Raw genomic sequence first — 55,616 nt, 5'->3', positions numbered from 1 at the left:
GGATCGTGCTGATCGGCGACGCCGTGCACGCGGTCACCCCGCACCTCGGCCAGGGCGCGGCCCAGGCGATCGAGGACGGCGTCGTGCTGGCCGAATGCCTCACGCACGAGACCGGGATCGAGGCGGCGTTCCGCCGCTACACCGAGCGCCGGTACGAGCGCTGCAAGCTGATCGTCGAATCGTCGGTCGCGATCGGCGAATGGGAGATGAACCCAGCCGCCCATCCGGATTTCGACCACGCCGCCCGCACCCAGCGCGTCCTGGAGTCGATGATTCAGCCGATCTAGGATCCCCTCGTGAGCGACCTCTTCGACGCCGCAGCGATGTACGACGATGACTACCTGCACTTCTTCGCCGACTCGGCGTCCGCGCCCACGCACGGCCCCGTCGTCGGCACCGCCTACAGCGGCAACACCGCCGTCGTCGACCTGGTCTGGCGCCTGCTCGACCTCGCACCCGGCCTTCGCGTCCTCGACCTGGGCTGCGGCCACGGCACGCTGGCCAACGAGCTGGCCCGCCGCGGCTGCGAGGTGACCGGCCTGGATTCGTCCACCGTGTTCCTGGCGCGCGCCCGCGCGAACGCCACCGCCGATTTCGTCCAGGGCGACATGCGCGCCCTGCCGGCTTCCTGGACCGCCCATTTCGACCGCGTCATCAACTGGACCACAGCCTTCGGCTACTTCGACGACCCCACCAACCGCGCCGTGCTCGCCGAGATCGCCCGCGTCCTCCGCCCCGGCGGCCGCCTCATCATGGACCTCGACAACCTCCCCCGCTTCCTGGCCACCCTCACCCCGTCCCGCATAACCGCCCGCCTCCCCAACGGCGACATGCTCGTGGACCGCCACCACTACGACCCGCTGACCGCCCGTTTCACCGTCGAGCGCACCGTCCTGCGCGACGGCCACGCCCGCACCCTGACCTTCCTGAAGAGGCTGTTCGCCTTCCCCGAGCTCCGAGATTGGTGCGCCACCACCAACTTCAAGGACATCCACGGGTACGGCGAGGACGGCGCCCCCCTGAACGCCGACCACAACCGGATGGTCCTCGTGGCCCATTTGGACGATGCCCGGCGCCCGCCGCGATAACTACGGTGATGGATCTCGATCACGCACCGTAGCGGTGAGGGGTTCGGCAGGTGTCGACGTTTCGCTTCAACACGCCGCCCGGGTGGCCGGTGCCGCCGGAGGACTGGACCCCACCCGAGGGATGGCAGCCGGATCCGACCTGGCCATCGGCGCCGCCCGGCTGGCAGTGGTGGGTTCCGGCCGAGGTGAGACCTCCAACGGTGCCGGTGGTCCACGGTCGAGCTTCCGTCCCGGTGCCGGTCGTGCCCGCGGCCGGCCCGGGGTTTGCCTCCTGGCCCGTCGCACCCGCGCCCACCGCCGCCGCTGGGCCCACCGCCGCCGCCGCGCCCTCGGTTGCCGCGGTGCTCGAGGTTCCCCGTGGCAAGCCTGGTGGTCTCTTCAGCGGTAAGCGCCGCCTCGAGGACGAGAACGAGGAGTTGCGCACACAGCTGACCACCTTGCTCGGTCTCGACCCGGCGGCCGTCGCTTCGGAGGCGGCCCGGTTGCGGGAGCACCTTCAGGCCCTGCGCACCGAGCAGGCCGCCATCGAGGCCCAGCTCGGCGCGCGGCGGGCCGAGCTCGTCCGCACCTCGGAGGAGTCCGAGCTTCAGGAGGTGGGGATCTATCAGTATCAGCATCCGCTCGCGGACGCCGTCGCCTACAAAGGACAGCTGGCCGGCCTCACCGACCAGATCAAGGTGATGGCGCGCGCCGGCACGGCGGTGCAGGCGAACACCGGGTGGACGGTGAACGGCTCCGCGGCCGAGGGACGCAGGATGGTCACCGAGTACACCAAGCTGATGCTCCGGGCCTACAACGCCGAGGCCGACAGCTGCGTCGCGCGCGTGCGCCCCCATCGGCTGCACACCACGATCGAGCGCCTCGACAAGGTGGCCGGCACGATCGCCAAACTCGGCAAGACGATGGGGATCCACGTCTCGGTCGAGTACCACCGGCTGCGCGTCCAGGAGATCACCCTGACGTCGGACTACCGGGCGAAGCTCGACGAGGAGAAGGAGCGGGTCCGCGAGGAACGGGAGCGCCAGCGCGAGGAGCGGGCCGCCCTCGCGGAGTTCGAGCGGGAGAAGGCCCGCCTGGCCAAGGAGCAGTCCCACTACCAGTCGGCGCTGGCGAAGCTGCACGAGAAGGGCGAAACGGCGGCCGCCACCGAGTTGGAGGCCAAGCTCGCCGAGATCGGTGAGGCGATCGCCGGCGTCGAGGCGCGCGAGGCGAACACCCGTGCCGGCTACGTCTACGTGATCTCGAATGTCGGCGCGTTCGGGCCGGACATGGTGAAGATCGGCATGACCCGGCGCCTCGACCCGGAGGACCGCGTCCGCGAGCTGGGCGATGCCTCGGTGCCGTTCCGCTTCGACACCCACGCGCTGATCTTCAGCGACGACGCCGTGGGGCTGGAGAGCCGGCTGCACAATGCCCTGGCCGACCAGCGCGTCAACCGGGTCAACGTGCGGCGCGAATTCTTCTACGCAAGCCCGGCCCAGGTTCGCGACCTGCTGCAACGCATCGCCGGTCAGCACCTGCTCGCCTACCACGAGACGCCGGAGGCACTCGAGTGGCGTGCCAGCGGAGGCGACGAGACCCGTTGAGGATCTAGGGTGTAGCCATGGCCGGGGACTTCATCACTGTGTTGCGGGGATACGACAAGGCCGAGGTCGAGCAGGTGATCGGCCGCGCGGTGGCGGCTCTGTCGAGCGGTGGTGACCTGCAGCGGGAAGCGGCGCGGGACGAGTTGCGGTCCGCGCAGTTCGCGGTCGCGCTGCGGGGGTATGACCGTGCGCAGGTCGACAGCGCGGTGGAGGAGCTGGCGCGTCAGCTCGACGCCGGTGCTCAGGGGGCCGATGGGGACCTTCGGTCGGTGCTCGCGCAGGCGCTCCGGCTGGAGCAACCCAGCGATCAGGCGATCGTCGACGAGGTGCGGCGGCTCCGGGAGCTGGCCGACCTCCACAACCTTTAGCTAGACCGGGTCCTCCACGTAGCCGGCGGCGGACATGCGTTCCGCCAGCAGGCGCAGGCCGCTGCGCAAGCGGGACTTCGCGGTGCCCTCGGGGATGCCCAGCTCTACCGCCACCTGGCGATACGAAAGGCCGTAGTAGTAGGCCAGGGCGATCACGTCGCGATACAGGGTGGGCAGATCGCGTACGCACTCGCGGACGGCCTTGGCCTGGGCGGCGCCCACGACGTCTTCCTCCACTGTGGGCTCGACCGGGGCCTGGCCGGCCAGGCGGGTCAGGTGGGTGCGCTGGGCGGACTGGCGGCGCAGCAGGTCGATGGCGCGGCGGCGGGCCAGCATGCAGAGCCAGGTGCGCAGGCTGCCGGTATGCGGGTCGAAGCGCTCGGGGTGGCGCCACAGCTCGACGAAAGCCTCCTGCACGGCGTCCTCGGCCCAGCACGGATCGCCGGTGATCCTGGCGGCCAGGGCGTACGCGGACGAGGCGTGCCGGTCGTAGGCCTCGGTCAGGGCGGACTCGTCGGCGGCGACGAGCATGGCGCGGAGCCGCACGTCGTCGGCGTGGGAGCGCACGTCACTCACACCCCAGGGTGGCGGCGACGGTCAGCAGGTCGAGCGCGGCGGTCCGCGAACCGTCGATGACGGCGACTCCGGGGGTGACCGGCACCCGGCCGGCCATCAGGCGCCCGAAGCGGTCGGCGGGGATCTCCACCTGGGCCAGCGACGGCGACGAGACGGCCGAGGAGGAGGACAACGGCACCACGTGGGAGGCGCTGCCGGGGCCGGTCAGGAAGAGGCGGACGGCGCCGGAGCGGCCGCGGCCGGCGGCGTCCATCGCGCCGGGCAGCAGCGCGAGGCCGAAGCCGACGATCCGGGCCAGGTGGGCGGGCGAAGGGGCCTCGGGCGGCAACGCCACCGCCGCGCGGATGTCGTCGCGGTGGATCCACGTCTCGAAGGCCCGCTGCATCATGGCCTCGCGGAGCGGCCGCCGCATCGGCGTCTTGCCGGCGAGCCGGACGGGACGGCTCAGCAGCGCCTCCTCGGCCCGGCCGACCGTGCGCATCAGCAGGTCGGACTGCTCGCGCCACAGATCGCGGGCGCGGCCGGAAGGCGGCGCGGGAGAGCCGAAGTCACGCGCCCGGCCCGGTGGTGGCGTGGGCGAGCCGAGATCGGCGAGCACGTTGCCGTCGTTCCCGGCAAGGTGGCGGACCAGGTCCTCGACCGTGCGACCGTCGGCGGTGGGAAGAGCCCACTGCGCCGGTGACAGGGAATCGAGCAGGACTTCGAAATCAGCGGCCTGTGACACGTACGCGGAAAATGCCGAACCTGTCGACGGCGGCCGGACCCCGACCGCGGCCGCGAGCACCCGCGACCGCAACGCCGGAGGCGGCGGCGCGGAGTGCGAGGACGCCAGCCAGCCCGCGACCTGCCGGGCCAGCGAGACGTGTGCCGAGCACCGGGTGCACTCGGCGACATGCGGGCCCACGTCCGGCTCCTCGCCGAACGCGAACTCCTCAAGCAGGTCATCGGGGTGTTCCATCGCCGTCGGACGATACGCGGCGAACGCGGGCAGGCACAGCGCCCGGACAAATGAAGGACAGAACGATCCGATCGGGCTCGGCGTGCGAACACGGGACATGCGCACGCGGAGAGCACCGCTGAGGTGGACTTTCGTCAATCAGGACCCGACGCCCACCGCGGACCTGCTGCACGAGTACGTCGACGGCCGGCGACGCCACGACATCCCGGCCGTGATCACCACGCTGTCCGAGGACTGCGTGGTGATCGAGTCGGACGGGACGGCACACCAGGGGCACGACGAGATCGAGCGCTGGCTGCGGCGGGACCGGACCGACGACTGGGTGATCATCACCGCGGCGGCGACCGCTGACCTGCTGATCGCCGAGTGGCGGCGCGGCGACCAGGAGGGCGTCACGGTCGCCCGCCCGCGCGAGGGCGTCATCGGCTATCTGCGCGAGTACGTGACGACGGGCTAGAGATATCGCCGGATGCCGTCGATCATCAGGCCCAGGCCGAAGTCGAAGCGCCGGTCGGGGTCCGCGGTGATCGCGGCGCCGCGCGGCGACTGCTCCTCGATCGTGTGGCCGATGATGTAGTGCGACAGGGCGAGCATCGTCCACGCCGCCTTGTCCGGCTTCATCCCCGCGTCGATCAGGATCTGCATGCCGGTGCGGCCGGCGAGCAGCGAGTTCGGCTCGGTCGTGGACGTCTCGGCGACCAGCCGGGCGCCGTCGCGCATGCCCAGCAGAGCGCGGCGCAGCCGGTGGGCCATGGTGACGATCCGCTGGTCCCACGGGCCGGCCGGCGGCGCGTCGGCCACCGCCGCGACGAGGTCGTCGGCGATCGCGTCGAGCAGCGCCTGTTTGCTGGGAAAATGCCAGTACAGCGCGCCGGCCTGCACCGTGAGGTGAGCGCCGAGCTTGCGCATGGTCAGGCCGTCGAGGCCCTCGGCGTCGATCAACTCGCGGGCGCCACGCAGCACATCGGCGCGACGAAGTTGCACGCCGGGATTCTCCCACATCGCCCCGAACGGCCGGTGTGACGCGGTGGGTAATTGACCCTGTCGCTCCGGGCGTGCGAGCTTGATCGAATGAAGACGTTCGCGGAGGCGACCGCGGTCACCGTGCGGGATGACGGCGCCTACCAGGCCGAGCTCGACCCGAAGTGGGCGGTCGGCGACAAGCTGCACGGCGGTTACCTGATGGCGGTGCTGGCCCGCGCGGTGTCGGCCGAGGCCGGGCACGAGCATCCGGTCGCGGTGACCACCTCGTTCCTGCGGCCGCCGGCCGCCGGCCCGGCGACCATCGCCGTCACGCTGCTGCGCGAGGGGCGGGGCAGCTCGCAGTACCGGGCCAGTCTCGAGCAGGACGGCGCGGTCTGCGCCGAGGCGCTGATCACGCAGGGTGGGCTGGACGACGCCGAGCCGTTCTGGAGCGCGGCGCCGCCGCCCGAGCTGCCGCCCGAGGACGAATGCGTGCGGCTGCCCGCGGTCGCGCCGGGTGCGCCGTTCGTCGTGCACCTGCTGGATGTCGTCGAGCATCGGCTTGACCCGGCGTCGCTCGGGTTCGCGACGGGCCAGCCGTCCAAGAGCGGGCGGACCGCGGCGTGGCTGCGGCTGGCGGACGGCTCGGACTGGGATCCGCTGAGCCTGCTGGTGGCGCTCGACCTGGCGCCGCCGATCTCGCTGACGCTGGGCGTGACCGGCTGGGCGCCGACCATCACGTTCACGGCCTACCTGCGGCGTCTGCCGGCGCCCGGGCCGCTGCGGGTCACCATGCACGCCGCCGAGATCACCTCGGGGCGGATGGACGAGACGGCGCTGGCCTGGGACACCAAGGGCAACCTGGTCGCGCAGGCGACGCAGCTGGCCGCCATCCGTCACTGAGGGCCGGCCGCTCCCGCCGTCACTGAGGGCCGGCCGCTCCTGCCGTCACTGAGGGCCGGCCAGCTCCCGCAGGATCGTGGCACGGCGCCGGTGGCGGTCGCGGTCGGCGGGATCGGCGGCGCGGTCGGCCGCGATGCCGGCCTGGGCGGCCAGCATGCGCAGGCGAGGGGCGAGAACGTCCAGGCCGTCGTGGTCCGGTAGAGAAGAAGCCAGCAGCTGTACGACGTCGACGTCCGGATTGTTGACGGCGGAGCTGATCGTGTGGGCGTCGACGGCCGCGCCCCGGGCCAGCAGATCGCGGGCCAGGTCGAGGTCGATCGACTGGGCCGCGGCCCGCAAGGTGTTGCGGACCGGGACGCCGCGGTCGAGCAGCCAGCGCGTGACCTCGCCGGAGCGGTGCATGAGGGCGATGTCTATGGGTGCGAGCCCACCGCGTACGGAATGGGTGGGATCACAGCCCGCGAGCGTGAGCCGCCGCAGCAGCTCGACGTCGTCGCCGGCCGCGACCCGATCCATCGCCAGGCGGCGAAGCCGCGGCGACGCGCCCGGCTCGAGCGCGGCGCGCCAGTCGAGGACGGTGGCCGTGACCAGCGCGCGCAGCTTCCCGGCGGCCGAGCGCTCGGTCGCGCCGCCCTCCGCGAGCTCGTCGATCGCGTCGCGCACCTCGCTGCCGGCGTCGACGTCCTCGCCCTCGTCGCCCCAGGGGTCGCGCTCCAGCACGAGTTGCTCGAACAGGCCGTGCAGATCGGCGGCCAGCCGGCCGGTGCGGTCGCCGGACTTCAGCTCCCAGCCGGGCGGCAGGCCCTGCTGCCAGGACACGACGACGCCGTGGTCGGCACCGGGAGTGGTGCACACGTAGACGCGGTCGAGGTATTCGAAGCCGCCGATCGGCAGGTAGGCGAGGCGGTCGGCGCCGGCCAGCTCGCGCTCGTGGTCGATCCAGCCCCACAGGTCGTTGTAGTTGTCGCTGCCGGGATAGAAGAGCTCGGTCATCGACAGCGGCATGTCGTCCTGGGTGAGGTCGTAATCGAGGCTGCCGCCGAAGGTGGTGCGCCACAGCTCGACCAGGGCCCCGGGCAGCGGGCCGGCGCAGCGCTCGGCGACCTCGGCCAGGGTGGCGTCGTCGATCGGCGGCTGGGCCTCCAGGATGACCCGGTCGTCGAAGACCACGATCCCGTTGTCGCGCGCGGCGTCGCGCTCCTCGTCGGTGAGCGGCATCGCGCGAGTCTATTGTCGTCGCGTGGAGCCGGTCGAGTTGCCCGAATGGGAACGGCTGCGGGTGTTGCGGGCCGAGGCCGAGTACGCCTCGGTGCGCAAGGACGCGCGCGTCGCGTACGGGATGTGGGCCGTTGTCGGGATCTTCGGCGGGCACCGGTTCTATCTCGGGGACACGTGGCGATCGGTGGCGATGCTGTTCACGCTCGGTGGGCTCGGGGTCTGGACGCTGATCGACGTCTTCTTCGTCGGGCGGCGGGTGCGGGCGGTCAACCGGGCCCGGCGCGACGCGGTCATGGCCCGCTACGGTCTGCTCGACCCGCACTGAACGGCCCATACCGGGGTCCGCCGGGTGCCCGTACCATCGCTCGGTGCGAATTCGACCGGTCCTCGCCGCGACATTGCTGAGCGTGCTCACCGCCGGGACGCTGAGTGCGTGTCACTCCGCGACCCGCTCGGCCGAGACACCGTCGTTCGTGGACTCAGGAACGCAATCATCTTCTTCGCCCGATTTGTCGGCTCTGCCGTCGGCGTCTCCCTCGGCTTCTGTTTCGGCCTCCGCGTCGGCTTCCCCGTCGGTTTCTCCGTCGAAGTCGGTCACACCCAAGACCCTGCCCAAACCGGGCAATGCGAGCGGGCACGCCTCGGTGCCGGCGGTCGCGCGCGCCGTCAACACGAGCAAGCCGACCCGGACGATCGGCAACGGCACCCCCGCCAGCTGCACCTCCGCCGCGGTGGTCAAGGCCGTCTCGGCCGGCGGCGTCATCGCCTTCAACTGCGGCCCGCAGCCGGTGACGATCACGATGACCGCGACCGCGAAGGTCCGCAACACCGTCAGCCAGGTCGTCCTCGACGGCGGCGGGCGGGTCACGCTCGACGGCGCCGGCAAGCGCCGGATCCTCTACATGAACACGTGTGACCAGGCCCAGGGCAGCGGCGGCGGCTCGTGCATCGAGAAGACCACGCCCAAGCTCGTCGTGCAGAACATGGCCTTCAAGAACGGCAACGGCACCGGGCAGACCGCCGACTGGGGCGGCGGCGGAGGGGCGATCTTCGCTTACGGCGGGTCGTTCAAGGTGATCAACTCCCGCTTCACCGGCAACAAATGCGACCGTACGGGTCCGGACGTGGGCGGCGGCGCGATCCGCATCAGCTATCAGGGCGGCGACAACACCGTCTACATCGTGGGCAGCACGTTCACCGGCGGGTCGTGCTCGAACGGGGCGGCCCTGAGCAGCCTGCACGCCCGGTGGATGGTGCTGAACAGCGTCCTCAGCGGCAACTCGGCGGTCGGCAACGGCGCCAACCCGGCCCGCGCGGGCACCCCCGGCGGCGGCAGCGGCGGCGCGATCTACATGGACGGCAACGACATCAAGCTGACCGTCGACGGCACGATCATCGAGAAGAACCACGCCAAGGAGGGCGGCGGCGCCATCTTCTTCGTCAGCAACGACCTGAGCGGCACGCTGACGATCCGCAACTCGAAGCTGCACAGCAACCCGAGCGACGGCTTCGAGACTTTCCCGGGCGTCTTCTACCGCGGCAAGGGCGACCCGGTCATCTCGAGTTCCACAGTGAACTGACCCGGGCGGTGGGATCCGCACCGCCCGGCTCCATCACGAGCCAATTCCCGGTGAACGAGGCGGGCAGCGCGAACCCGCTCTCCTCCGGCAGCACGAACGTGCCGCCCCGGCGGTCCGGCTCCCAGCCGTGCGCGAGCCCGAAGTCGATGAGCGCCCGAACGTCCCCACTGGTCGGATACGACCCGTCGGTGGCGCAGGCCGTCCAGGGCGTGCCCCACGCGGTGGACAGCAGATCCGCCTGAAGCGCCTGCCCGTTGCGGCCGCCGCCCCAGACCCGCACCCGGATGCGGCGATGACAGTCCGAGCTGCCCTCGACATGCCCGATCTCGGCACGCCACACGAACGCCCGCTCCCCGATGTGCAGCCGCCGCAACCGGATCCTCATGCCGGCACCCTATCGGGGCGCCCGCTCCCCGAGCGCCTTGTCGAGCGCCCCGCTCGCTAAGTGCACTCGCCCTCTCGTCGCGGCGTAGGCCTCTCGTCGCGGCGTAGGCCTCTCGTCGCGGCGTAGGCCCCTCGTCGCGGCGCGGGCCCTCAGCACGGCGCGGGCCCTCACCGCGACGCGGGCCCTCACCGCGACGCCGGCCCTAAGCGCGACGCCGGCCCTAAGCGCGACGCCGGCCCTCACCGCGACGCCGGCCCTCACCGCGACGCGGGCCCCTCAGCGCGAGCCTGGCCCTCACGCCCTATCGGGTGGCCAGCTGCCTCAGTGCCTTGTCGAGGGTGGCGAAGACGGTGTCGGTGCCGCCCTCCCAATGCGGCTTGGGGTCGGGCCGGCCGGGCGCCGGCGCCCAGAGCCACCAGATGTTGTCCCACGGGTCGAGCATGCGGCCCAGCGTGGTCTCGCCGTAGAACGGCGTCGGCTCGGTGATGACGCTCGCGCCGCGCGCGGTGGCGCGCTCGAGCACCGCGGCGACGTCGCGCACCCAGACCTGGAGCAGCGCGGGCCGGGCGGGCCAGCCGTCGAGCCGGTCGGCCATCATCAGGTCGGTCGAGCCGAGCCGCAGCTGGGCGTGGATGAGCTTGCCGTCGGGCATCGGGGTGCGCGCCTCGGCGACCTCCTCGGCGTCGAAGACCTCGGCCACGAACGTGACCAGCCCGGCCGCGTCGTCCACGATGGCGAACGGGTTCAGCACCGAGCCGCCGGCGGGAACCTCTGAAGTCGAAAGCAACATGCGCCCAGCGTGGCAGGCATTCCGGTCAGGTACGGACCGCATTGACCAGCGCGAGCACATAGGCCGGGGTGATCTCCTCGCCGGTGACCAGGGCCCGGTAGTAGAGCGGCCCGACCAGGCGGTCGACCATCGCGTCGAGGTCGGCGCCGGCCGGCAGGTCGCCGCGCGCGACGGCTCGCTCGAGGGGCAGGCGGTCGCGGGCACGCTGGGCGGAGAGGTGCTCGGCGCGCAGCCTCGCGGCCAGGCGCGGGTCGTGGAGGCTCTCGGCGGTCAGCGCGCGGAAGACCGCCCCCGCGTCCGAGGCGGTCAGGAAGGTGGCCAGCGCCGACAGGTGACCGGCCAGGTCGGCGGCGAGGTCGCCGGTGTCGGGCGGGGTCAGCTCCTCGGCGGCGTCGGTGAGGAACGCCTCCAGCAGGATGTCGGTCTTCGACGGCCACCAGCGGTAGATCGTCTGCTTCGCGACGCCGGCCCGCTGGGCGATGGCCTCGACGGTGAGCTTGGCGAAACCGTGCTCGACCAGCAGGTCGTCGGCCGCCTCCAGGACCGCGACGCGGGCTTGTTCGCTGCGGCCGTGCCGATTGCCGCGATGCATGAGACCGTACTCCTTGAGTAGACGCAACGTTGCGTCTAGCCTAGCCGACATGACAAGTTTGCACAGCGGGCCGATCAAGGACGTTCTCGAGCGGTTGCATGCCGCCGCCGAGCGGGACGACGAGCTCGACCTCGGGCCCCTGCCGGCCGGGGCCACCGCCGCCGAGCGGGCCGAGGCTCTCGCGCCGGTCTACATGCCGGTCTCGCCCGAGGGCGGCAACCTGCTCTACACGCTGGCGCGCGCGTCGCGGCCGCAGACCGTGGTCGAGTTCGGGACGTCGTACGGAATCTCGGGTCTTTATCTTGCCGCCGCCCTGCGCGACAACGGCGCCGGACGCCTCGTGACCACCGAGCTCAGCGCGGCCAAGGTGGCCGCGGCCCGGGACAATTTCGCGGCGGCCGGCGTCGCCGACCTGATCGACGTGCTGCCGGGGGACGCGCTCGAGACGCTGGCCGGCATCGACGGCCCGATCGGCATGGTACTGCTCGACGGGTGGAAGGATCTCTACCTGCCGGTGCTGCGGCTGCTCGAGCCACGCCTCTCCCCAGGCGCGCCGGTGGTCGCGGACGACGCGAGCTTCGCCAGCGTGCGGCCGTACCTCGACTACGTGCGCGACCCGGCCAACGGCTATGTGACCGTCGACTTCCCGGTCGAGGACGGGATGGCGATCAGCTGCCGATGACGGCCAGCAGCGCGGCGTGGGTCTCCCGGTCGGCGGCCGCGAGCAGGCCGGCGTTCTCCTGCTGCCAGGGCTCGCCGCGCAGGCCGGTCACCACACATCCGGCGGCCTCGCAAAGCGCGATGCCGGGGGCGAAGTGGACGCTGTCGCGCAGCGAGCCGTCCGTCACGTAGGCGGCGCGGCGGCCGGCGGCCACCCACGCGAGGGCCAGCGTCGTGGAGAGTCCGGTCTCCTCGCCCAGCACCGCGTCGCCGGGACGGGCCGCGCGGAGAAGGTCGAGGATCGCCTTCTCCGCGTCGATGTCGGCGGCGGTGGCGAAATCGCCGGCGCCCTTGTCGAAGCGGTCCAGCGGGGCGCCGAAAGCGGCACGGACCACGGAGGCGCCGGCCAGGGCCGCGGCGACGGCGAGCTCAAGATCGCCGGAAGGCACCCTCCGTAGTAAACGCTATGTGGGCTCGCCGCCCTGGCAGTGGCGCCACAGCCAGCGTCCGCCGACGAGCTCGACCAGGCCCGACACGCGGTAGGCGAACTCGCTCACGACGCCGGCGTCGGAGCGCACCTCGCCTTCGGCCTCGGTGAAGACATAGGCCTGGTCACCGTGGCGATGGACGGTCGCGGCCGTTTCTTTCCACGCGTACGCCTCATCGCGCAGGAAGACCTTGCCCAGCAATGCGGTCAGGGCGTCACGGCCGCTGGCGGTCTCGCCGCGCTCCGAGCCGACATAGCCGACGCAGTCGCCGGGTACGAAACAGGCGAGGGCGGCGCTCAGGTCGCGGGCGGCGAAGGCGGCGCTGAGGTCGCGGACGGCGTCCATGGGTTCGCTCATTGGTGCACCCTTGTTCCACTCGAGCTGATGTTGGTTCGAGTGCACCGGTGACCCTCGGGCCATCGCCCTGCTCGCTCGACCTTCGAGGTCCAGCATGAGTTCTGCGAGGCCCGACGGCCCGGGACACCCCGATCGGCCACAGGGCTATGCGTCTGCGAACGCCGCTCAATGAGCAACCGGCTGCGGTGTCCCGGAACCGCCAGGTGCTTCCCCACTGGTAGCGCAGCGGAGAGGCAACAATGAGTGTGCAGGACACCCCCGGCGTGAGGCGAGCGGTCACGGCCGGTATCGACTGGGCGAAGGACAACCACGCCGTCTGCATCATCGACAGTGACGGCGAGCCGATCGAACGATTCACCGTGGCTCACAGCAAGGCCGGCCTGGCCCGGCTCAACGCGGTCCTGGACCGCCATGGTGTGGACGCGATCGGTATCGAACGCGGTGACGGACCCGTGGTCGACGCGTTGCTCGCTGCCGGCCGCACCGTCTTCGTGGTCCCGCCGTCGCAGGTCAAGGCCTTGCGGCAGCGTTACGGCTCGGCCGGTAACAAGGACGACCGGTTCGACGCCTACGTCCTGGCCGACACCGTGCGCACCGACCAGCGCCGGTTGACACCACTGCTGCTCGACAGCCCGGCCACGACCACGCTGCGCAAACTGGTCCGGACACGCAAAGACCTCGTCGCCCACCGCGTCGCCGTCACCAACCAGCTGCGCGCCCATCTGCAGACCGCGCTGCCCGCGGTCATCGACCTGTTCCGCGACCTCGACTCCGCGATCAGCCTGCAGTTCGTGACCCGCTTCGACACCCAGGACGCCCTCGACTGGCTCTCGCCGAAACGCCTGACCGCCTGGCTGAGCAGCGTCGGCTACCGCGGACGCGTCGATCCCGCCGTGCTGCACCAGCGCATCACCGCCGCGCCGGCCGGCGTCGCCGGTGAGCACGGCCGCGCCCTGGCCGGCATCACCCACGCCTACCTCAGCACGCTGCACACGATCACTACTCAGATCGAGGCCCTGGCGCAGCAGATCAGCGAAGCCCTCGCCCTGCACCCCGACCGGCGAATCTTCACCAGCCTGCCCCGCTCGGGCACGGTCCGCGCCGCCCGGCTGCTCGCCGAGATCGGTGACGCCCGCGGCAGATTCCCCACCGCGGCCTCGCTGGCCTGCCTCGCCGGAGTCGCACCCTCCACCCGGCAATCCGGCAAAGCCCGCGTCGTCGCGTTCCGCTGGGCTGTCGACAAACAACTGCGCGACGCCGTCTGCGACTTCGCCGGCGACAGCCGCCGCGCCAACCCCTGGGCCGCCGACCTCTACAACCGCGCCCGCAACCGCGGCCACGACCATCCCCACGCCGTCCGCATCCTGGCCAAAGCCTGGCTCGACATCATCTGGAAATGCTGGACCACCAACACCACCTACGACCCCGACCAGCACCGAGCCCTCCAACGCCTCCTCAACCAAGACCAAACCGCGACGGGTTGACACAGGGCTACTCATGCGACGAGCACTTCCTCTCGGTCGGCGGAATGCCGGGGTCGGTGCACGGACTCCACAGCGGCGGGCACGGTGGCCATCGGAGCCGGCGCGACCATCGGAGCCGACGCGACCATCGGAGCCGACGCGACCATCGGAGCCGGCGCGACCATCGGAGCCGGCGCGAGCTCGGCGGTGGGCGCGACGACCGGTGGGCGGGGGGCCGCCCACGCGGCGGGCACCGCGGCCGGCGCGACCGGCTGCAGCCAGCGGGCGTGCCGCGGGCGGTAGACCGGCGTCTGCTCCGGTCCGCGCATGCCGGGCAGGAACAGGAAGCCGAACGTGACGACCGCCCCGAGCAGCCCCGCCCCGAGCAGCGTCTCCCGCACGCCGATCCAGCCCGCGATCGGCGCCGCGAGCGCATAGGACAGCGGCAGCAGCGCCGTCGACACGAACCAGTCCACACTCGACACCCGGCCGAGCATCCGGGTCGGGACGAGTCGCTGCTTGGTCGTCGCCCACGCCACCGTGCCGGCCGCCTCGAGGCCGTTGACGACCACGCATGCCAGCGCCAGCTGCCAGGTGTGGCTGGCCGCCCCGTACCCGGCGACGGCGAGGGTGGCGACGGCCCACGTCCCGTACATGTAAGTGATGAACCGCCGCGGAATGCCGATCCACCCGACCGTGAGCGCCGCGATGATCGCCCCGAGGCCGCCCGACGTGAGCACCAGCGAGAGCGCGGTCGCGCTCCCGCCCAGCTCGGTTTTCACCACATAGGGCAGCAGCACCTCGGTCGGGCCGACGAACAGCAGGTACGTGAACGTGGCGGAGAGGAACGTCCCCCACAGCCAGACGTGCTTGCGCACGTACCCGATGCCCTCCCGCATCTCCTCCCTGAGCGACTCTCCGGAAGCATCCGCCGAATCAGGCAGAGCGGCCGTGCGACGCATCGCCAGGAGGCAGGCCACGGAGACCGCGAACGTCAGGGCGTCAACCGCGAACGCCCACCCCGCCCCGCCGATCGCGATGACCGCGCCGGCCAGCATCGGCCCGAAGATCTGCATGCCGGCGGGCCGCACGAACTGGTCCAGCGAGTTGGCCGCGACCAGGTCGTCCTCCGGCACGATCTGCGGCACCAGCGCATCGAACGACGGGCCGAAGAACCCGGCCGCCGCCCCGTACACGACGATCAGCGCCAGCAGCATCCACAGTGACGTCAGCGCCCCGGTGAGCGTGAGCACGGCGATGCCCGCCATCACCGCCCCGCGCAGCAGGTCGGAGGCGAGCATCACCCGGCGCGGGTCGAAGCGGTCGCTGATCACCCCGCCCAGCAGCAGCGTCACGACCTGCGGGAGGGACAGGGCGACGCCGACCGCGGACATCGCGGCCGGCACCCCGAACAGGTCGTACACCTGCCAGGCCAGAGCGACCAGCAGCATGCCGTCGCCGATCAGCGACGCGCTCATCCCCGTCCACAGCAGCCGGAACTGCCGGTGGCGCAGGGGCGTCAGCGGACCGGCGAACCGCATCAGCGACGCAGCTTCCCGGCCTCGGCCAGCTCGGTGATGACGTCGTTGAGCTGGTCCAGCTCGGCGTCCGAGTTGGCCGCCGTGACCTGGGCGCGGAAGCCGACCTGGTCGCGCGGCACCAGCGGGTACGCGGCGAGCGTGACGTAGATACCCCGGTCCCAGAGCAGCTTGCCGACCGCGTCGATGTCCTCGCCGGCGGCCAGCGGCAGCTCGATCACCGGCGTCGTCCCCGTGTTCGGGGTGAAGACGCCGAGGCCACGCACGTGGTCGAGGACCTTCATGGTCTTGCGGTACAGGTCGGCGCGGATGGCGTCGCCGCGCTTCTCGTTGACGTCGAAGCCGGCCATGACGGTGGCCAGCGACGCGGTCGGGGCCGGGCCGGAGTACAGGTACGGCGGGGCGGCGACCTTGAGGTGGTTCTTCAGCCAGGTGGGCAGGGCCAAGAACGCCAACAGCGACGAGTACGACTTGGAGAAGCCGCCCACGAGCACGATGTTGTCGTACGACTCGCCGCAGTACTTCACGATGGCGTTGCCCTTGATGCCGTACGGCGACATCTCGTTGGCGGCCCGCTCGCCGATCACGCCGAAGCCGTGCGCGTCGTCCACATAGAGCAGCGCGCCGAACTCGCGGGCGATCGCGGCGAACGCGGCGATGTCGGGCGCGTTGCCGGTCATGCTGTTCACGCCGTCCATGGCGATCACTTTGGGCACGCCGCCCGGCGCCGCGCGCAGCAGCTCACGCAGGTGCTCGTAGTCGTTGGCCCGGAACCGCTGCACCGTGGCGCCCAGACCGCGGGCGTACATGCTGCCGTCGTAGATGGTCTTGTGGGCCTGCGAGTCGAGGAAGATGTAGCCCTTGCCGGCCAGGATCGGCAGCACCGACATGTGGATGTGCGTGATGGTGGGCATCACCAGCGTGTCGGGGGCGTCGAGCAGCTCGGTCAGGCGCTCCTCGATCTGCGGGTAGATCGCCGGGTTGCCGAGCAGGCGCGACCAGCTCGGGTGGGTGCCCCAGCGCTTCACCTCGGGCTCGATGGCCGCCGCGATCTCGGGCTCCAGGTCGAAGCCGAGGTAGTTGCAGGAGGCGAAGTCGGACAGCCAGTGGTCGCCGACCCTGATGCGGCGGCCGTCGATCTCCTCGATGACGGCGTCGTACATGGGGTTGCCGCTGCGCAGCCGCTCCAGATCCGCCCAGCGACCTTCGCGCTGGACGAAATCGAGACCGGTAAGAGGCGCAAGAGACATGTGCTTCCTTCCAACTACTTACTTGGCGGGTTACTTGGCAGGGGTGCTGGTGGTGCTGGTGGTGCCGAGGCCGAGCCGGGCGCCGATCTCGTCGGCGGTGACCGGCTTGGAGAACAGGTAGCCCTGGCCGTACGGGCAGCCCATGGCGGCGAGCGCGTCGCGGTGGCCGTCGAGCTCGATGCCCTCGGCCACGACCTTGAGCTCGAGCGTGCGGGCGAGGCTGACGATGGTCTCCACGAGCGCCATCTGCTGGGCGCTGTGCAGGATGTCGTCGATGAAGGACTTGTCGATCTTGAGAACGTCGACCGGCATCTGGCTGAGGTAGCTCAGCGACGAGTAGCCGGTGCCGAAGTCGTCGATCGCGATGCGGATGCCCATGGCGCGCAGCTCGCGGAGGTCGGCCCAGACCTGGTCGGCGTCGTGCAGCACCAGGCTCTCGGTGATCTCCAGCAGCAGCCACTCGGGCCGGACGCCGGTCTCGGCGAGCACCTCGCGCACCTGGTCGACGAACCCGGGCGTACGGAACTGCCGCGCCGAGACGTTCACGCTGACGTACTTCAGCGAGGCCCCGCCCGGCGAGGCGCGCCAGCCGGCGAAGGTGCCCAGCGCCTCGCGCAGCACCCATCCCCCGATCGCGACCACCGAGCCGTTCTCCTCGGAGAGCTCGATGAACTCGTTCGGGCCGAGCAGGCCGCGCAGCGGGTGCTGCCAGCGCACCAGCGCCTCGAGCCCGATCATCTCGCCGGTGGGCAGGTCGACGATCGGCTGGTAGCGCAGCCGCATCTGGTCGCCCGGCACGGCCTCGACCAGCGCCGAGCGCATCTCGAGCCGGTGGATCATCTCCTGGTGCAGCTCGTCGCGGTACAGCCGCCAGGTGCGCTTGCCGTCGGTCTTCGCCACGTACATGGCCACGTCGGCCCGGCGCAGCAGCTCGGTGATCCCGTCCGCGTCGCCGCTGGTGGCGACGCCGACGCTGGCCGCGCCGCTGACCAGGTGCCGGCCGCCGGTGCCGTCGGTGACCTCGATCGGCTCGCTGAGCGCGACCACGATGCCCTCGGCGACCCGCTCGACCTCGTCCGGGTCGGTGATGTGCTCGATGAGCACCGCGAACTCGTCGCCGCCGGTGCGGGCCGCCATGTTCAGGCGCCCGGCCACCTCGGCGATCCGCCGGCCGACCGCGACCAGCAGCTGGTCGCCGGCGCCGTGCCCGAGCGTGTCGTTGACCTCCTTGAAGTCGTCGAGGTCGACGAAGAGGACACCCACCAGGCTGCGGGTGCTCTCGGCGGAGAGAGCCGCCTGCTCGAGCCGGTTCTGGAACAGCGAGCGGTTGGCGAGCCCGGTCAAGGAGTCGTGGTACGCCTGGTGCGCGAGGTCGTTCTCGAGGCGGCGCCGCTCGGTGACGTCCCGGATCGTGACGACCAGGCCGTCGACGGCCGGATCGTCACGCAGGTCGCGGCAGGTGACCTCGACCTGCAGCAGCAGGTCGTCGCCGGAGATCGCGTTCAGGTCGACACCGTCGCGGGAGCCCCGGCCGCTGGCGGCCTGCTCGAGCAGCGCCCGCAGGTCGGCGTGGTCGGTGCTCGCGAACAACCGGACCAGCGGGGTGCCGGTGAGGTCGGTGCGGCCGAAGACCGGCAGGGTGGACGGGCTCGCGTACCGGATCCGCTCGTCGTCGCCGACGATGAGGATGACGTCGGAGGCGCTCTGGATCAGCGCGCGGAAGTAGTCCTCGCTGCTGCGCCGGTTGATCTCCTCGGTCAGCGAGATCCGCTCGACCGCGAGCGTGCCCTGCGCCATCAAAGCCTCGAAGGACGGCTGCAGCGCGGTCAGCACGTGGTCGTCGGCGGCCAGGTACGCCCGGTTGCGGTGGGGCAGGGTGCCGTCGGGCGAGCCGATGACCGACTCGCCGTACAGGGCCGACTCGAAGTCCCCGAACTGGGCGGCGACGACGGCCGGCAGGTCGGCGACGGACGCCCAGCCGGTTCCCACCAGGCCGCTGGCCTCGCCCGGGTCGGCGACGCCGCGGACGTAGCAGAACCGGTAGTCCTCGCCCTCGGGCACCAGCGCGGCGACGGCCTGCCGGACCGCCTCGCCGGCTTCGGTCTCGCTGCTGGCCGCGACCAGGTTGGCCGCCGACATGCGCAGGGTCCGCTCGCGGGCGGTGTTCTCGCGCTGCGACTGGATGAGTCCGGCGACCCGGGCCATCACCAGCAGGAACATCGTGCCGGATGCGGTGGCGATCATGATGGCGTCCTCGACGCCGTCGGTGAGGTCTTCGATCACCAGCACGGCCGGGGCGATCAACGAGGCGATCGCCATGGCCGCGACCCGCCGGCCGCCGGCGACGCTCTGGGTGGCCGCGTCGCCGCCCGAGGTGAGCCGCCGCATCGACGGGTGCAGCGCGGCCAGGGCGAGCGCGGTGTAGAAGAAGATCCAGCCGGAGTCGGTCGGGCCGCCCACCTGCCAGGTGCCGTCGAGCTGGCGCAGGCCGTACACGACGTCGGTGGCGAGCAGCGCGGTCACACCGGCGGCAAGCGTGGTCAGCGCGACCGGTTTGCGGGAGCCGGCGGTGAGCAGGCGCAGCAGCATGGCCAGCGCCAGCACGTCGCCGAGCGGGTAGGAGGCCGAGGTCAGCTTCTCGAGCAGGCCCATGTTGTCGTCCCGCACGTACGGCGAGATCAGGAAGACCCAGGAGAGCAGGCCCAGGCCCGCCGTCGGCACCAGCGCGTCGAGCAGCGCCGCCCGGTTGTCCGCCCCCGACCGCGCCCGGATGAAGATCAGCAGCGCGACCGCGAGCATCGGGTAGACGAGCAGGTAGAACACGTCGGCCAGGGACGGGAACGGGTTCTGCCGACCCATGAAGTCGGTGAGAATGTTGTACGTGGTGTCACCGGCGGTGAAGCTCACCAGCACGGCCGACAACAGGTACCAGGGCAGGCGCTTCGACGGCCGGTGCACCTGCACACCGACGATCACCGCGAGGGCGGCGGAGAGCCCGATCGCGGCCCAGGTGAACATGCTGAACGCCGGGAAGGCGTAGAACAGCACGGTCAACGCCACGATCCAGGCGGCGAAGCACGACTGCAGGCGCGCGGGCGACATCCGTGCTCCGATCTGCGTGGCAGGGCCAGGTGGGTGTGGCCCTTCGCATCGGCAGTCGGTAACGCGGTGTTAGCTTCGGTGGGAAATTTCCGCTGAACGGATCAGCTCATCCGCCCCAGCGCGTGCCGGAATCGCGCGAGATCCCGCCGGCGCGATTCGAGCGTGGCGGCGACCACGACGAGCAGCAGACCGCCGGCCGCGAGCGGGATCCAGCGCGGAATCAGATCCCACACCAGCCCCACTTCGTGCAGCGCGACCACGGCGAGCGTCCCGGCCCCGGCCAGCAGCGGGGCGCGCAGCCGTGCCCTCGCGCCGACCAGCAGGATGGCGAGCGCGGCGATCCCCAGCAGCAGGCGGCGCAGATGCTCGCCGTCGTGCGTGAGCACCAGGACGAGACTGGGAAGCAACCCGACGATCAGCGCCGGGCCGTAGATGGCCCAGCTGGAAGTGTGGTCACGCCGGGCGACAAGGGTCACGGCAAGTGCCAGGCCGCTTGCGATGATCGTGTACGCCTCGAGCACGGCCCCCGCGGGCGCCGCCCCAGCCACCGCCATCAGCGTGACGACGAGCGGAGCCGCGGGGGCCAGCGCGGCGACCCGCACCGACGACGGCCCGGCGGCCGGGGCGAGACGGCCCCACAGCCCTGCAACGGCCACGCCGCGGTCAAATGACGGCCCCGCCGCGGCGTCCATCGCCAGGCCCTCGGCGCCAACGCGGCCAGACGATGGCCCCTCTTCGGTGGCGACGCCGCCCGATGGCCGGCTGGAGGCCAGCCCTGCCAAGGTGAGCGCCGCGGCGGTGGCGACCGCTACGGCTCGGAACTGAGCGGCGGTGGAGAGGTCGAGGGCGGCGGTGGTCGTCCACGCGATCGCGGGGATCGTGAGCAAGGCGATGAAGAGTCCGGCACCGGCCAGGGCAGCGTGCCGCGAGCGGACAGCCAGGGCCGTGCCGAACAGGGCGATCGTGGTCAGGACCGCTGCGGCCGTGCCCGGGCGGCCGAAGCCGGCGATCAAGGCGTGCGCGCTCAACAGGGCGGCGGTGACGAGCTGGCTCACGAGGGTGACCAGGGAGTCGGCGGTTGCCACGCGGACGACGGTGCCGGCCGTGCTCGGGGTCGCCGGGGAAGCCGCGGCGGACAGAGCGGCCGCGCGGGTGGCGGGAACGTGCAGAGCGGGAGCGGCGCGGCGGGCGGTCAGGTACAGGACGGCGGCCACGACGACCAGGTCGATGATCGGGCCGTTCCACCACGGGAGGCGGAGGCCGGCGGGGAGAGCCAAGGCGATCGCGGTCGCGCCGGCGAAGAGGGACGCGGGGCGCAGGCGGGGCGGGACGGTGCCGAACAGGGCGGCGGTGACCAGGGCCAGCGCGGCGGGGAGCTGCCAAGCGGGGCCGGGGACTGTGTGCTGCCAGGCCGCGTGGAAGAAGGGGGTCGCGGTCACGAGGGTGTTGAGGCCGGCGACCGCAGCGGGCGCGAAGGCGATCAGGGTGGCGATTGCGGCGAAGGCGTAAGCCGGTGAGAGGCGCCGGGCCGCGAGGTTGAGGGCGGCCAACGCGCCGAAGGTCAGCGACCAGCCGGCCAGACCCGGGTTAGCGGGGGCGACCAGCAGCGGGAGGGCCGGCTGGAAGGCGATCAGGGCCGCATAGCGTGGGGCGATCAGGCGGGTGAGTAGGGCGTAGGCGATGGCGATCGTGGCGGTGACGGTGAAGACGAGGCCGGCGTAGCGGGTGGGGGACATCGTGGTTACGTCGAGCAGGTTCACGTACCAGGCGGCGTACCCGTCAAGCAGCGTGAGCAGCAGTCCGACGGCGGCCATGGTTTCGGCGGTTGCCCTCAGGCCGCGCCTCAAGGCGAAGGGTGGCACGGCCAAGGCCGCGAAGGTCGCTACGGCCAGCAGGGTGGCGCGGCCGGCCATGCCGAACTGAGACCACGCCACGGCGGCGAAGACGATCGCGGCCGAACCCAGGAGGAGGCCGCCCAGGACGAAGAGAGTGGTTTGCACGCCGTTGCTGCGTTTTGGCGCCGCTGTGATGCGTACGCGTGCTGCTGCCGCATGCCGGCGCTGCCACGCCTGGTTGATGCGGATCTCCAGGTCGCGGACGACGTGCTGGGCGGTGGCCAGTTCGGCGATGAGGGCGCCGATCTCGGCGTCGGTGCGAATCACCTCGGCGGCGTCGTGGTCGGGACCACGGCCGCAGGACGGGCAGCCGGACTCCAGGGAAGCCGGGGCGCCGCAGTTGGGGCAGGGATACGTCACGTGGTTGATCCTTGTGGCGCGCGGCGGTACGGGACTGAGCACGGATACTCAGCGCGCACGTGCGCGCGACTCAGATCACCAGCGGTTGCGGGCCTCCTCGGCCCAGCCGGTGAGGCCGTCCAGGTCGACGCGGCCGCCGTCGTCGGTGGTGGCCCAGCCGGAGAAGTGGCCGAAGCACTGGTGGGTCTCGCTCGCCACGACGGCCAGGTTCGTGCGGGCCACGCGCTCGTGGAAGGGCTCGAAGCGGGCGTCGACGCGCTCGCCGTGGATGCGCCAGGGGCGTCGCCAGTTGCCGCGGTCGTACTCCCATGTCAGGTGCTCGCTGATCTTGTGGAGGCGGCCGTCGAGGAAGACGGCGTTCTCGGTCGAGGGGGTGCCGTCAGTCCAGCGGCCGCCCAGCTGGATCGCGCGGCCGGGGGCGGCGCCGGCGGCCCAGTTCCAGGAGGCGGAGTAGGGCCAGCGGCCGCGGCCGTGGTCGAGCACGGCGAAACCCTGGTCTACCGGGTGCTCGACGCCCGCTACGCGCAGCACGCCGTGCACCGGGCGGCCGAGGTCCTTGAGCGTGTACTGGAACAGGCGGGTGCTCCACGGGACTACGACACCCAGTGACTCGTGGTTCTCGACGGCGGGGACTACCAGATCGATCTCCACACCGCGGGAACGCGCCGTGATCGCCGTACGCGTCGGGCTCTGATCGATTTTGATCGTGAGGTTCTTGGCGTGCATCGCGACCTGGCCCTCGCCCGCTCGGGTGGGGAGCCGGACGGTGCGGTCCAGCGGGATGGTGGCGTCGACGCGGGTCTCGCGGCCGCTGACCCGGTCGAAGAGGTAGAGGCCGTGGACGCCGGCGTAGTCGAGCGACGAGACGACGAGGCCGAGGATGTGGGCGGGGGTGACGATGCCCCAGTACTCCCAGCGTTTGGTGCGGCCCCAGCCACGCAGGTTGGCGCGGTGCAGCGGGCGTCGCGTCCAGCCGACCGCGTCCGGGTTGAGACGGCCGCCGGGCAGGCACAAATCGACCGGTGTCCTTATCTCCCGCTCGTTGATCATGGCGGGCAGGCTATCCCAGACGCATGGAATCGATCGAGAGGGAAAAGCATCGGTCGATGGGCAGGAAATCGCTGACGCTCGCGCTCTGTGGCGGGTATTTCCTGGTGTTGCTCGACGTCACCGTGGTGAATGTGGCGCTTCCGTCGATCGGGGCGGGTCTTGGGGCTTCCTCGTCGGGGCTTGCCTGGGTGGTGGACGCCTATACCGTGCCTTTGGCGGCTCTCTTGCTCGCTGCTGGTGCCGTGGGTGACCGCCTTGGCCACCGCACTGTGGTGCTGTCCGGATTTATCGGATTTTTCGTAGCGTCGGTGATTTGTGCGGTGGCCTGGGCCGTGCCGGTGTTGATCGCCGGGCGGGCGCTGCAGGGGGTGTCGGCGGCGCTGATGTTGCCGGGGACGCTCGCGCTGCTGAGCTCGGCGGCGCCTTCCGACCAGGCCCGCGCTCGGGTGGTGGGGCTGTGGGCGGCCGTGGGTGGGTGTGCGCTGCCGGCCGGGCCGTTCATCGGCGGGTTGCTGGTGCAGGGCGTGGGGTGGCGGGCCGTCTTCTGGCTCAACGTGCCGGTGATCTTGCTGGCGCTCCTTCCGGTGCTGCGGCCGGCTCAGTCGGCGGCCGGCGGGCGGGGCGAACGGCTTGGGGTGGGGGCCGGCGGGCGGGGCGAACGGCTTGGGGTGGGGGCCGGCGGGCGGGTCGACTGGCTCGGGGCGGGGGTGCTGGCGATGACGCTGGGGGTTCTCGTGACCGCGATCATCGAGCGGGCGCCACTCCTTCTTCTGGTGGCCGTCGTCGGGGCGGTCGTGCTCCGGGTGGTCGAGCGGCGGGCCGATCCGCCGCTGCTGACCGTGTCCTCCCCCGCGCGGTGGCCGCTCGCCGCCGCGTGTGGCGTGGCCGGCCTGATGAATTTCTGCGTGCTCGGGTCGCTGTTCTTGCTGACCCAGCTCTTCCAGGACGTGCACGGGCTCTCGCCGCTGATCGCTGGGCTGCTTCTGCTGCCGGGGATGCTGCCGTTGCCGTTGTTGGGCGCTCCTGCTGGGCGGCTCGTGCACCAGATCGGCGCTTGGCGCACCTCGGCGTTGGGACTGGGGTTGGCGGCGGTGGGGTTCGTGGGCATTGCTTTCTCGGTCGGCCGGCCCGTTTACCCGATGCTGCTGGTGGCGCTGGCGGTGTGGGGGGCGGGTTTGGGCGTGCTGACCCCGGCGATCGTGACGGCCGCGATGCGTACGGTTCCGTCCGCGCCGGGCATCGCGTCGGGCGCCAGCAACACGGCGCGGCAGACGGGTGGCGCGCTGGGGGTGGCGTTGTTCGCGGCGATCGCTGGGAGCGCGGCCGCGAGCGGATTTGCCCGGCACGCGATGTGGTTGTTCGCGGCCGGCGCGGTGGTTTTCGCGGCGGAGGCGGTTTTCGGCGCGGTTTACGAGGGTGCACCGGTCCCGGCCGGTGCGCCGGCTCAGCGTTGATGAGTTGCCGCAAGCTCCGAAACGCCACCTCATCATCGATGACTTGCTGCGCACCCCGAACGCCACCTCATCATCGATGAGCTGCTGCGCGAGCCAAGCGGCAAGTCATCAAGGGTGAGGTGCTGCGCGTGCTGCGCGGCAAGTCATCAATGGTTAAGTGCTGCGGCTGGGGTGGGGAGGCGTTTGATCAGGCGGCGGATGACGAGCAGCGGGATGAGGCCGAAGACGCCGAAGGACATGTCGATCAGCAGCCACCACCAGGGCAAGTGGCGGATCGGGCCGGCGATCAGGGCCAGCGGGATGATCGCGAGGCAGCAGATCATGCCCCACTCGACGACCCAGATGTTGCGGACCGGGTCGCGCCATGGGCCCCAGAAGGCCGCGGCGATCACGAGATGCGCGAAGGCGAGCCAGTCCGTCCCGTACGCGATGAAGGGAAACTCACGGCCCGTCACCTGCAGTCCCAGCGCGACCCGGTCGATCCACGCGACGAGCGGGCCGGGCGCCGGAACGTGGTGCAGCACCGAAGCCAGCAAGCGGGTCTCGGCGACCAGGGGAAACGCGGTCAGGCCGCTGATCGCCAGGCCGATCACGAAGACAACCAGCCAGATCCGGATCGCTTTCATGATCAAGACCTTAGGAAATGCGGGGCCGCCGGAGCGACCCCGCACACCGGAACTGCACAAACTCAGCCGATTTTGATCACCTTGGCGACGCTCGGCACGCCCTTGGCGTTCATGGCGAACAGCATCCAGTAGCCCGGCAACGCCACCCCGGCGTCCGACGGGATTGTCAGCTGATAACCGCCGCTGACCGCCGTGGGGGTTAGGGACAGCCGCCGCTGGTCCGTGTCGACCGTGTGCGTCGCCGTACCCATCCTGATGATCGCGAAAGACGAGACGGCGCTGTCGGTCTTGATGGTGATCTTGCCGCCGTTGGCGGCGGTCGTGGGGGCCGTCGTGATGACCGGCCGGACCGCGTCGGAGCCGTCCGGGTTGAGCAGGTACGGCGGCGTGAACACCTGGCCGTCGAAGTGGTTGGTGTCGCAGCCGGTGCCGCACAGCCCGCCGCCGCCGGTGAAGACCCGGCCGTCCGGCATCAGCAGCGCGACGCTGTGGTAGTTACGCGGCACGGTCGCCGATGCCAGCGCGGTGAACTTCTCCGTCTTCGGATCCCACAGCTCGGTGGTGAAGACCGAGGTGTTGTCCGAGAACGGCACCGCGTAGTTCTGCCCGCCGAAGACCGCGACCGTTCCGTCCGGCAACGGCACCGCGTTCGCGAACGACCGCGTATTCGCCATCGGCGCGACCTTCTTCGTCGTGACCGCCTTGTTCACGCCGTTGATGGTGATCACGTACGCGTTCGCGGTGGCTTGACTCTGCTCGTAGCTCGGCGACCCGCCCAGCGCCAGGATCTTGCCGGTGTCGTACATGACCGCGTCGCCGTTCATCTGGTCGGGCGCGTCGCCACGGGTGCCGGCGGACGTCGTCGTGCCGGTGCCGGTCGTGCCGTACCAGTTCATCTTCTTCGAGGGGCCGGCCTGCAGCACCGACCCGCCGGTCCAGGCGAACAGCCAGGCGTGGTTGTCCTTGCGGTAGTCGCCGTTCGGGTCGGCGTCGGCGGTCAGCATCTTGGTGACGTCGGTGCCGGGCAGCGAGATCCAGCCCTTGGTCGCCGACCACACCTCGCCGTTCTTGCGCGGGGTGCCGTTGACGCCGCCGTACCCGCCGCTCCACGAGCCGCCGATGGTGAAGACGCGCCCGTCGGACAGGGTGGTGCTGGCCTGGTAGCCGCGCGGCGTGTTCATGTTCGGGCCGCGGGTCCACGCGTCGGTCTTCGGGTCGTAGATGCTGGTCTTCTCGCTGTCGTTGCCGCCGGTCACCAGGATCCGGCCGTCGGGCAGCGTGGAGATGCCGGGGCAGAACATGTCGTGGTCGGTGGTCGTGATGGTCCGCTGGGTGACTACGCCGGTCGCCGGGTCGTAGGTTGCCGTGACGGTCTGGCCGTAGCCGCCGACGTAGTCGTCGGGCTGGAACGCCGACCAGGTCAGGATCTTGCCGTTGGGCAGCTGGGCGGCGGCCACCGGCACCAGCGGGAAGCCGATGGGGGCGCTGAAGCTGCCGCGGCCGGCGACGACGCTTCCGGTCGGCGCGAGCACGTTGATCTCGGCGGCGGTGCTCCACGGGCCGCGGTCGTCGGCTTCGGTGAGGGCGGTCAGCCGCACGTATCGGGCATTTGCCGCAGGGAACACCACGGTCTGGAGCGCGACGGTATCCGGGAACGCCGACGACGCCCTTACAGTCCAGTTTGTCCCATCAGTTGAGGTTGAAACCTGATATTTTCCGATGTGTCCGTTCCACGAATCGGCGGGGCGCGGCAGGTAGGTTAAGCCGCCGACCGACTGCGACTTCTTCATGTCGATGGTCAGCGTGTGCGGCAGGGCGGCCGGCGGATTCGAGCTCCAAGCGCTGTGCCACAACGTCGAAGGGTCGCCGTCGAGGACGTACGCGGCCTTGTCGTCCTCTTCCGCGGTCTCCTCGCTGTCGGCCTTGGCCGTCCAGCCGGTGCGCGACAGCGACGGATCGGTGCGGCCCAGCACGTTGATCTCGGCGGCGCTGCTCCACGGCCCGCGGTTGCCGGCCTCGCTGAGCGCTACCAGCCGCACGAACCGGGCGATCTGCGGCGCGAAGGTCGTCGACTGCACGGCCGAGCTGTCGGAGAACGTGCCGCTCGCCACCGGCTCGCTCCACGCCTCACCGTCCGATGACGTGAAAACCTGATATTTCCCGATGTGCCCGTTCAGGGAGTCCGCCGGGCGCGGCAGGTAGCTGAGGCCCGAGACCAGGTAGGTCTTCTTCATGTCGACGGTCAGCGTGTGCGGCAGATCCGGCTCCGCGTCACTGTACGACGTGTGCCAGATCGAGGCGGTGTTCCCGTCGAGCACGTTCTGCGCCCGCCCGTCCTCGCCCGCGGTCTCCTCACTGTCCGCCTCGGCGGTCCAGCCCGTCCGCGGCAGCGCCGGGTCGGTCCCGCCCAGCAGGTTGATCTCCGCCGCGGCCGACTTGGTGTTGCGGCCGCCGGCCTCGCTGAGCGCCCGCAGCCGCACGAACCGCGTGACGACCGTGCCGATCGCGACGTTCTTGAGCGTGGCGTCGTCCGCGAACGTGCCGGTCGCCACCGGCTTGCTCCACGTCGTGCCGTCGTCGCTGACCAGCACCTCGTAGCGCCCGATCCGCCCGTTCGCCGAGTCCGACGGCGGCAAATAGGTCAGGCCGCTCAGCGCGATCCGGTTGTGGGTGTCGATCGTGAGCATGTGCGGCAGCGCGGTCGCCGTGGTCCGCCACAGCGTCGTCGCGTCGCCATCCAGCACGTTCGCGGCCTGCGCGCTGTTGTTGTCGGCGGTGATCGTCCACCCGGTCGTCGGCAGCGGCGCGGCCTGGGTGACGGCGACCGGAATCGCCTTGGGCATGATGTGCCCCGCGTGCGGATCGGCAGCGGCCGCCGTCGTTCCGTCAGATTGCTGGTGCAGCGCGATCGCCGTACCCACCAGCACACACATCACCGCGGTTGCCGCCAACCGCGGCCGCCACATGTTCCGACCTCGCACCCGACCCCCAAGATTAATCCTGGCGGCCATTCAACCTGCTGTGATCACTCTCTGTGAACAATCGAACGGGCGGTTCGGCTCCGGCCGAAGCGTGGGTGTCATTCACAGCAGTCACACAAGGTGACTAGATCACCGTGAAGGTCAGCGTCGTGGTGTACGTGCCCGGCAGCGTCGTGGTCGGGACGTCCAAAGTCAGGTGCGCGCCCAGCCGTGCGGTCCCGTTGCTGTAGCCGGCCGCCGCCTGTGCCAGCGTGGCCGGCTGATCGAGGCCCGTCACCCGCGGCCCCGCCGTCACCCGCTGCACCGGCATCTGCTCGACCACCGACGGCGTCCACCCCAGATGCGCCGCCGCGATGTGCTGCGACGCCGCGCCGGTGAGATCGATGAAGTCGGTGGCCTGCGCGCTGACCGACCAGCCCGGGTTGCCGGCCCGGAGGTCCGCCACGGTCAGCGTCCGGATGTCCCCGCTCGTGACCAGCTTCTCCCCGTCCGGGGTGAGCACCGGCGTGGGCAGCACGACGTCGCCCGGCTCGACCGAGAGGAACAGCGCGCCCGGCTGCACCGTCGTCGTGATCTGCTCGCAGACGTCGCAGTTCGACGGGTACGGCGCCGACCCGATGATCGCGGCGGCCACGTCCGCGCACATGAAGGGGTCGGGCACGTCCGCGCCCGGCACCTTTCCGAGCCGCTCGAGCGCGAGCCGGGACAGGTCAGGCGGCAGCACGCCGTAGCCCAGCAGGGGGGCGATCCGCTGGCCCTCGCAGACGCCGTGCGCCGCGAACTGCGTCAGCGTCCGGCCCTCCTCGGCGGTGATGTCCGAGGTCGGCACGACCATGCTCGTGTACGAGACCAGCGGATAGGCCCGCGGATCGGAGCTGCCGCCCTCGCGCAGCCCGATCCCGATGGCGGCGGCGGTCGGCGCGGTGAAGTACCCGGCCACGTTGCGGACCTTCGCCGTCGGCTGGTGCGCCACGAAGGCGTACGAGAATGGGGTGTATGTGATCGTCCCCTCGATCTGCGCGACGACGCCGACGACCGCGCTTGCCCCGGCCTGCCCCACGAACTCGCCGTCCGGGTTCGGGAAGACCGTGCGGGAGCCACATCCCGGGCAGAACGTGTTCCACCGGTCCCGATAGCGCTCGGCCAGCCAGCCGGTGAACATGGCCGAGGTCCCGTTGGCGTCCGACCGCACCACCGGGATGACCCGGGTGCTGGGCAGCGCCAAGCCGGGGTTGTCCTCCCGGATCGCCGGATCGTTCCACGCGGTGATCGCGCCGGTGAAGATGCCCGCGAGCGTCTCGCCCGACAGCCGCAGACTCGTGACCCGGTTCCCGCCGACGGTCAGGTGATAGATGAACGACGCGTCCTGCGCGACGAGAGGCACGTATTCGAACGGCCGGGCCGGCGGCGTTTCGTACGGGAAATCGACGACCGCGAAATCGACCAGCTTGGCCCGGAATTGCTCCTGCCCGTTGAGCGTGCCCGTCCCCGCATAGTTGACATGCAGGCCGGTGGATTGCACGTCGGCGGTCCACTGCAGGATCGCGTTCTCGGCAAACGTCGACCCGGCCCCGCTGACCGGCGCACTCGCGGCGAACGCCGGACTGTCCCCGAAGATCAGCACGCCGCACAGCACCGCGGCGATCATTCCCCGTACCCGCATGACGCGTGAGCCAAGTCGCGACACATGACCCGGCGACGCGCCCGCGATGAACGGCAGACGAAATAGGATCACGCTTATGGAGTTCGGTGTCGGTTATTTCCCCACGCACGACGGTATGCGCCCGGGCGAGATCGCCCGCCGGGTCGAGGAGCGTGGCCACACGGCGCTCTTCTTCGCCGAGCACACGCACATCCCCGCGAGCCGCGAGACGCCATGGGGCGGCGGCCGCAAACTGCCGCAAAAATACTGGCACACGTACGACTTGTTCGTGGCGCTCACCGCGGCGGCCGAGGCGACGAGCCGGTTGCGGGTCGGCAGCGGCGTCTGCCTGGTCGTCGAGCGTGACCCGATCACCACCGCCAAGGAGGTGGCTAGCGTCGATCACCTCAGCGGCGGCCGGTTCGAGTTCGGCATCGGCTCCGGCTGGAACCGCGAGGAGATGGCCAACCACGGCACCGACCCGCGCACCCGCCTGGCCCTGCTCGGCGAGCGCGTGCGCGCGATGCGCGAGATCTGGGCGAACGACGAGGCCACCTTCCACGGAAAGTTCGTCAACTTCGACCGCATCTGGTCGTGGCCCAAGCCCGCCCAGAAGCCCTGGCCTCCGATCCTGGTCGGTGGCGGCGGTCCGACCGCCGAGCAGCGGGTTCTCGAGTACGGCGACGGCTGGTTCCCGCAATGGCACGACCCCGACGTGCTCACCCGCATCGCCGCCCTGCGCGCCCGCGCCGACCGGTACCTGCAGTTCCAGGTGCTGAGCGTCCCGCCCGACCCGAAGGCGCTCGAGCAGTTGGAGGCCGCCGGTGTGCACCGGGCCTCGGCGTGGCTGCCGTCCGGTCCGTGGAGCGTCGTCGAGCCCGCCCTGGAGAAGTGGGAGAAGGCCATCGCCGAACTGGTCGGCCGGTGACTCCCGCCGAGCTGTTCGCCACCGCGAGGGTGGCCCGCCTGGCCACGGTCACCCCCGGCGGCGTCCCGCACCTGGTGCCGATCGTCTTCGCCCTGACCGGCGACGTCCTGCACACCGCCGTGGACGCCAAGCCCAAGCGCACCCGCGACCTCAAGCGCCTGGCCAACATCGCCGCGAACCCTCGGGTCAGCGTCCTGGCCGACCACTACGACGACGACTGGTCCCAGCTGTGGTGGGTGCGCGCCGACGGCGTGGCCCGCGTCCTCGACGCCTCACCCGCCGGCCTGCGGGCGCTGGCAGGCCGCTATCCGCAGTACCGGGAGAACCCGCCGCCCGGCCCCTTCCTGGAAATCACCGTCGAGCGCTGGTCGTCCTGGCGCCCCTAGCCGAGCTCGGCCAGTGCCTCGCGGATCTGCTCCGCCTGTGCCGGATGATGCTCCTCCGCCACGAACAGCGCCCGCTCCCATCGCTGGACCGCCAGCTCCCGATCACCGCGCAGCATGGCCTGCTGACCCTGCAGCGTGAGCGCGACCGCCTCACCGCCCGGCTGCGGGATCCGCCGCGACATCCGCAAGGCCTCAGCGAACAGCTCATCACCGATCGCCTCGGCAACGGTCCGCGAATGCGTGGCGGCCAGCCTGATCGTCGTCCACATCGCCGCGAGCTCGTCGCCGGCGGCGGTGGCCGAGTCGAGCCGCCGGCGCAGGACCCGGGCGGCGGCGGGCCGGTCGTCCATCTCGTCGGCCAGCAGCGCGGCGAGCCGCTCCCGCGCGAGATCGGCCCGCGGCGGCTCGCCCATCAGCGTCGCGATCACTTCCAGCTCGGCGTACGCCTCCGCGGCCATCCGGTGCTCACGCGCCTCAGCCGCGATCATGGCGAGGTTGCCCAGGCAGATCCGGTAGAGCGGCCCGTCGGTGGCGCGCCCGGCCATCGGGATCGCCACGCGCAGCTTGTCGAGCGCCTCGGCGACCGCGCCGCCCTGGAAATCGCCGACCGCCTCGTCGCTCAGGTCGCCGGCCTCGCGCGCGAGCCGGTCGCGGTCGGCCTTCGGCATCGCGGCCAGCCGCTCGGTACTTACGGACACGAGATCGTCCTCGCCGAGCAGCGTCGCGAAAGCCAGCGCCTTCTGCAGCGCGTGCCGGGACAGATCCGGATCCCGGGTGTTGAGGCCGAGATTGGCCAGCGCCACCAGCATCCCGTCCGCATAGTCGTGACAGGCGGCCTCGGTCACCGCCTCGGCAAGCTTCCGGTCGGCCAGCCCCGTGTCACCGATCGCGGCCGCGCACAGCCCGATGTTGCCGAGCGCGTGCACCCGATCCTTGCCCTCGGCGATCTCCGCGTAGAGCGGCATCGCCTCGGCGGGCCGGTCGAGCACGCGCAGGGCGTCCGCGAGGTCACCGAGGGCCGCCGCGCGCACGCGCGGATCGACGTGGGGCTTCAGCAGGGCGACGCGCTCACGGAAGTGCCGCTCAGCCTTGACAAAATCCCCCATATCGTACGCGGTCCCGCCGGCCCGCCGGAGCACAGCGGCCCTCAGACCCGGGTCGAGGTCGCACTGCGCCAGCGCCTGCTCGAAGACGGCCCACCCCTCGCCGCCGCCACCGCCATCATCGCCGCCACCGCCACTGTCGCCGTGGCCGCCACCGCCACCTCCACCGTCGCCGTGGCCGCCACCGCCACCTCCACCGTCGCCGTGGCCGCCACCGCCGTCGCCGCCGCCACCGCCACCGCTGCCGTGGCCTTCGCCACCACCGCTGCCGTGGCCTTCGCCGCCTTCGCCGCTGTGTTCGTGGCCGTCGTCGCCTTCGCCGGATCTCACCAGCAACTCGCCCAGCGCCGCCCCGGATCGCGCCGACGCGTACCGGTCGTGGATCGTCCTGGGCGACCAGTCCGAGCTGTACAGCGTGCTCCCGCCGCGGAACGACGCACGGTCGCGGACCGAGATCTCCCCAACCGACAACGGCACGACTGCCTCCTGGCTGGTGGCCAGCGCCAGCGCCTCGCGGTGCAGGGCGATCGCCTCGGCCGTACGCCCGGCGGCCGCCTCGGTCTCGGCCAGGTCGGTCAGTGCCTGCCAGCGCTCGCGGTGCCCCTCATCATCGGCCAGCGCCCGCCGCTCGGCGAGGGCCGCCCGGCTTGCGTCGGGGTCGCCGCGTTCGCGCTCGGCCCGGCCGAGGCTAGCCGTGATGTCGCGCAGCAGCGCGCGATCCCCCGCGGCACGCGCCATGGCCACGCCCTCACGCAGCGGCGGGACGGCCAGATCGGGCAGGCCGAGCAGCACGTAGATCCAGCCGAGATCGGCTAGAGCGTCGGCGACACCCTCGGCCCGCGCGTCGAGCAGGACGGCGAGACGCTCCTCGGCGACGTCGAGAATCTGCCGCCCGTTCCCGGTGGCGCAGAGCGCCTCGTAATAGACGCGTCGAAGCGGACCAGCCGCAACCACCACCGCGAGGCCGGCCGCCGCCTCCAGGATCCGCTCGCACTCCGCCGCCGCTGCCTCGCTCTGTCCCCACCAGAGCAGCGCCTGCGCGAGGTGCATGCGCGTGATGAGCTCGCCGCGCGAGTCGCCGAGCCGTTCGAGGTCGGCCAGCGCGGCCGCGAAGAGCAGGTCGGCCCGTTGCCGGTCGCCGAGCGCCGCACATGCCAGGGCCAGGCCTTCCATGTCCTGGTAGCCGTACCGGTCGTCGCGAAGGCTGTTGGGCATGCCCCGTTCGAGCTGCGCCGCGGCGGGCAAGTAATCGCCCCGCCGCAGCAGGGCCTGGCCCAGCGCACCGCGATGAGTGGCCGCGTCGCCGTAACGCGTGTCCCGGATCGCCGCGCCGAGCGCCTGCTCGAGCCACGCGATCTGCTCGGGAAGCGGCGTCACGCTGCCGAGCAGCGGGAACGGCCCCTGGAGCACGCGGCTGTAGAGCACCGCGGCCTCCGGGTGGTCAATGTGGTCGGCCAGCCAGCGCCGGGCGTGCAGCAACTGGGGCACAACATCGCCGTCGCCGGCTACGGCCTGGTCGATCATGATCTGCGCGTGGAGCAGTCCGCTGCGTAGGGCGTGGTCCTCGCCCACAGCACCGCGGTCGTCGCTCGCAGCGCCGCGATCCTCGCCCACAGCACGGCTTTCCTCGCCCACACCACGGCGATCCGCGCCCCCAGCGCGGCGATCCGCGCCCCCAGCGCGGCGATCCGCGCCCCCAGCACGGCGATCCGCGCCCCCAGCACGGCGATCCGCGCCCCCAGCACGGCGATCCGCGCCCCCAGCACGGCGATCCTCGCTCACAGCACGGTGGCCAGGGAGCGGGCGAACGTGGCCAGCAGCCCGTGCATCTGATAGACCCCCGGCCCCGAAGTCTCGAGCAACCCTCGGTCGACGAGCGTCCCGATCGTCGTGGCGGGCTCGGCGTCGCCCAGCCCCGCCCAGGCGACGGTGAGCTGCGCGATCGTGCATACCGCTGGTTTCGGGGCGAAGGCGCCGATGTAGGCGAACCGGAGCTGCGTGCCGGGGTCGAGGTCGGCGATGCTGCGGCGGAAGAGCGAAGCGACCGTCGGCGAGCTCTCGGCCACCACCGTGGCCAGGTGCGCGGGCGCTTTGGCCTCGAGCAGGCGCGCGCCCTGGGCCAGCTCGTCGGCGAGGTCGTCGACCGGGAGGCCGCGGGCCTGCTCGGAAGCGATGAGCCGGCCCGCCACCTGCAGGGCCAGCGGAAGGCCCTCGAGCGCCTCGGCGAGGCGCCGGATCTGCTCGGGCCGCTCGGTCGCGAACGCACCGGTCAGGCTCGCGAGGATCTCGACGGCCGCGTCCAGGCTGAGAACGTCGAGCAGATAGACCTGGTCGGGACCGCTGGTGATGTCGTCGGCGACGGCCCGGGCCCGGGTGGTGACGACCGTCGCGCAGGAGCGGCCGCCGACCAGAAAGGGCGCCGCCTGCCGGGCGTCCCAGACGTCGTCGACGAACAGCAGCATCCGCCGGTCGCGCAGCACGGCGGCGAGCCGGGCGGACAGCTGCGGCACCGTTGCCTCCGCGTCGGCCGGCGCCTCGAGGCTGCTGAGCCAGGACCGAAGCTCGGAGGCGACCGCATCGGTCTCGCCGAGCCGGGCCCAGAGGATGCCGTCCGGATAGTCGGCGGCGAGCTGTGGGTCGTGCGCGAGCGCGGCGGCGGTGGTGGTCTTGCCAACCCCTGGCCAGCCACGAACCGCGGTGACGACCTGCAGCGACGAGCCGTGACCGAGCCGACCGCCCAGCCGCACGTCGCCCTCGCGGCCGCCCTGGTCACCCCGCCGCACGTCGCCCTCACGCCCAAGCCGATCGCCCCGTCGCACGTCGTCCCCGCGCCCAAGCCGATCGCGCAGCCCCACGTCGTCCCCGCGCCCAAGCCGATCGCGGAGCCCCACGTCGTCCCCGCGCCCAAGCCGATCGCGCAGCCGCCGCATGTCGTCGTCGCGGCCGACGAACATGGGCGGGGGCGGCGGCGCGGAACCCAGGATGCGACGGCCGCCGCGGGCGCCGACGAGGTGGTCGAGGTCGCTGACGACGACCAGCGGGAAGAGCGGGCTCTGCGGCACGGTGGCGTGCTCGTCGATGCCGGCCCGCAGGCGGACGGACAGCTCCTCGAAGAGCGCGCCGACGTCGAGGCCGATCGTGGCGGGGTCACCGCCGCCCGCGGCGAACTCGGCCGTCAGCTCCGCGATCGGCGGCTCACGCCGGCGGACCACCGCGTCGACGAGGTCGCCGGCCGACTCCGACCGGGACAGGAACCGGCCGAGGAGGGTCTCGATGTGCCGGATCCGCATGACCTCCGCGTCCCCGCCGTCGGCGTCGACCTGGCTGCCGAGGCTCTCGATCAACGCCTTGGCGATCAGCGAGTCGAGTGCCCGCCGGGCCGCGAGCTGCCCGGCGAACCGCGCGACGACGAACTGGGACGCCAACCGCCCGGCGGCTCCGCCCAGGGCCGTCACGACCTCCATGGCTCGACGCTATCGCTTGTGGACACGGCTCAGAGACCTTGTCTCACGGCGTAGACCGCGGCCTGGGTGCGGTCGGCCAGGCCGAGCTTGAGCAGGATGCTCGACACGTGGGTCTTGACCGTCTTCTCCGAGACGACCAGGGTCTGGGCGATCTCGCGGTTGGAGCGCCCCTCGGCCAGCAGCGTGAGCACGTCACGCTCGCGGGCGGTCAGCGTCTCGCCGGTGGCGGTCGGGGCCAGCAGCGCGTCGGCGGCCGACGGATCGAGCAGAAGGTGACCCGCCGCAACCGAGCGAACAGCGGCGACTAGCGCACCTGGGTCGACGTCCTTGGAGAGGTAGCCACGCGCGCCTGCCCGGATCGCGGCCGGCATGCGATCGGCGAAGCTGCTCACCACCAGCACCCGGCAGGCGAGCTCGCGGCGGCGCAGCTCATGCAGCACCTCGACGCCATCCAGGCCGGGCAGCATCATGTCGAGCAGGACCACGTCGGGGCCGGTCTCGGCGATCATCTCCAGCGCCGTCGGGCCATCGGCGGCCTCACCGGTCACCTCCAGGCCGTCCGCCAGCTCCAGAAAAGTGCGCAACCCACGCCGTACGGCCGGATGGTCGTCAACGATCAGCACGCGAATCGGCTCAGGCGACGTCACCGGGCACCTCCAAGCGGACCACCGTGCCGACGCCGGCCGTGGAGCGGATGGTCGCTGAACCGCGGACCGAGCAGGCCCGCTCGCGCAGTGAGCGCAGGCCCAGGCTGTGGCCCGCCCGCAGGGCCGCCGAGATGTCGAAGCCCTTGCCGTCGTCGGCCACCTCCAGCACCGCGCCGGACTCGCCCTGCCGGACCAGGCTCACCCGGACGAGCCGGGCGCACGCGTGGCGCACGGCGTTGTGCAGCGCCTCCTGCGCGACCCGCAGCACCACCGTCTGCTGAGCGGCGGGCAGCACCGGCGGATCGTCCTCGTCGTAGCGCACCCTCGGGCCGTCGGCCCCGCCATAGGCCCGGTCGAGGATCTGCACCTGTTTGCGCAGCACCGACGGGAGGCCGTCCTCGGCGAGCCGGGCCGGGCGCAGCTCCAGCACCGCCGCGTGCAGCTCCTCGGCGGCCTCGCGGGCCAGCGTCGACACCTCGGCGAGCCGCTCGCGGGCCGCCGCCGGGTCGCGGTCGAGCAGCACGTCGGCGGCCTGCGCGGTGAGCCGCAGGCCGAACAGCCGCTGGGCGACGGCGTCGTGCAGGTCGTGGGCGATGCGGGCGCGTTCCTCGGCGATGGTCAGCTCACGGTTGCGCGCGTAGAGCCGGGCGTGGGTCAGCGCGATCGCGGCGTGCGCGGCCAGCACGCCGACCAGCTCTTCGTCGGACTCGGTGAAGCCGCCGGGTTTGTTGGCCAGGTAGAGCGCGCCGAGAATCTCGTCGCCGCTCATCACCGGGACGCCGAGGAACGCGCTGAGCACCGGGTGGGCGGCGGGCCACCACCCGAAGCGCGGATCGGCCCGGATGTCGGCGACCCGCTGGGCCTGCGGCTCGCGGAGCATCACCGCGAGGAAGCCGTGCTGCCGCGGCAGCGGCCCGATCGCGGCCCGCTGCTCGTCGCTGATGCCGGCGACCACGAACTCGGCGAACGAGCCCTCCTCGTCGGGCACGCCGAGGGCCGCATAGTCGGCGCCGACCAGGTCGCGAGCGGTGTCCACAATGGTCTGGAGCACCTCGGGGACGGTGAGCTGGTCGCTCACCGCCAGCACGGCCGCCGAGAGTCGACGGGCCGTGCGCAGCTCGTCGCGCGTGGTCATGCGCCCCACGATAGGCAGCCGCGCCGGAATCCGCCTCATACCACGGTCCTAGGACCATGGTCCGATGCCGAACCCGTCCGCGGCCCGATACGGTCGCCGCTTCAACGGGGAAGGGTCGAGGCATGACGACAACCGCAGTGATCACCGGAGCCTCCCGAGGGCTGGGCCTGGCCCTGGCCGAGGGGCTCGCCCGCGACGGCTGGCAGCTCGTGATCGACGCCCGCACCCCCGTCGACCTGGAGGCCGCGGCCGACGAGCTGAGCCGGCTCACCAAGGTGACCGCGATACCGGGCGACGTGGTCGACGACGACCACCGGGCCGAGCTCGCGGCCGCGGCCGACCGGCTGGGCGGCGCCGACCTGCTGGTCAACAACGCGTCGACGCTGGGCGGCAGCCCTCCCCCGGCGCTCGCGACGTTCCCGCTGCCCGCGCTGCTCGACACCTTCGAGGTCAACGTGCTGGCCCCGATCGCGCTGACCCAGCTGCTCCTCCCCCAGCTCCGCCGCTCGGCGGCCGGCGCCGTGCTCAATGTCAGCTCGGACGCCGCTGTCGAGGCGTACGAGGGATGGGGTGGTTATGGCGCGGCCAAGGCGGCGCTCGACCACGCGAGCGCAGTGCTGGCCAAGGAGGAGCCGGGCCTGCGGGTCTGGGCCGTGGATCCCGGTGACCTGCGCACCCGGCTGCAGCAGGAGGCGTTCCCGGGCGAGGACATCTCCGACCGGCCGCTGCCCGAGACGGTGGTGCCGCGCCTGCTGACGCTGCTGCGCGACCGTCCCGAGTCCGGCCGGTACGTCGCCGGGTCCCTGCGATGACCGCGACCCTCGACTTCCACCTGCCCGACGAGCTGGCCGCGCGGGAGCCGGCGGAGGCGCACGGCCGGCGACGCGACGACGTACGGCTGCTGGTGAGCCACGACACCACGGTGACCCACCACCGGTTCCGCGAGTTGCCGCGGCTGCTCTCCGCCGGCGACCTGCTGGTGGTGAACAACTCCGCGACGCTGCCGGCCGCGCTCGACGCCGGCCCCGGCCTGGTCGTGCACGTCTCGACCGAGCGGCCCGACGGCAGCTGGCTGATCGAGCTGCGCCGCCCGGTCGAGGGCACGACGGCGCCCGTTCTCGGCTCGGCGCCCCGGCGCCTCGCGATCGAGGACGGCACGCTGACGCTGCGCGAGCCGCTCACCGACCGTTTGTGGGTGGCCGACGCGGAGGTGCCCGGCACGATGGCCGACTACCTGCTGCGGCACGGGCGGCCGATCCGATATTCGTACACCGACCGGGACTGGCCCCTGGAGACCTACCAGAACGCGTACGCGATCAGGCCCGGCAGCGCCGAGATGCCGAGCGCGGGCCGTCCGCTGACCGGCCGGGTCCTCGCCGACCTGGCCGGCCGGGGCGTGCTGGTCGCGCCGATCACGCTGCACACCGGGGTGGCGTCGGCCGAGGTGGACGAGCCGCCCTATCCGGAGTGGTTCGAGGTGCCCGAGCCGACCGCACGGCTGATCCGCCACGTGCACCGCAACGAGGGCCGGGTCATCGGGGTCGGCACGACGGTGGTGCGCGCGCTGGAGACGACGGCGGGCGAGGCGGCGACCGGCTGGACCGACCTGGTGATCGGGCCCGAGCACCGCATCCGCGTGGTCGACGGCCTCCTCACCGGCCTGCACGAGCCACGCGCCTCGCACCTGCGCATGCTCACGGCGATCGCCGGCGAGGAGGCACTGCGCGCCGCCTACGCCGAGGCCCTGCGGGGCCGCTACTTGTGGCACGAGTTCGGCGACGTGCACCTCCTGCACGGCCACCGCATCCGCCCATGACCCGCGCACGGCCCGATGCACTGCGGCCCGAGGCGGGGGCGGCCCGAGCCGAGCGGGGGCGGGCCCGAGCCGGGCGGAGCGGGGCGGCCCGAGGCGGTGGCCCGAAGCGGGGTGGCCCGAGGCGGGGGCGGCCGACGCACGGAGGCGGCCCGACGCGCTGCGGCCCGCAGCATGGGGGCGGGCCGCAGCACGGGGAGCGCGCCAGGGTCAGGCGCGCATCACCGTGGCGATCGGGATGCCGGCGGCCCGCAATGCCGGGATGAAGCCGCCGAGGATGCCCGCCACGATGCCCGCGATGATGCCGGCCACCCCGGCCTCCCAGGGGAACTGCACGTCGTGCAACAACGGCTGGGAGTCGCCGAGCAGCATGGAGACCACCTTCAAGGCCGCGGCGCTCGCCCCGATCGCGGCGGCCGCCGTCAGCAGGCCGGTCAGCAGTGTCTCGGCGAGCACGATGCCGGCCAGCAGCGAGCGTGGCGTGCCGACCGCACGGCGCAGGGCGAATTCCTCCACCCTTTCGCCGACCGTGGCGAGGCCGACGTTGAGGATGCCGGCCACGCCGATCAGCAGCACCAGCCCGGCCATCGAAAAGAAGATCAGCCGCATCAGGGTGAGTTCCTTGCCGCGCTGCTTCCGGCTGTCCACCGTGGACATGTAAGTCTCGACGCCCGCCCCGCGCAGCTTCGCGCTCAGCACCTGCTCGGCGGGCGTCGACGGCGCCAGCATGACCCGCATCTCCCCGCCGGTCGAGGGGTCCCCGAGCCCGCTGGGCGGCATCCAGGCCGACAGCTCGTCCAGCCGCACGTACGCCCGCGGCTGCGAGTCGCCGTCGTCGATCACCCCGATGAACTGCGGCGTGATGTTGTTCGTCGCCCCGTTCACGTGCATCTCGGCCGGCACCTGATGCTGTTGGAACCCCTTCGCCGCCTCCCGGTTGAGCACCAGCCGCGGCGCCAGCGCCGGCACCGTCGTGAAGTCGAGCCACCGCCCGGACTGCTGGCGGAACGGCCGGAACACCCGGAGGTCGCCGGTCAGCGCGGTCAGCCGCACCTCGACCGCCTCGCCCTCGGGACCGCCCTCCTCCTCGCAGTGCCCGTCGGGGTAGCAGATCTGCCCGCCGCCCCAGTCCTGGTCCATCGGCGAGCCGCCCGGGTTGACCGGCTTGACGCCGGGCTCGCCGACGATCGCCTGGATGCCCATCACCGCCACCGCGTCCGAGCGGCCGGCCAGCGTCCCGAGCACGATGTCCGCCGACCGGGCGCTCGGCTGCATGTCCATGATCCGGGTGCCGTCGACGCCGTCGGTCAGCTCCAGGTCGGACATCAGGGCGCGCTCGGCGATGCTCGCGCCGGCCTGCACCACCACGACCGCGAGCACGCCCAGGAAGAGGCTCACCATGGACAGCAGCGTGCGCAGCTTGCGGGCCCGGATCCCCTGAATGCCGATGATCAGCGACGAGCGCAGCCGCCCGGAGAGCCGCATCATGCCGGCACCCGCTCGGTCAGCAGCCCGTCGCGCAGGTCGAAGATCCGGCCCATCCGCGCCGCATGGTCCCGGTCATGAGTCACCAGGATCAGCCCGCACCCGCGCTCGGTCGCGCCGAGCAGAGCGTCGATCACGAGGGCGCCCGTCTCCGTGTCCAGCGCTCCCGTCGGCTCATCCGCAAGCAAAACCCGAGGATTCCGTACGAGGGCGCGCGCGATCGCCACCCGCTGCTGCTCCCCGCCCGACATCTTGGCCGGCCGGTTCTTCGCCAGATGAGCGATGCCCACCTGGTCGAGGGCCGTCATCACCCGTTTCCTACGTTCCCGGCGGGGCAGCCAGCCCTGCCCGTTGACCAGCGCCATCGCCACGTTCTGCGCCGCCGTCAGATGCTTGAGCAGAAAGAACCGCTGAAACACGAAGCCGAAATGCGAGCTGCGCAGCTTCGCCGCCCGGCGCTCCGGCAGCCGGCTGATCTCCTGCCCCGCGAGCACGTAGCTCCCCGAGTCCGGCCGGTCGAAGAGCCCGACAACGCTGAGCAACGTGCTCTTACCCGAGCCGGAGCGCCCCACGATCGCGACGCTCTCCCCCGCCCGCACGGTGAGGTCGACCCCGTCGAGAATCGTGCGCGGCTCCTGCTGCCCTTTGAGCACCTTGGTGATCCCGCTGAGCTCGATAAGCGCGTCCCCGCCCGCGACCTCACCCGCCCACCCGTCGCCCGAAACAGCCCCGCCGCCCAAAACAGCCTCGTCGCCCGAGACTGCCGCGCCACCCGAAACACTCGAGCCACTCGAAACACTCGAGCCACTCGAAACACTCGAGCCACCCGAAACACTCGAGCCACCCGGAAAAGCCGCGCCACCGATGGTCGCCAGCTCCATGGTCGCGTCGGCGCCCGCACTCGGGCCCGCCGTCCCGCCGACGCGCGGGGCCCGGCCCGCCGGTCCGTCGGCCGGCGCGTTCAGGTTGGTCATCCTGGGGCTCCCGAGCCGCCCTGGTCGGTGTTGGGCGCGGCGGTGGGCAGGTCGGGGCCGGGGATGGCGATCGTCTCGTCGCCGCGCAGGCCCTTGCGGATCTCGACGACCTTGCCGTCGGTGATGCCCAGCGTCACGTCGACGGTCTTGCGGGTGCGGTCCTCGCCGACCACGTCGACCTTGCCCTTGCCCTGGATGCCGGCGACGGCCTCGACCGGCAGCACGAGCACGTGCGCGGCCTTGGCGGTGATCACGTCGAGGGTCACCGAGGCGCCGTTGATCAGCTTGACGTCGTCGGGCGGGGTGCAGACCAGCCGCATCCCGGTCGCCTCCGAGCCGGCGGTGTCGCCGCCGCCCTCCGAGCCGTTCAGCGCCGGGTCGCCGGTGGTGCCCTTGTTGACGTCCTGGGCCGCGCCCGACTGCTGCGGGTCGGGACTGGGTGGCGGCGGCTCGGGGATCGTCCCGGACGGCAACGCCGCGATCGTGCCGAGCGCCTCGCACGGGAATGGGCCGGGCCCGTTCTTGATCTGGGCGCGCACGTTCTTGACGGCGCCGGAGATCCGGTACGCCTGGGCGCTGTCGATCTCGGCGACGATGCCGTACCCGGCGTGTTTGGCCGAGACCACCGGCATGCCGGCCGTGACGTCGGCCCGGTCCTCCATGAGCCGCCCGGCGAAGGTCGAGTCCTTGGGGATCTCCACCCGCCGCGGCACCCCGTCGTCCCACACCGACGCCACCCAGATCGGCCGGGTGGCCGGCGTCTTCGAGGGCTGCCGGTTCACGTACCGGATCTCGCCGTCGACCGGCGCGACGATGCCGAAGACCGGGTCGATCGTCACCTTGCCGCTGAGGCTGATCTGGTTGGTGAGGTCCTGCCGGGCGGGCTTGACCGTCGTGAGCACCGTGCCGCGCGGCTCGAGGCCGGGAGTTTCGGGCTTCTCCGCCGACGACGTGCAGCCGCACAAGAGGGCGCCGGCCGTCACCACCACGCCCGCACCGGCAAGCCTGCGTCTGAACACGGATCCCCCTAGCGGTCTCGAAGCGAAGGCCAACGATGAACGCCGATCGGCTTCGCGGACGAGACGCTACAGGGATCATGCAAGCTCACCTGAGGGCAACGGCTACAGTTCGCCGCGTGACCGACGCTCCGCGGTTCTCCCGGCTGATCCACGCATACGGCTTCGCGTCCGACACCCCGGGGCATCTCGCCGCTTTGGCCGACAAAGACGAGGACGCCCGGACCGCGGCCCTGAACCACCTCTGGTCGGCCGTGATCCACCAGGGCACCCCCTGGACGGTCACGCCGGACGCCGCGCTCGTGGTCGCCTCGCTGATCGCCGACCCACGCCTCGCCGGCCCGGAGAACGCCGCGCTGCGCGCCGGCCTGCTCAACTTCCTCGCCGCCGTGGCCGAGGCCGGCGAGCCAGGCCGCGCGCTCGACGACTTCGCGCCGCCGCCGGGCTTCGACGTGGAGGCCGCCCTCGCGGCGGTCGACGACGTGGACGACATCTTCGGCGACGAGATCCTGGCGAATGTCGTCTACGTGCGCGCCATCGAGGGCTGCCGCGAGGTCACCCCGACACTGCGCGCCACCGCCACCGCGGCCCTCGCCGACCCCGACCCCACCGTGCGCGCCTCGGCCGCCGCCGCAATCGCCGCCTGTCGCTCCCGGGCCGGAGAAGGCGCCGAGCCAGGCGACGAGACCGCCGCCGGGGTCGAGGCCGCGCCGGAGAAAGCAGGCGCGGCGGACCAAGCAGGCGCGGCCGAGCAAGCAGGCGCGGCCGAGCAAGCAGGCGCGGCCGAGCAAGCAGCCGGGGCCGGGAGAGAGGCCGCGGCCGGCGCTGACGGCGAGACCGGTAGCGCCGCCGAGCTGCGGCGCCTCGAGGAACTCGCCGCCACGGCCGGCGTCGACGAGCGGGCTGCCCTCGTGCTGGCTATGGGCGAGCTAGGGGCCGCACCGCGCGCCTATCTCGACGACCCGCACCCGGGCGTCCGGGCCTGCGCCGCTCTCGCGCCCGCGCTGGCCACCGACCCGGCCGCAACCGATGAACTCCTTGCCGCGCTGGGCGATCCGAGTGCGCCGGAGACCTGGTTCGCCGGGCGGCTGCCACAGTTCGACATGCACATTCGGTTCACTTTGATCGCGGCGGCCATCGAACGGGTCGATGAACCCGAGCGGCTGCTGCCCGCGGCGCTCGCGGTGGCTCGGATCGCCAGTCAGCACACCGTTCGCCATGACTGGGGACCGCTGCTGATGGCTCTGCGGGATCGGCCCGCGGCCCGGCGGCGCTACCTCGCCGCGCTGGTGGAGAACGACGCCCTGTGGGATCAGCGGAACGGCACCGTCGGGCTCGTGCTGCGCGACGCCGGGCTGCCGCACGACCGGGAGGCGTGCCGGGCGCTGATCGGTTGATCAACAGAGGATCGGCCCAGGTCATTGCCCGAAAGAAGGACGCCGCAGGGGCCGGTCGGCGATAGTGTCCTGCCGTGACGACGCGCGTGGTGGTGCTGGGTGCGGGGTTCGGCGGGCTCGAGCTGGCGACGGAGGTGTCGGGGCGCTGCGGCACCGGCGTCCAGCTGACGCTGATCGATCAGGCCGAGGGGTTCGTCTTCGGCTTCTCGAAGCTCGACGTGATGTTCGGCCGGCGGCAGCCCGAGCAGGTGCTGCACCGGTACGCCGGCATGGTCAGCCCGGGCGTCCGGTTCATCAACGCGACCGTCACCTCGATCGACCCCGAGACGCGGCACGTCGAGACGACCGCGGGCGCGTTCGACGCCGACATCCTCGTGGTCGCGCTCGGCGCCGACCTGCACCCGGAGGCGACGCCGGGCCTGGCCGAGGGCGGCAACGAGTTCTACACCGTGCCGGGCGCGTTCCGGTCCCGCGAGGTGCTCGACAAGTTCGAGGGCGGCAAGGTGGTTGTGGCGGTCACGTCCACCCCGTTCAAATGCCCGCCCGCGCCGAGCGAGACCGCCCTGCTCGTACACGAATATCTGACCGCCCGCGGCCTGCGCCAGAAATCGGAGATCTCCCTGGTCATGCCCCTCGGCACGCCGATCCCGCCGTCGCCGAAGGCGTCGGAGGCGGTGCTGGCGGCGTTCGCCGAGCGCGACATCACCTGGATTCCGGAGCGGCTGGTCCGCTCGCTCGACCCGGAGCGCCGCGTGGCCGTGCTCGGCGACGGCGGCGAGCTTCCCTACGACCTGTTCCTCGGCGTGCCGGTGCACAGCGTGCCGCAGGTGGTGGCCGATTCCGGGCTGGCCGTCGACGGATGGATCCCGGTCGATCCGATGACCCTCCAGACAAACTTCCCCGACGTGTACGCCGTGGGCGACGTGACCAGCGTCGGCACTCCCAAGGCCGGCGTCTTCGCCGAGGGCCAGGCCGCCGTGGCCGCGGCCCGGATCATCGCCACCGTGCAGGAACGCGCGCCGGAGGCCGAGTACGACGGTCGCGGCATCTGCTACCTGGAGTTCGGCGACGACCGGGTCGCGAAGGTGGGCGTCACGTTCCGGCCCGGGCATCCGCCGGTCGGCGACCTCGAGGGCCCGTCGGCCGAGCTGGCCGCCGACAAGACCGCCTTCGGCGCCGACCGCATCCGCCGCTGGTTCGGCCACGAGTGGGAGACCGCCTAGACCAGTCGCGCCGATCAAGCCGGGCAACGGCGCGAAGCCGGTGCCGCAGACGCGAAGCCAGCCGTGGGCGTGAAGCCAGCCGTGGGCGTGAAGCCAGCCGTGGGCGTGAAGCCAGCCGTGGGCGTGAAGCCGGCTGTGGACCTGGCAGCGGCTAGGACGACGCGCCCTTCACGATCGTGGTGACCGAGCCCGTGTTGACGCCGTTGACCGAGCAGACCTGGGTCGGGAGTGCCACGAAGACCGACTTGGTCTCGTCGGGCGGGTAGACGCGGTAGCCGCGCGCGTCGACCGGCTTGCACTTCGACGCGTCGAAGAAGCCCACGTCGTGGGTGGCCAGCGTGGCGTGGGCGACCGCGCCGGGCTTCAGCGTGATGGTGGTCTTCTTGTCGACGCTGTTGCGGGTGAACGGCACGTTGACCTGGTGGCCGTCGTTGCCGGCGACCCAGGAGACGCCGGGGTAGCCGAACAGCGTGCAGGTGTGGTCGGACGCGTTGGTGAAGACCAGCGCCCTGTACAAGGTGCCGGCGGCAGCGCCACCGTCTCCGAGGGAGAGCTTGAGGTCGGCGGTGTGGCATCGCGGCGTGGACGTGTGGCCCCCGGCTCCCCCCGCGGGAGCCGGCGACGTGCTGGAGGTTGCCGGCGCGGTCGGCGCGGTGGAAGAGGGCCCGGTGGAAGAGGGCGCGGTGGAAGAGGGCGCGGTGGAAGAGGGCGCGGTGGAGGCGGGGGCGGTGGTGGCCGGCGCGCTGGCCGGCGAGGTGGACGTGCAACCCGCGGCGAGCATCACGGGCGCGGCCATCAGAAGCAGGAGACGTTTCATGCTTCCGTGGTAACCCCGGAGCGATCAGGCGAACCTCACGGATTCGTGCCCCGTTGGTGTTTCTTGACATAGGTGTACCCGGGCTCCAACGGGTTCGCCTCGACCTGTTGGTGCAGCGTGACCTGCCGTTCCGAGGCGTGCGCGCCCGGCGGGAGCTTGCGCACGAAACCGTTGACCAGATGCTCGTGCCGGTCGCCCTCGAGCCCCTCGAACGGGTCGGCCGGCTCGACCAGCGGCGCGTAGAACAGCATCTCGGCCGGCTTCTGGCCCTCGACCGCCGGGTACCAGGGGTAGCCGGTCGAGTCGACGCTGCCCTCGACCCGGGTCAGGTAGCCCTCGCGGATCAGCTGGTCGACGGCGTTGCGGAGCAGGAACTCGTTGCGCTTGCCCCGGCCCATGCCGGTCCGGGCGGCCAGCTCCGACGACGGGAGCACGGCGTTGCCGTCGTCGAAGACGCGGCCCTGCTTGCGCACCGCGTGCAGCACGCGTCCCCGGTTCGACTTGTCGACGACGAACTCCCTGGTCACGACCTTCGGGTCGTACTCGTGGAAGTAATTGACCCCGTCGATCGCCAAGGGCTCGTCGAGAGCGGTGGTGCGCGCGACGACCTCGTCCCGGCCGGCCTGCCAGGTCACGGTGACCAGCACCCCGGGCTGGACGTCGGCGGGCCACTCGACCCCCTCGAACTGCCACTCGACGTCCTCGCGCAGCGTCGACTCGAATGTTTCGCGAAGGGGTGCGATGCCCCGTACGCGATGATCTAAATGCAGTTGAATGGGGTTTTTGTCGGCCAAGGCGTCGACGCACTCCTCGGGGGCGGCACAGACGCCGCCCTCCAGGTCAGCGCGCCAGAGGGCGAACCGGCGAGACACGGTCCTCATGCGCCCCCCGACAAGAGCAGGAATGGAGTAGCAGGTGCTGGATCGGCGTGTGTAGGAAGGATAGCCACACGTACTGTTCGTACCTGACAAAGACGTCCGACCGGGGAAGAGGGACGATGCAAGCCGCCGACAGCCACGACATGATCCGCGTGCACGGCGCACGCGTCAACAATCTCAAGGACGTCAGCGTCGAGATCCCGAAACGCCGGCTCACGGTGTTCACCGGCGTCTCCGGCTCGGGCAAGAGCTCGCTGGTCTTCGGCACGATCGCCGCCGAGTCGCAGCGGCTGATCAACGAGACGTACAGCGCTTTCGTGCAGGGCTTCATGCCGTCGCTGGCCCGGCCCGACGTCGACGTGCTCGACGGGCTGACCACCGCGATCCTCGTCGACCAGGAGCGGATGGGCGGCGACGTGCGCTCGACCGTCGGCACCGCCACCGACGCCAACGCCATGCTGCGCATCCTGTTCAGCCGGATCGGGCAGCCGCACATCGGCTCGCCGCAGGCGTTCTCGTTCAACGTGCCGTCGGTCAGCGGCGCCGGCGCGGTCACCCTCAACAAGGCCGGCGGGCAGGTCAAGGAGCGGCGCAGCTTCAGCATCCTCGGCGGCATGTGCCCGCGCTGCGAGGGCCGCGGCTCGGTCAACGACATCAACCTGGCGGCGCTCTACGACGAGGACAAGTCGATCAACGAGGGCGCCATCAAGATCCCCGGCTACAGCATGGAGGGCTGGTTCGGGCGGATCTTCCGCGGCGTCGGCTACTTCGACTGCGACAAGCCGATCAAGAAGTTCACCAAGAAGGAGCTGGGCGACCTTCTCTACAAAGAGCCGACCAAGGTCAAAATCGAGGGCATCAATCTGACGTACGCGGGGCTGGTCCCCTCGATCCAGAAGTCCATGCTGTCCAAGGACATCGACGCGCTCCAGCCGCACATCCGCGCGTTCGTCGAGCGGGTCGCCACGTTCACCACCTGCCCCGACTGCGGCGGCTCGCGGCTGGCCCCCGAGGCACGCTCCTCGAAGATCAACGGCGTCAACATCGCGGACTGCTGCGCGATGCAGATCAGCGACCTCGCTTCATGGGTCCGATCGTTGTCCGCCCCGGCGGTGGCGCCGCTGCTCAAGGCGCTCGGCGAGACCCTCGACTCGTTCGTGGAGATCGGCCTCGGTTACCTCTCGCTCGAGCGGCCGTCCGGCACCCTCTCCGGCGGCGAGGCCCAGCGCACCAAGATGATCCGCCACCTCGGCTCGGCGCTGACGGATGTCACCTACGTCTTCGACGAGCCCACCATCGGCCTGCACCCGCACGACATCCAGCGGATGAACGACCTGCTGGTCCAGCTGCGCGACAAGGGCAACACGGTGCTGGTCGTCGAGCACAAGCCCGAGGCGATCGCGATCGCCGACCACGTCGTCGATCTCGGGCCCGGCGCCGGCTCCGGGGGTGGCGAGGTCGTCTTCGAGGGTACGGTTCAGGGCCTGCGCGCCAGCGGCACGCTCACCGGCCGGCACCTCGACGACCGCGCGTCCCTGAAGTCGGAGGTGCGCAAGCCCACCGACTTCCTGAAGGTGCGCGGCGCCGACACCCACAACCTGCAGAACGTCGACGTCGACATCCCGCTGGGCGTGCTGGTCGTGGTGACCGGCGTGGCGGGCTCCGGCAAGAGCTCCCTCATCCACGGCTCGGTGTCCCCACAGGAGGGCGTGGTCTCCGTCGACCAGGGCGCGATCCGCGGTTCGCGGCGGAGCAGCCCCGCCACGTACACGGGCTTGCTGGACCCCATCCGCAAGGCTTTCGCCAAGGTGAACGGCGTCAAGCCCGCGCTCTTCAGCGCCAACTCCGAGGGCGCCTGCCCCAACTGCAACGGCGCCGGCGTCATCTACACCGATCTCGGCATGTTCGCCACCATGGCCACGACTTGCGAGGTGTGCGAGGGCAAGCGTTTTGACGCCTCGGTGCTCGAGTACAAGCTGGGCGGCAAGGACATCAGCGAGGTGCTGGCGATGCCGGTCGCCGAGGCGGCCCCGTTCTTCGGCGCCGGCGACGCACGCACGCCGGCCGCCCACGCGATCCTCTCGCGGCTCGCGGACGTCGGCCTCGGATACCTTTCACTGGGGCAGCCGCTGACCACTTTGTCGGGCGGCGAGCGCCAGCGCCTGAAGCTGGCGACCCACCTGGGCGAGAAGGGCGGCATCTACGTCCTCGACGAGCCGACAACGGGCCTGCACCTGGCGGACGTGGAGAATTTGCTGGCCCTGCTGGACCGCATCGTCGACTCGGGCAAGTCGGTCATCGTCATCGAGCACCACCAGGCCGTTATGGCCCACGCCGACTGGCTGATCGACCTGGGACCGGGCGCCGGCCACGACGGCGGCAAGGTGGTGTTCGAGGGCACCCCGCGCGACCTGGTCGCCGCCCACTCGACCCTGACCGGCGAGCACCTGGCCAAGTACGTCGGCGACTGATCACGCTGCGTTCTCGTGAGATCGGCGAGGAGTGATGTCCCCCGTTAGAGTGACCGCCGGGGGTGTCTTGTGCGGTCCGCTCGAGGAATCAGTCTCGTGTTCGCGGTCAGCGGCGCCGTGCAGGCATCGTGGATGTCCCGCCTGCCGGCGATCCTCGAGCAGACCCACGCCGATCTCGTACGGCTCGGCGTAGCGTTCTTCCTGCTCGGCCTGGGCACGCTGACCGCCATGGTGCTGACCGGCCCGGCATGCGACCGGTACGGCGGCAAGCGCGTGCTCGTCGTGGGCTTCGCCGTCGCGCTGCCGGCGCTGGTCGCGATCGGGTTCTGCCGTTCGCCACAGGCGCTCGCCTTCGCGCTGCTCGCGATGGGCATCGGCAGCGGCATCTGGGACGCCGGCATGAACGTGCAGGGCTACGCCGTCGAGAGTGGACTCGGCAAGCACCTGATGAGCAGCTTCCACGGGTGGTGGAGCGTCGGCAGCATGACCGGGGCCGGCCTGGGCCTGGTCGCGGCCCGCCTCGCGATCGGGCTGGCTCCGTATCTGGTGGTGGTTTCGCTGCTCGCCGCCGTCCTCTGCGCCATGAGCCTCAGCACATTCGACACCGGCGCCCATCGCCCGGAGACGGTGGATTCACCCCGTCGCCGGCCGGTCAAGCGCCTGGCGACGATCGCGGTGCTGATGTTCTGCGGCGCGCTCGTCGAGGGCGGCGCCGGCGACTGGCTGGCGGTCTACCTGAGCGAGGAGAGAAACCAGTCGCACTCGTCCGCCGCCCTGGGCTATACGGTTTTCGTCACCGCCATGGCCACCGGGCGGCTCGTCGCCGAGCGGCCCCACCGGCACGTGGGCGCCGCCGGGGTGGTCCGCGCCGGCGCGGTGGTGGCCGGCATCGGCATCGGGTTGGTCGTGTTCACCACGAAGAGCCTCTGGGCGTTCGCCGGCGCGTTCGGCTGGGGCATCGGCATCTGCTGGGCTTTCCCGGCCGCGCTGAGCGCCGCCGGAAACATCGCGACGGCCTCCGCCGTCGCGATGATGACCGCGATCGGTTACTGCGCAAGCATTTTCGGGCCGCTGGCTATCGGCTGGCTGGCGCACGCCGCGGGGCTGGGGACCGCCCTGCTCGGACTTCTGCCGCTGGTTGGGGTGGTCGCTTTGCTGTCGCCGATTCTCGCGTCTCGCAAGTGAATCCCCGCCAGCCGAGCCGATCCAGCGCGGCCTCGATCGGCTTACGCCCGTTCAGCGAGCTTCGGATCGGCCGCACGCCATTCATGAATCCGCGCCAGCGCTCGCGATCGCGCTGCCACGCCTCGATATAGCTGACGCAGTTCTCCGGCGTGATGTACCGCAGGCGCCCACTGGACGCGGCCAGCGACTGAAGGATGTCATCCCGCCGCGAGGCTCGGGCCCTGATCTCCTCGATCAAAGCGCGCCGGGCCTCCAGGAACATCGTCCAGTAACGGTGATCGGCATCCCCGATCTTGCCGCCGTCGTCGAACAGCGCGAAGAGTCCCTCGGCGAGCACGTCGCCGAACTCCTCGCGGCGGGCCCGGGCGGGATCCGCGAAGGGGTCGTACACCTTCTGCAACGCGGTCCCCACCTGCGCCACCGGCCGGAGCATGGTCTCGCCGAGCAGGAAGAACCAATCTTCGTTGTAGATCTCGGGGAATAACGAGTCGATCCGGTCCGTCGGCACGGCCAGCGCGCCGCCGCCGATGAACGTGTCCTGCTCAGCCCCGGTCTGTCGATTCGCATGGCACACAACGGAATTGTCGTGAAACCCTCCGATGTGGAGGCCCACGCCGTCACGGGTGTCGAGCAGCGCGGCGGCGCGCTCCAGATCCGTCGGCTCGGGCACGACGATGTCGTCGTCGAGGAACACCACGCGCTTCCAGCCGGCCAGCCGGGCCAGCACGAGCCCGACATTCCGCTTGGCGCTGGTGTCGGTGCGGCGTTTGAGTCGCGACTCGCCGAGGGCCGACGGCGTCTTCATGGCGGGGAGCTTGGGGACGCCCGCCTCGGGATAGTCCACCGCGATCAGGTCGATGCCCGGGTAGCGGGTCAGGTAGGCGATCGCTTCCAGGGCGTCCGCATGCTTGCTGCACAGCACCAGCAGCGTGCAACCGAGCGCCTCGGCCAGGCGGCCGGCCTCCGCGAGCGCGGCGGCCTTCCGCGCGCTGGGCACGATGATCGCGTCGACGGTTTCGCGCTCGCGAGCCGGCCCCGAATCCGTGATGAGACGCCGGTGCGACGAATGATGTGCGCTTGTGCTCACCCGTCGCCCACCGTGGGCGGCCACTCGTGCAGCCGCTCCTCTGCCAGCGTCCAGTCGGGGGTCACCACGGCTCCGTTCAGGTTGATCCGGACCCGCATCAGGATGCTGAACGTCGGCGCATCCCGAAAGCGCTTCCGAACATAGTCTTCGTTGCGATCGCGGAACTTCGCGTCGGTCAACGCACGAACGGCGCCGTAGGTTCCGCGGCCGTACATGCCATTGCACAACGTTACGGTTCGTTGAGCGTTATAGGGGCTGATCCCACGAAAGAAGTGGGCGACGTCCTCCAACAGAGTGCCGCCCGCCTCATCGAGGACGGGAGTGAAGGTATCGCCTTCGGCGGTGGAGAAGTAACTGGGGTCCTCATCATTGGGACGCATCTGTTGCCGTACGGGAAGATCGAGGCGCCGGGTGACGTCGCGGTTGACGGGGTTCCAGTCGACGCCGCCGATCAGCACGAGGTGCGCGCTGAAGTCATCCTCGTGCATCTCTTCCGATCGCAGGATGCGCACGTCAGCGACCGGATTCACCGCCCGGATGTGCCCATGAACCTCGATCAACGCGTCGAGGTCCGCCAGGCTGTACGAGCGGATGTAGTCGGGATCCTGTGGATTGGTGAACAGCATCCGCTCGCGGTACGGCCTCGGCAGCCCTCCGCTCACGATGATGATCGGCCGCTGGTCGGGGAAGAACCAGGTGCCGCCGCCGATGGTGTCCTCGACCGAACCCGCGAGAGGCAGCGGCCGGGCGCCGAACACGCCGGGCCCGTCTCCGTTCGGCGGCGTATCCGGGAAGCGCAGGCTGAGCAGCTCGGTGTAGAGCCCGTCCCGCACCACGCGCTCGTCCTCGCCGAGCTCGCTCTCGTCGAGCAGGCGGGCCGGCTCGGACGCCACGGATCGCCGGCTGGCGAAGAAGGTGGCATATCCGATGAGCCGGTTCGTCGGGGGCAGGATGGGTTTTCGGGTGGATTCCCACGAGGAGATCAGGGACAGGCTCAAAGGGTTCTCGCCGCCGAGAGCCTCGGCAATCTGCTGTTGGGTGATCTTGACGCCCGGCCAGTGCTGCTGCCTCAGGGACCGCAGGCGCCGTGCGAGGCGGGCATCAGGTCGCGCTGCCGGTTGCATGAGCTGATCCTCACTGAACTTTCAGGAGTCCAAAGAGTTTAGAGCTTGATCAGCATTAGTACCAGGTCAGGAGCGCACAATCGCAGATGACGCGCGGCGTGTCGGCGGCGTGAACATGACTGAATCCACTCGCTCCTTGCTGACGATATTCAGGACGCCTAATCTAAGGGCCTGAAGTTCATTCAAGTTTCCTGAAGTTCACGACTACGCCCCGCCCTGGCGAATTCCTCCTCGAGGAGTCCGTTATGCCGAACGCACGAGGCACGGTCAGCCGGATCAAACAGGGACTTCCGATCGTGGTCGGAGTCATCGTCCTTCTCGCCCTCAGCGGCGCCGCAGCCCCTGGTCCCGATGCGTCGCGGGCCGAGCTGACGGCCTACTCGCTCGGCTGTGCGGTGGCCTTCGTCGTGGTCGTCAGGATCGTCGTCAAGCTTTTCGTCTACATCGTGCAGGCGATCGTCGTCGTTTCCGCACTTCTGGCGGTCTTCACGCTGGTCAAGATCACGGTCAGCGCCGTCGCCGGCGCTTGACCCCCTGGATGCTCGCGGCGGTCAGGGCGGGACCGCCGCGAGCCCCGGAACGCTAATCTTCCTCCGCGATCCGCTCCAGCTCGATGGGCTCGGCGCCGTTCAAGTAGATGACGTAGCCGGCGTCGTCGTCGTCGAGCAGGTCGGTGGGGACTACCTCCATCACGTACTCCGGGCGGGGCAGGAAGCCGAAATCGGCGGGTGGCTCGTATCTCTCGATTGCGGTTACCCGCACCTCGGTCGGCGGGATGCCGACGAAGCACGCGTCGCCGGTCTCGAGCTCGGACGGATCGGGCTCGAGACGCCACGGGGTGTTGCCCCAGTCGTACGCGTCCGGGTCGCGCGGGAAACCCACGGTGCCGTCCCATGAGTTGGCGGAGTCGGGGTCGGACTCCCACCACGGCCAGTCGATGAGCACGCGCTGCCGGGTGGTGCCGCCGACACGTGCGTCGAACGCCTCCGCCGAGATCACGAGAAGGTCACCGACGGAATAGCCGAGCGCCTCCGTCAACCGGACACTGTCCACGGTCTACCAGTCCTCCTGCCAGAAGTACGAGAACGGTGTCTTGTCGGCCCGGCCGCCGAAGTAGCCGGCGCCGCCGAATCTCATGCCGTTGCCGTTGAGCAGCGGATAGCAGGTGTCCCGGCAGATGTTCCGGGACGTGCCGCCGAATCCTACAATCTCGTCCGGCCCGAGGTTGGCGAGAATCGTCTCCTCGGCATGGCCGGTGCCCTGGACGAACTTCTCGCCCGCCCGGAGCGTCCACGTGCTCGGCATCGCGCCGCCACCGTTGATCGCGACGTGGTTGGTCCAGCGTTGGGTCGTCTTGTTGAAGACGCCGATCACCGCGGTGGTGCCGTGGTTGGCGGCGTTCGGGTAGTCGTTGCGGAGGGACTGCAGTTCCTCCGCGCGGTCCCGGGCGAGCTTCCCGTCGATCTCCTCGGGGCCGCCGCAGTTGTGGACCAGGACGGTGGCTTGGCCGGCGACCACGTAGTACGTGTGGGTGTCGCTGACCGTGAGGTTGTAGACGGTCGTGGTGGCGGCCCGTTCGGCCCGCCGTACGACGGTGACCTGGTCCCCGTCGGCGTCGCGGAGGGTCTCGCCGGGCTTGAGCTCCGCGGCGGGCACCCATGCGGCGCGGTCGAGGCTGTAGAACTTGTGCCCGGCGGTGGCGGTGACGACCGACGGCGGGCCGCCGCCCCCGGCCCCGGCGCCGGCCAGGGTCAGGTCGATCAGGTCCTTGTCGCCGGTGCCGACCACCGTGGCGGTCACCTGCTGCGGCTCGCTCAGCCCGGTCGCCGTGTCGGTGGCCTGGACCGTGTCGCCGGGCTGCAGCTTCTCGATCGGCTTGGTGCTGCCGTCGGCGAGCAGCACCAAGGTGCCGGCCGCGAACGAGTTGGACGCCAGGCGGGCCTTGCCGCCCTTCGCGACCTTGCAGCTCTCGCCGGTCGAGGACTCTTTCTTCTTCGCCCGTTTGGCGTTGTCGGCGGCCTTCTGCGAGGTCGCCTTCGCCTTGCCGCCCGCGTCCTTGGCGCCCTTCGCCGCCTTGGCCGCTTCGTCGGCGTACTTCTTGCTGCTGGCTGCCTCGTCCGCGGTGCGGGTGGCCTTCTTGATCCAGCGTGGGATCGCGGACAACGCGTTCTTGGCCGACTTGAGCCGGCCGTACGCGTCGATCAGCCGGCGGCCGACGCCGATCGCCTTGATCGCGACCTTGGCGGCCTTGAACATCTTGCCCCAGGGCACCGCCTGCAGCGCCGTGGAGATGCAGGCGACGATGTCGCCCTCGGTGATGCACGCCTTGGCGTCGTTGAAGCCGACCAGATCGAGGATCAGGTTGACGATCTCGTCGCCGATCATCTTCACGAAGCCCTCGGCCTCGTCGACGATCTTCTTGGAGTTCAGCCAGTCCGGGTTCTCGGTCTGCTGCTCGCCCTCGCCACCGGCCGGCGTGTTGCCGTCGGTCATCGCGCCGCAGGCCGCCGGGTTGTTGGCGCATCCCGAGTAGTACGCGACGTACGCGTCGGTCATGCCGGTCTTGCCGTCGGCGGGATCGCCACCGGTCGGGTCGGTCAGCGCGGTCGG

General features: G+C 71.3%; 53 protein-coding genes and 1 pseudogene (2 of these 54 cut by a window edge). 22 read left to right on the top strand and 32 right to left on the bottom strand.

Annotation, left to right across the window (positions count from 1 at the left end):
* The 4 genes in view from ACQPZX_RS11645 to ACQPZX_RS11630 are tightly spaced (at most 50 nt apart) and all read left to right on the top strand, a layout consistent with a single transcriptional unit that may run on beyond the window.
* A protein-coding gene (locus ACQPZX_RS11645) for an FAD-dependent monooxygenase (RefSeq protein ID WP_433378415.1) crosses the window boundary here: on the top strand, positions 1–287 show its final stretch. It extends 853 nt beyond the left edge of the window; the window shows 287 of its 1,140 coding nt (coding positions 854–1,140); the start codon falls outside the window, past its left edge; the stop codon is at positions 285–287.
* Positions 288–296: 9 nt separating this feature from the next.
* Positions 297–1,088, top strand: coding sequence for a class I SAM-dependent methyltransferase (locus ACQPZX_RS11640; RefSeq protein ID WP_433378412.1), 792 nt, complete (start codon positions 297–299; stop codon positions 1,086–1,088).
* Positions 1,089–1,138: 50 nt separating this feature from the next.
* Positions 1,139–2,674 (top strand): DUF4041 domain-containing protein, encoded by a 1,536-nt coding sequence (locus tag ACQPZX_RS11635; RefSeq protein ID WP_433378409.1) that lies wholly within the window; start codon positions 1,139–1,141, stop codon positions 2,672–2,674.
* A gap of 17 nt (positions 2,675–2,691) precedes the next feature.
* On the top strand, positions 2,692–3,042 hold the full coding sequence (locus ACQPZX_RS11630) for a DivIVA domain-containing protein (protein WP_433378406.1): 351 nt from the start codon (positions 2,692–2,694) through the stop codon (positions 3,040–3,042).
* Here ACQPZX_RS11630 and ACQPZX_RS11625 read toward each other — a convergent pair whose 3' ends face one another.
* A complete protein-coding gene (locus ACQPZX_RS11625; RefSeq protein ID WP_433378403.1) occupies positions 3,043–3,618 on the bottom strand; it encodes an RNA polymerase sigma factor in 576 nt (191 codons plus the stop codon).
* Complete coding sequence (locus ACQPZX_RS11620) at positions 3,611–4,576, bottom strand: maleylpyruvate isomerase family mycothiol-dependent enzyme (RefSeq protein WP_433378400.1); 966 nt, start codon at positions 4,574–4,576, stop codon at positions 3,611–3,613. The genes ACQPZX_RS11625 and ACQPZX_RS11620 overlap by 8 nt, the downstream gene beginning before the upstream one ends.
* Before the next feature lie 97 nt (positions 4,577–4,673).
* Between ACQPZX_RS11620 and ACQPZX_RS11615 the strand changes: the two genes are divergently transcribed.
* Positions 4,674–5,033 (top strand): hypothetical protein, encoded by a 360-nt coding sequence (locus ACQPZX_RS11615; protein ID WP_433378397.1) that lies wholly within the window; start codon positions 4,674–4,676, stop codon positions 5,031–5,033.
* Here ACQPZX_RS11615 and ACQPZX_RS11610 read toward each other — a convergent pair.
* Positions 5,030–5,560: a TetR/AcrR family transcriptional regulator C-terminal domain-containing protein gene (locus ACQPZX_RS11610; protein ID WP_433378394.1), complete on the bottom strand. Its 531-nt coding sequence runs from the start codon at positions 5,558–5,560 to the stop codon at positions 5,030–5,032. The genes ACQPZX_RS11615 and ACQPZX_RS11610 overlap by 4 nt on opposite strands.
* Before the next feature lie 87 nt (positions 5,561–5,647).
* Here ACQPZX_RS11610 and ACQPZX_RS11605 point away from each other — a divergent pair, with 87 nt between their 5' ends.
* Complete coding sequence (locus ACQPZX_RS11605) at positions 5,648–6,442, top strand: thioesterase family protein (RefSeq protein WP_433378391.1); 795 nt, start codon at positions 5,648–5,650, stop codon at positions 6,440–6,442.
* A 45-nt stretch (positions 6,443–6,487) separates the two neighbouring features.
* On the opposite strand, the gene ACQPZX_RS11600 is transcribed toward ACQPZX_RS11605, so the two are convergent.
* Positions 6,488–7,660 (bottom strand): hypothetical protein, encoded by a 1,173-nt coding sequence (locus ACQPZX_RS11600; RefSeq protein ID WP_433378388.1) that lies wholly within the window; start codon positions 7,658–7,660, stop codon positions 6,488–6,490.
* Between the two features lie 22 nt (positions 7,661–7,682).
* Between ACQPZX_RS11600 and ACQPZX_RS11595 the strand changes: the two genes are divergently transcribed.
* Positions 7,683–7,985 carry a TM2 domain-containing protein gene (locus tag ACQPZX_RS11595; RefSeq protein ID WP_433378385.1) on the top strand — a complete coding sequence of 101 codons (303 nt, stop codon included), beginning with the start codon at positions 7,683–7,685 and terminating at the stop codon, positions 7,983–7,985.
* Between the two features lie 111 nt (positions 7,986–8,096).
* Here the strand turns inward: ACQPZX_RS11595 and ACQPZX_RS11590 are convergent, their stop codons facing one another.
* Complete coding sequence (locus tag ACQPZX_RS11590; RefSeq protein ID WP_433378382.1) at positions 8,097–8,258, bottom strand: hypothetical protein; 162 nt, start codon at positions 8,256–8,258, stop codon at positions 8,097–8,099.
* 46 nt (positions 8,259–8,304) lie between these two features.
* Here ACQPZX_RS11590 and ACQPZX_RS11585 point away from each other — a divergent pair, with 46 nt between their 5' ends.
* Positions 8,305–9,240: a hypothetical protein gene (locus tag ACQPZX_RS11585; protein WP_433378379.1), complete on the top strand. Its 936-nt coding sequence runs from the start codon at positions 8,305–8,307 to the stop codon at positions 9,238–9,240.
* Here the strand turns inward: ACQPZX_RS11585 and ACQPZX_RS11580 are convergent.
* The 3 genes from ACQPZX_RS11580 to ACQPZX_RS11570 all read right to left on the bottom strand — a co-directional run bounded on the left by ACQPZX_RS11580 (position 9,215) and on the right by ACQPZX_RS11570 (position 11,007).
* Entirely contained in the window at positions 9,215–9,625 is a 411-nt protein-coding gene (locus tag ACQPZX_RS11580; protein WP_433378376.1) for an integrase, read from the bottom strand. The genes ACQPZX_RS11585 and ACQPZX_RS11580 overlap by 26 nt on opposite strands.
* 301 nt (positions 9,626–9,926) lie before the next feature.
* Positions 9,927–10,415: a VOC family protein gene (locus tag ACQPZX_RS11575; RefSeq protein WP_433378373.1), complete on the bottom strand. Its 489-nt coding sequence runs from the start codon at positions 10,413–10,415 to the stop codon at positions 9,927–9,929.
* A 25-nt stretch (positions 10,416–10,440) separates the two neighbouring features.
* On the bottom strand, positions 10,441–11,007 hold the full coding sequence (locus ACQPZX_RS11570; RefSeq protein WP_433378370.1) for a TetR/AcrR family transcriptional regulator: 567 nt from the start codon (positions 11,005–11,007) through the stop codon (positions 10,441–10,443).
* A 49-nt stretch (positions 11,008–11,056) separates the two neighbouring features.
* On the opposite strand from ACQPZX_RS11570, the gene ACQPZX_RS11565 reads away from it, so the two are divergent.
* Positions 11,057–11,689, top strand: a complete 633-nt coding sequence (locus ACQPZX_RS11565) for an O-methyltransferase (protein ID WP_433378367.1) — start codon at positions 11,057–11,059, stop codon at positions 11,687–11,689.
* Here ACQPZX_RS11565 and ACQPZX_RS11560 read toward each other — a convergent pair.
* Complete coding sequence (locus tag ACQPZX_RS11560) at positions 11,676–12,116, bottom strand: inositol monophosphatase family protein (RefSeq protein WP_433378364.1); 441 nt, start codon at positions 12,114–12,116, stop codon at positions 11,676–11,678. The genes ACQPZX_RS11565 and ACQPZX_RS11560 overlap by 14 nt on opposite strands.
* Positions 12,117–12,131: 15 nt before the next feature.
* Complete coding sequence (locus ACQPZX_RS11555) at positions 12,132–12,512, bottom strand: YybH family protein (RefSeq protein WP_433378361.1); 381 nt, start codon at positions 12,510–12,512, stop codon at positions 12,132–12,134.
* 239 nt (positions 12,513–12,751) lie between these two features.
* Here ACQPZX_RS11555 and ACQPZX_RS11550 point away from each other — a divergent pair, with 239 nt between their 5' ends.
* Entirely contained in the window at positions 12,752–13,996 is a 1,245-nt protein-coding gene (locus tag ACQPZX_RS11550; RefSeq protein WP_433366742.1) for an IS110 family transposase, read from the top strand.
* Positions 13,997–14,080: 84 nt separating this feature from the next.
* A complete protein-coding gene (locus ACQPZX_RS11545; RefSeq protein WP_433385199.1) occupies positions 14,081–14,278 on the top strand; it encodes a hypothetical protein in 198 nt (65 codons plus the stop codon).
* Positions 14,279–14,385: 107 nt separating this feature from the next.
* Here ACQPZX_RS11545 and ACQPZX_RS11540 read toward each other — a convergent pair.
* From ACQPZX_RS11540 to ACQPZX_RS11520, 5 genes and pseudogenes are all read right to left on the bottom strand, one after another.
* Positions 14,386–15,453 (bottom strand): annotated as a pseudogene (locus ACQPZX_RS11540) (MFS transporter); the annotation flags it as partial.
* Positions 15,454–15,515: 62 nt separating this feature from the next.
* Positions 15,516–16,763, bottom strand: a complete 1,248-nt coding sequence (locus tag ACQPZX_RS11535; protein WP_433378358.1) for an aminotransferase class I/II-fold pyridoxal phosphate-dependent enzyme — start codon at positions 16,761–16,763, stop codon at positions 15,516–15,518.
* A 30-nt stretch (positions 16,764–16,793) separates the two neighbouring features.
* Positions 16,794–19,865, bottom strand: a complete 3,072-nt coding sequence (locus ACQPZX_RS11530; protein WP_433378355.1) for a putative bifunctional diguanylate cyclase/phosphodiesterase — start codon at positions 19,863–19,865, stop codon at positions 16,794–16,796.
* Positions 19,866–19,966: 101 nt separating this feature from the next.
* The gene (locus ACQPZX_RS11525; protein ID WP_433378353.1) at positions 19,967–22,120 is read right to left on the bottom strand and encodes an SCO7613 C-terminal domain-containing membrane protein; all 2,154 of its coding nucleotides are present in this window, start codon (positions 22,118–22,120) and stop codon (positions 19,967–19,969) included.
* A gap of 75 nt (positions 22,121–22,195) precedes the next feature.
* On the bottom strand, positions 22,196–23,170 hold the full coding sequence (locus ACQPZX_RS11520; protein WP_433378350.1) for a DUF2804 domain-containing protein: 975 nt from the start codon (positions 23,168–23,170) through the stop codon (positions 22,196–22,198).
* Positions 23,171–23,193: 23 nt separating this feature from the next.
* On the opposite strand from ACQPZX_RS11520, the gene ACQPZX_RS11515 reads away from it, so the two are divergent.
* Positions 23,194–24,624: an MFS transporter gene (locus ACQPZX_RS11515; RefSeq protein ID WP_433378348.1), complete on the top strand. Its 1,431-nt coding sequence runs from the start codon at positions 23,194–23,196 to the stop codon at positions 24,622–24,624.
* A 146-nt stretch (positions 24,625–24,770) separates the two neighbouring features.
* Here the strand turns inward: ACQPZX_RS11515 and ACQPZX_RS11510 are convergent, their stop codons facing one another.
* The 3 genes from ACQPZX_RS11510 to ACQPZX_RS11500 all read right to left on the bottom strand — a co-directional run bounded on the left by ACQPZX_RS11510 (position 24,771) and on the right by ACQPZX_RS11500 (position 29,894).
* Positions 24,771–25,250, bottom strand: a complete 480-nt coding sequence (locus ACQPZX_RS11510) for a hypothetical protein (protein ID WP_433378345.1) — start codon at positions 25,248–25,250, stop codon at positions 24,771–24,773.
* Positions 25,251–25,312: 62 nt separating this feature from the next.
* Positions 25,313–28,216 carry a discoidin domain-containing protein gene (locus tag ACQPZX_RS11505; RefSeq protein ID WP_433378342.1) on the bottom strand — a complete coding sequence of 968 codons (2,904 nt, stop codon included), beginning with the start codon at positions 28,214–28,216 and terminating at the stop codon, positions 25,313–25,315.
* 139 nt (positions 28,217–28,355) lie between these two features.
* A complete protein-coding gene (locus ACQPZX_RS11500) occupies positions 28,356–29,894 on the bottom strand; it encodes a phosphate ABC transporter substrate-binding protein PstS (RefSeq protein WP_433378339.1) in 1,539 nt (512 codons plus the stop codon).
* Positions 29,895–29,970: 76 nt separating this feature from the next.
* Between ACQPZX_RS11500 and ACQPZX_RS11495 the strand changes: the two genes are divergently transcribed.
* Positions 29,971–30,801, top strand: coding sequence for an LLM class F420-dependent oxidoreductase (locus tag ACQPZX_RS11495; protein WP_433378336.1), 831 nt, complete (start codon positions 29,971–29,973; stop codon positions 30,799–30,801).
* The gene (locus ACQPZX_RS11490) at positions 30,798–31,187 is read left to right on the top strand and encodes a TIGR03668 family PPOX class F420-dependent oxidoreductase (RefSeq protein ID WP_433378333.1); all 390 of its coding nucleotides are present in this window, start codon (positions 30,798–30,800) and stop codon (positions 31,185–31,187) included. Before ACQPZX_RS11495 ends, ACQPZX_RS11490 begins: the two co-directional genes overlap by 4 nt.
* On the opposite strand, the gene ACQPZX_RS11485 is transcribed toward ACQPZX_RS11490, so the two are convergent.
* Genes ACQPZX_RS11485 through ACQPZX_RS11465 form a run of 5 tightly spaced genes read right to left on the bottom strand, consistent with a single transcriptional unit; the run spans position 31,184 to position 37,536 of the window.
* The gene (locus tag ACQPZX_RS11485; RefSeq protein ID WP_433378330.1) at positions 31,184–33,814 is read right to left on the bottom strand and encodes a hypothetical protein; all 2,631 of its coding nucleotides are present in this window, start codon (positions 33,812–33,814) and stop codon (positions 31,184–31,186) included. The two genes, ACQPZX_RS11490 and ACQPZX_RS11485, sit on opposite strands and share 4 nt — an antisense overlap.
* Positions 33,811–34,056, bottom strand: coding sequence for a hypothetical protein (locus tag ACQPZX_RS11480; RefSeq protein WP_433378327.1), 246 nt, complete (start codon positions 34,054–34,056; stop codon positions 33,811–33,813). The genes ACQPZX_RS11485 and ACQPZX_RS11480 overlap by 4 nt, the downstream gene beginning before the upstream one ends.
* A 12-nt stretch (positions 34,057–34,068) precedes the next feature.
* Entirely contained in the window at positions 34,069–35,754 is a 1,686-nt protein-coding gene (locus ACQPZX_RS11475) for an NB-ARC domain-containing protein (RefSeq protein ID WP_433378324.1), read from the bottom strand.
* Between the two features lie 29 nt (positions 35,755–35,783).
* Positions 35,784–36,401, bottom strand: coding sequence for a response regulator (locus ACQPZX_RS11470; protein WP_433378321.1), 618 nt, complete (start codon positions 36,399–36,401; stop codon positions 35,784–35,786).
* Positions 36,388–37,536 carry a GAF domain-containing sensor histidine kinase gene (locus tag ACQPZX_RS11465; protein WP_433378319.1) on the bottom strand — a complete coding sequence of 383 codons (1,149 nt, stop codon included), beginning with the start codon at positions 37,534–37,536 and terminating at the stop codon, positions 36,388–36,390. Before ACQPZX_RS11465 ends, ACQPZX_RS11470 begins: the two co-directional genes overlap by 14 nt.
* Before the next feature lie 122 nt (positions 37,537–37,658).
* Here ACQPZX_RS11465 and ACQPZX_RS11460 point away from each other — a divergent pair, with 122 nt between their 5' ends.
* Both ACQPZX_RS11460 and ACQPZX_RS11455 read left to right on the top strand, forming a co-directional pair.
* The gene (locus ACQPZX_RS11460; RefSeq protein ID WP_433378316.1) at positions 37,659–38,348 is read left to right on the top strand and encodes an SDR family NAD(P)-dependent oxidoreductase; all 690 of its coding nucleotides are present in this window, start codon (positions 37,659–37,661) and stop codon (positions 38,346–38,348) included.
* Positions 38,345–39,352: an S-adenosylmethionine:tRNA ribosyltransferase-isomerase gene (locus tag ACQPZX_RS11455; protein WP_433378313.1), complete on the top strand. Its 1,008-nt coding sequence runs from the start codon at positions 38,345–38,347 to the stop codon at positions 39,350–39,352. Before ACQPZX_RS11460 ends, ACQPZX_RS11455 begins: the two co-directional genes overlap by 4 nt.
* A gap of 207 nt (positions 39,353–39,559) precedes the next feature.
* Here the strand turns inward: ACQPZX_RS11455 and ACQPZX_RS11450 are convergent, their stop codons facing one another.
* From ACQPZX_RS11450 to ACQPZX_RS11440, 3 genes are read right to left on the bottom strand one after another with little or no spacing between them, the layout of a single operon-like run.
* Positions 39,560–40,837 carry an ABC transporter permease gene (locus ACQPZX_RS11450; protein ID WP_433378311.1) on the bottom strand — a complete coding sequence of 426 codons (1,278 nt, stop codon included), beginning with the start codon at positions 40,835–40,837 and terminating at the stop codon, positions 39,560–39,562.
* Entirely contained in the window at positions 40,834–41,808 is a 975-nt protein-coding gene (locus ACQPZX_RS11445) for an ABC transporter ATP-binding protein (RefSeq protein WP_433378308.1), read from the bottom strand. The genes ACQPZX_RS11450 and ACQPZX_RS11445 overlap by 4 nt, the downstream gene beginning before the upstream one ends.
* Positions 41,805–42,827, bottom strand: a complete 1,023-nt coding sequence (locus ACQPZX_RS11440) for an efflux RND transporter periplasmic adaptor subunit (RefSeq protein WP_433378306.1) — start codon at positions 42,825–42,827, stop codon at positions 41,805–41,807. The genes ACQPZX_RS11445 and ACQPZX_RS11440 overlap by 4 nt, the downstream gene beginning before the upstream one ends.
* A 116-nt stretch (positions 42,828–42,943) precedes the next feature.
* Between ACQPZX_RS11440 and ACQPZX_RS11435 the strand changes: the two genes are divergently transcribed.
* Positions 42,944–44,221, top strand: a complete 1,278-nt coding sequence (locus ACQPZX_RS11435; RefSeq protein WP_433378303.1) for a hypothetical protein — start codon at positions 42,944–42,946, stop codon at positions 44,219–44,221.
* Between the two features lie 74 nt (positions 44,222–44,295).
* Entirely contained in the window at positions 44,296–45,444 is a 1,149-nt protein-coding gene (locus ACQPZX_RS11430) for an NAD(P)/FAD-dependent oxidoreductase (protein WP_433378300.1), read from the top strand.
* A gap of 151 nt (positions 45,445–45,595) precedes the next feature.
* Here ACQPZX_RS11430 and ACQPZX_RS11425 read toward each other — a convergent pair whose 3' ends face one another.
* The gene (locus tag ACQPZX_RS11425) at positions 45,596–45,961 is read right to left on the bottom strand and encodes a DUF4232 domain-containing protein (protein WP_433378298.1); all 366 of its coding nucleotides are present in this window, start codon (positions 45,959–45,961) and stop codon (positions 45,596–45,598) included.
* 106 nt (positions 45,962–46,067) lie between these two features.
* Between ACQPZX_RS11425 and ACQPZX_RS11420 the strand changes: the two genes are divergently transcribed.
* A complete protein-coding gene (locus tag ACQPZX_RS11420; RefSeq protein WP_433378295.1) occupies positions 46,068–46,274 on the top strand; it encodes a hypothetical protein in 207 nt (68 codons plus the stop codon).
* 22 nt (positions 46,275–46,296) lie between these two features.
* Here ACQPZX_RS11420 and ACQPZX_RS11415 read toward each other — a convergent pair whose 3' ends face one another.
* On the bottom strand, positions 46,297–47,142 hold the full coding sequence (locus ACQPZX_RS11415) for a hypothetical protein (protein WP_433378292.1): 846 nt from the start codon (positions 47,140–47,142) through the stop codon (positions 46,297–46,299).
* A 116-nt stretch (positions 47,143–47,258) separates the two neighbouring features.
* Here ACQPZX_RS11415 and ACQPZX_RS11410 point away from each other — a divergent pair, with 116 nt between their 5' ends.
* Positions 47,259–49,610, top strand: a complete 2,352-nt coding sequence (locus tag ACQPZX_RS11410) for an ATP-binding cassette domain-containing protein (protein WP_433378289.1) — start codon at positions 47,259–47,261, stop codon at positions 49,608–49,610.
* Between the two features lie 96 nt (positions 49,611–49,706).
* A complete protein-coding gene (locus tag ACQPZX_RS11405; protein ID WP_433378286.1) occupies positions 49,707–50,795 on the top strand; it encodes an MFS transporter in 1,089 nt (362 codons plus the stop codon).
* On the opposite strand, the gene ACQPZX_RS11400 is transcribed toward ACQPZX_RS11405, so the two are convergent.
* Together ACQPZX_RS11400 and ACQPZX_RS11395 are read right to left on the bottom strand one after the other, a co-directional pair.
* Positions 50,686–51,906: a hypothetical protein gene (locus ACQPZX_RS11400; protein ID WP_433378283.1), complete on the bottom strand. Its 1,221-nt coding sequence runs from the start codon at positions 51,904–51,906 to the stop codon at positions 50,686–50,688. The genes ACQPZX_RS11405 and ACQPZX_RS11400 overlap by 110 nt on opposite strands.
* Complete coding sequence (locus tag ACQPZX_RS11395) at positions 51,879–53,006, bottom strand: helix-turn-helix domain-containing protein (protein ID WP_433378280.1); 1,128 nt, start codon at positions 53,004–53,006, stop codon at positions 51,879–51,881. The genes ACQPZX_RS11400 and ACQPZX_RS11395 overlap by 28 nt, the downstream gene beginning before the upstream one ends.
* Before the next feature lie 245 nt (positions 53,007–53,251).
* Here ACQPZX_RS11395 and ACQPZX_RS11390 point away from each other — a divergent pair, with 245 nt between their 5' ends.
* Complete coding sequence (locus ACQPZX_RS11390) at positions 53,252–53,536, top strand: hypothetical protein (RefSeq protein ID WP_433378277.1); 285 nt, start codon at positions 53,252–53,254, stop codon at positions 53,534–53,536.
* 52 nt (positions 53,537–53,588) lie between these two features.
* Here ACQPZX_RS11390 and ACQPZX_RS11385 read toward each other — a convergent pair whose 3' ends face one another.
* The gene (locus ACQPZX_RS11385) at positions 53,589–54,044 is read right to left on the bottom strand and encodes a hypothetical protein (RefSeq protein ID WP_433378274.1); all 456 of its coding nucleotides are present in this window, start codon (positions 54,042–54,044) and stop codon (positions 53,589–53,591) included.
* A gap of 18 nt (positions 54,045–54,062) precedes the next feature.
* Positions 54,063–55,616, bottom strand: the 3' portion of a protein-coding gene (locus ACQPZX_RS11380; protein WP_433378271.1) for a polymorphic toxin-type HINT domain-containing protein. 4,620 nt of this gene lie beyond the right edge of the window; 1,554 of the gene's 6,174 nt are visible here — the last part of the coding sequence; its start codon lies beyond the right edge, outside the window; the stop codon is at positions 54,063–54,065.

Origin of the sequence: Actinoplanes sp. CA-142083, assembly GCF_050942195.1 — a bacterium.
In the GTDB taxonomy this organism is placed as follows: domain Bacteria; phylum Actinomycetota; class Actinomycetes; order Mycobacteriales; family Micromonosporaceae; genus Actinoplanes.
This window is presented reverse-complemented; position numbering and strand designations above follow the sequence as displayed.

Bases quoted from the DNA above. Each gene is read 5' to 3' on its own strand.
- ACQPZX_RS11520 (WP_433378350.1), bottom strand. From the start codon at position 23,170: ATGATCAACGAGCGGGAGATAAGGACACCGGTCGATTTGTGCCTGCCC.
- ACQPZX_RS11550 (WP_433366742.1), top strand. From the start codon at position 12,752: ATGAGTGTGCAGGACACCCCCGGCGTGAGGCGAGCGGTCACGGCCGGT.
- ACQPZX_RS11460 (WP_433378316.1), top strand. From the start codon at position 37,659: ATGACGACAACCGCAGTGATCACCGGAGCCTCCCGAGGGCTGGGCCTG.
- ACQPZX_RS11510 (WP_433378345.1), bottom strand. From the start codon at position 25,250: ATGAAAGCGATCCGGATCTGGCTGGTTGTCTTCGTGATCGGCCTGGCG.
- ACQPZX_RS11570 (WP_433378370.1), bottom strand. From the start codon at position 11,007: ATGCATCGCGGCAATCGGCACGGCCGCAGCGAACAAGCCCGCGTCGCG.
- ACQPZX_RS11575 (WP_433378373.1), bottom strand. From the start codon at position 10,415: ATGTTGCTTTCGACTTCAGAGGTTCCCGCCGGCGGCTCGGTGCTGAAC.
- ACQPZX_RS11565 (WP_433378367.1), top strand. From the start codon at position 11,057: ATGACAAGTTTGCACAGCGGGCCGATCAAGGACGTTCTCGAGCGGTTG.
- ACQPZX_RS11620 (WP_433378400.1), bottom strand. From the start codon at position 4,576: ATGGAACACCCCGATGACCTGCTTGAGGAGTTCGCGTTCGGCGAGGAG.
- ACQPZX_RS11415 (WP_433378292.1), bottom strand. From the start codon at position 47,142: ATGAGGACCGTGTCTCGCCGGTTCGCCCTCTGGCGCGCTGACCTGGAG.
- ACQPZX_RS11615 (WP_433378397.1), top strand. From the start codon at position 4,674: ATGCGCACGCGGAGAGCACCGCTGAGGTGGACTTTCGTCAATCAGGAC.
- ACQPZX_RS11530 (WP_433378355.1), bottom strand. From the start codon at position 19,865: ATGTCGCCCGCGCGCCTGCAGTCGTGCTTCGCCGCCTGGATCGTGGCG.
- ACQPZX_RS11475 (WP_433378324.1), bottom strand. From the start codon at position 35,754: ATGGAGGTCGTGACGGCCCTGGGCGGAGCCGCCGGGCGGTTGGCGTCC.
- ACQPZX_RS11445 (WP_433378308.1), bottom strand. From the start codon at position 41,808: ATGACCAACCTGAACGCGCCGGCCGACGGACCGGCGGGCCGGGCCCCG.
- ACQPZX_RS11600 (WP_433378388.1), bottom strand. From the start codon at position 7,660: ATGCCGCTCACCGACGAGGAGCGCGACGCCGCGCGCGACAACGGGATC.
- ACQPZX_RS11395 (WP_433378280.1), bottom strand. From the start codon at position 53,006: ATGCAACCGGCAGCGCGACCTGATGCCCGCCTCGCACGGCGCCTGCGG.
- ACQPZX_RS11505 (WP_433378342.1), bottom strand. From the start codon at position 28,216: ATGTGGCGGCCGCGGTTGGCGGCAACCGCGGTGATGTGTGTGCTGGTG.
- ACQPZX_RS11500 (WP_433378339.1), bottom strand. From the start codon at position 29,894: ATGCGGGTACGGGGAATGATCGCCGCGGTGCTGTGCGGCGTGCTGATC.
- ACQPZX_RS11410 (WP_433378289.1), top strand. From the start codon at position 47,259: ATGCAAGCCGCCGACAGCCACGACATGATCCGCGTGCACGGCGCACGC.
- ACQPZX_RS11580 (WP_433378376.1), bottom strand. From the start codon at position 9,625: ATGAGGATCCGGTTGCGGCGGCTGCACATCGGGGAGCGGGCGTTCGTG.
- ACQPZX_RS11515 (WP_433378348.1), top strand. From the start codon at position 23,194: ATGGAATCGATCGAGAGGGAAAAGCATCGGTCGATGGGCAGGAAATCG.
- ACQPZX_RS11450 (WP_433378311.1), bottom strand. From the start codon at position 40,837: ATGATGCGGCTCTCCGGGCGGCTGCGCTCGTCGCTGATCATCGGCATT.
- ACQPZX_RS11535 (WP_433378358.1), bottom strand. From the start codon at position 16,763: ATGTCTCTTGCGCCTCTTACCGGTCTCGATTTCGTCCAGCGCGAAGGT.
- ACQPZX_RS11555 (WP_433378361.1), bottom strand. From the start codon at position 12,512: ATGAGCGAACCCATGGACGCCGTCCGCGACCTCAGCGCCGCCTTCGCC.
- ACQPZX_RS11485 (WP_433378330.1), bottom strand. From the start codon at position 33,814: ATGATCGACCAGGCCGTAGCCGGCGACGGCGATGTTGTGCCCCAGTTG.
- ACQPZX_RS11630 (WP_433378406.1), top strand. From the start codon at position 2,692: ATGGCCGGGGACTTCATCACTGTGTTGCGGGGATACGACAAGGCCGAG.
- ACQPZX_RS11390 (WP_433378277.1), top strand. From the start codon at position 53,252: ATGCCGAACGCACGAGGCACGGTCAGCCGGATCAAACAGGGACTTCCG.
- ACQPZX_RS11465 (WP_433378319.1), bottom strand. From the start codon at position 37,536: ATGACCACGCGCGACGAGCTGCGCACGGCCCGTCGACTCTCGGCGGCC.
- ACQPZX_RS11455 (WP_433378313.1), top strand. From the start codon at position 38,345: ATGACCGCGACCCTCGACTTCCACCTGCCCGACGAGCTGGCCGCGCGG.
- ACQPZX_RS11495 (WP_433378336.1), top strand. From the start codon at position 29,971: ATGGAGTTCGGTGTCGGTTATTTCCCCACGCACGACGGTATGCGCCCG.
- ACQPZX_RS11605 (WP_433378391.1), top strand. From the start codon at position 5,648: ATGAAGACGTTCGCGGAGGCGACCGCGGTCACCGTGCGGGATGACGGC.